The sequence below is a fragment of the Chryseobacterium sp. L12 genome, assembly GCF_056133985.1.
On sequence record NZ_JBVYOF010000030.1, the window covers coordinates 1 to 57,671 of the forward strand.

Annotated in this window: 42 protein-coding genes (1 of these 42 running past the window's edge); 30 read left to right on the plus strand and 12 right to left on the minus strand. The window is 34.4% G+C overall.

Annotated elements, in window-relative coordinates:
- Nucleotides 1-106 precede the first annotated feature (106 nt).
- Nucleotides 107-1,147, plus strand: a complete 1,041-nt coding sequence (locus AC0NBN_RS15410) for a hypothetical protein (protein WP_474468760.1) — start codon at nt 107-109, stop codon at nt 1,145-1,147.
- A 47-nt stretch (nt 1,148-1,194) separates the two neighbouring features.
- Nucleotides 1,195-3,765 (plus strand): type I DNA topoisomerase, encoded by a 2,571-nt coding sequence (topA, locus tag AC0NBN_RS15415; RefSeq protein ID WP_160811672.1) that lies wholly within the window; start codon nt 1,195-1,197, stop codon nt 3,763-3,765.
- A 221-nt stretch (nt 3,766-3,986) separates the two neighbouring features.
- Here topA and AC0NBN_RS15420 read toward each other — a convergent pair whose 3' ends face one another.
- Entirely contained in the window at nt 3,987-5,147 is a 1,161-nt protein-coding gene (locus tag AC0NBN_RS15420; protein ID WP_160811673.1) for a retropepsin-like aspartic protease, read from the minus strand.
- Nucleotides 5,148-5,269: 122 nt separating this feature from the next.
- Between AC0NBN_RS15420 and AC0NBN_RS15425 the strand changes: the two genes are divergently transcribed.
- The 13 genes from AC0NBN_RS15425 (at nt 5,270) to AC0NBN_RS15485 (ending at nt 19,607) form a co-directional block, all read left to right on the plus strand.
- Nucleotides 5,270-6,340, plus strand: a complete 1,071-nt coding sequence (locus tag AC0NBN_RS15425) for a formimidoylglutamase (RefSeq protein WP_160811674.1) — start codon at nt 5,270-5,272, stop codon at nt 6,338-6,340.
- A gap of 3 nt (nt 6,341-6,343) precedes the next feature.
- Complete coding sequence (locus tag AC0NBN_RS15430; protein WP_160811675.1) at nt 6,344-7,345, plus strand: glycosyltransferase family 2 protein; 1,002 nt, start codon at nt 6,344-6,346, stop codon at nt 7,343-7,345.
- Between the two features lie 90 nt (nt 7,346-7,435).
- Entirely contained in the window at nt 7,436-8,566 is a 1,131-nt protein-coding gene (locus AC0NBN_RS15435) for an MraY family glycosyltransferase (protein ID WP_160811676.1), read from the plus strand.
- A gap of 32 nt (nt 8,567-8,598) precedes the next feature.
- Nucleotides 8,599-9,453 (plus strand): polysaccharide biosynthesis/export family protein, encoded by an 855-nt coding sequence (locus AC0NBN_RS15440; RefSeq protein WP_160811677.1) that lies wholly within the window; start codon nt 8,599-8,601, stop codon nt 9,451-9,453.
- 3 nt (nt 9,454-9,456) lie between these two features.
- Entirely contained in the window at nt 9,457-11,949 is a 2,493-nt protein-coding gene (locus tag AC0NBN_RS15445) for a polysaccharide biosynthesis tyrosine autokinase (protein WP_160811678.1), read from the plus strand.
- A gap of 209 nt (nt 11,950-12,158) precedes the next feature.
- Complete coding sequence (gene porG, locus AC0NBN_RS15450; RefSeq protein WP_160811679.1) at nt 12,159-13,052, plus strand: type IX secretion system protein PorG; 894 nt, start codon at nt 12,159-12,161, stop codon at nt 13,050-13,052.
- Between the two features lie 7 nt (nt 13,053-13,059).
- Nucleotides 13,060-13,809 (plus strand): isoprenyl transferase, encoded by a 750-nt coding sequence (locus AC0NBN_RS15455; RefSeq protein ID WP_143883301.1) that lies wholly within the window; start codon nt 13,060-13,062, stop codon nt 13,807-13,809.
- Nucleotides 13,810-13,837: 28 nt separating this feature from the next.
- Entirely contained in the window at nt 13,838-16,375 is a 2,538-nt protein-coding gene (gene bamA, locus AC0NBN_RS15460) for an outer membrane protein assembly factor BamA (protein WP_143883302.1), read from the plus strand.
- 4 nt (nt 16,376-16,379) lie between these two features.
- On the plus strand, nt 16,380-16,928 hold the full coding sequence (locus tag AC0NBN_RS15465) for an OmpH/Skp family outer membrane protein (protein WP_143883303.1): 549 nt from the start codon (nt 16,380-16,382) through the stop codon (nt 16,926-16,928).
- Nucleotides 16,929-17,001: 73 nt separating this feature from the next.
- Entirely contained in the window at nt 17,002-17,505 is a 504-nt protein-coding gene (locus AC0NBN_RS15470) for an OmpH/Skp family outer membrane protein (protein ID WP_130914299.1), read from the plus strand.
- A gap of 61 nt (nt 17,506-17,566) precedes the next feature.
- Nucleotides 17,567-18,052: an acyl-CoA thioesterase gene (locus tag AC0NBN_RS15475; RefSeq protein ID WP_160811680.1), complete on the plus strand. Its 486-nt coding sequence runs from the start codon at nt 17,567-17,569 to the stop codon at nt 18,050-18,052.
- 3 nt (nt 18,053-18,055) lie between these two features.
- Complete coding sequence (gene rfbD, locus AC0NBN_RS15480; RefSeq protein WP_160811681.1) at nt 18,056-18,919, plus strand: dTDP-4-dehydrorhamnose reductase; 864 nt, start codon at nt 18,056-18,058, stop codon at nt 18,917-18,919.
- A gap of 1 nt (nt 18,920) precedes the next feature.
- The gene (locus AC0NBN_RS15485; RefSeq protein ID WP_160811682.1) at nt 18,921-19,607 is read left to right on the plus strand and encodes a hypothetical protein; all 687 of its coding nucleotides are present in this window, start codon (nt 18,921-18,923) and stop codon (nt 19,605-19,607) included.
- 92 nt (nt 19,608-19,699) lie between these two features.
- Here AC0NBN_RS15485 and AC0NBN_RS15490 read toward each other — a convergent pair whose 3' ends face one another.
- Complete coding sequence (locus AC0NBN_RS15490) at nt 19,700-20,377, minus strand: hypothetical protein (RefSeq protein WP_160811683.1); 678 nt, start codon at nt 20,375-20,377, stop codon at nt 19,700-19,702.
- 281 nt (nt 20,378-20,658) lie between these two features.
- On the opposite strand from AC0NBN_RS15490, the gene AC0NBN_RS15495 reads away from it, so the two are divergent.
- The 10 genes from AC0NBN_RS15495 to pckA all read left to right on the plus strand — a co-directional run bounded on the left by AC0NBN_RS15495 (nt 20,659) and on the right by pckA (nt 36,938).
- Nucleotides 20,659-22,599, plus strand: a complete 1,941-nt coding sequence (locus tag AC0NBN_RS15495; RefSeq protein WP_160811684.1) for a S8 family serine peptidase — start codon at nt 20,659-20,661, stop codon at nt 22,597-22,599.
- Between the two features lie 85 nt (nt 22,600-22,684).
- Nucleotides 22,685-25,534 carry a SusC/RagA family TonB-linked outer membrane protein gene (locus AC0NBN_RS15500; protein ID WP_160811685.1) on the plus strand — a complete coding sequence of 950 codons (2,850 nt, stop codon included), beginning with the start codon at nt 22,685-22,687 and terminating at the stop codon, nt 25,532-25,534.
- A gap of 19 nt (nt 25,535-25,553) precedes the next feature.
- Complete coding sequence (locus AC0NBN_RS15505; RefSeq protein ID WP_160811686.1) at nt 25,554-27,128, plus strand: RagB/SusD family nutrient uptake outer membrane protein; 1,575 nt, start codon at nt 25,554-25,556, stop codon at nt 27,126-27,128.
- A gap of 19 nt (nt 27,129-27,147) precedes the next feature.
- Nucleotides 27,148-27,966: a hypothetical protein gene (locus AC0NBN_RS15510; protein ID WP_160811687.1), complete on the plus strand. Its 819-nt coding sequence runs from the start codon at nt 27,148-27,150 to the stop codon at nt 27,964-27,966.
- A 95-nt stretch (nt 27,967-28,061) separates the two neighbouring features.
- The gene (locus tag AC0NBN_RS15515) at nt 28,062-30,002 is read left to right on the plus strand and encodes a putative porin (protein ID WP_160811688.1); all 1,941 of its coding nucleotides are present in this window, start codon (nt 28,062-28,064) and stop codon (nt 30,000-30,002) included.
- A 12-nt stretch (nt 30,003-30,014) separates the two neighbouring features.
- Nucleotides 30,015-31,598 carry a bacillithiol biosynthesis cysteine-adding enzyme BshC gene (gene bshC, locus AC0NBN_RS15520; protein WP_160811689.1) on the plus strand — a complete coding sequence of 528 codons (1,584 nt, stop codon included), beginning with the start codon at nt 30,015-30,017 and terminating at the stop codon, nt 31,596-31,598.
- A 37-nt stretch (nt 31,599-31,635) separates the two neighbouring features.
- Nucleotides 31,636-33,351 (plus strand): LysM peptidoglycan-binding domain-containing protein, encoded by a 1,716-nt coding sequence (locus tag AC0NBN_RS15525; protein ID WP_160811690.1) that lies wholly within the window; start codon nt 31,636-31,638, stop codon nt 33,349-33,351.
- 54 nt (nt 33,352-33,405) lie between these two features.
- Entirely contained in the window at nt 33,406-34,281 is an 876-nt protein-coding gene (gene fabD, locus AC0NBN_RS15530; RefSeq protein ID WP_160811691.1) for an ACP S-malonyltransferase, read from the plus strand.
- An 8-nt stretch (nt 34,282-34,289) separates the two neighbouring features.
- Nucleotides 34,290-35,192 carry a GYDIA family GHMP kinase gene (locus AC0NBN_RS15535; RefSeq protein WP_160811692.1) on the plus strand — a complete coding sequence of 301 codons (903 nt, stop codon included), beginning with the start codon at nt 34,290-34,292 and terminating at the stop codon, nt 35,190-35,192.
- Between the two features lie 129 nt (nt 35,193-35,321).
- Complete coding sequence (gene pckA / locus AC0NBN_RS15540; RefSeq protein ID WP_143885659.1) at nt 35,322-36,938, plus strand: phosphoenolpyruvate carboxykinase (ATP); 1,617 nt, start codon at nt 35,322-35,324, stop codon at nt 36,936-36,938.
- Nucleotides 36,939-37,170: 232 nt separating this feature from the next.
- On the opposite strand, the gene AC0NBN_RS15545 is transcribed toward pckA, so the two are convergent.
- Entirely contained in the window at nt 37,171-37,755 is a 585-nt protein-coding gene (locus tag AC0NBN_RS15545) for a ribonuclease HII (protein ID WP_160811693.1), read from the minus strand.
- Nucleotides 37,756-37,880: 125 nt separating this feature from the next.
- Between AC0NBN_RS15545 and AC0NBN_RS15550 the strand changes: the two genes are divergently transcribed.
- The 3 genes from AC0NBN_RS15550 (at nt 37,881) to argS (ending at nt 44,260) form a co-directional block, all read left to right on the plus strand.
- On the plus strand, nt 37,881-40,808 hold the full coding sequence (locus AC0NBN_RS15550; RefSeq protein WP_160811694.1) for a SusC/RagA family TonB-linked outer membrane protein: 2,928 nt from the start codon (nt 37,881-37,883) through the stop codon (nt 40,806-40,808).
- A 5-nt stretch (nt 40,809-40,813) separates the two neighbouring features.
- Nucleotides 40,814-42,412 carry a SusD/RagB family nutrient-binding outer membrane lipoprotein gene (locus tag AC0NBN_RS15555; RefSeq protein ID WP_160811695.1) on the plus strand — a complete coding sequence of 533 codons (1,599 nt, stop codon included), beginning with the start codon at nt 40,814-40,816 and terminating at the stop codon, nt 42,410-42,412.
- 87 nt (nt 42,413-42,499) lie between these two features.
- The gene (argS, locus tag AC0NBN_RS15560) at nt 42,500-44,260 is read left to right on the plus strand and encodes an arginine--tRNA ligase (protein WP_160811696.1); all 1,761 of its coding nucleotides are present in this window, start codon (nt 42,500-42,502) and stop codon (nt 44,258-44,260) included.
- 214 nt (nt 44,261-44,474) lie between these two features.
- Here argS and AC0NBN_RS15565 read toward each other — a convergent pair whose 3' ends face one another.
- From AC0NBN_RS15565 to AC0NBN_RS15585, 5 genes are all read right to left on the minus strand, one after another.
- A complete protein-coding gene (locus AC0NBN_RS15565) occupies nt 44,475-45,044 on the minus strand; it encodes a DUF6705 family protein (RefSeq protein WP_160811697.1) in 570 nt (189 codons plus the stop codon).
- A 6-nt stretch (nt 45,045-45,050) separates the two neighbouring features.
- Complete coding sequence (locus AC0NBN_RS15570) at nt 45,051-45,227, minus strand: hypothetical protein (RefSeq protein WP_160811698.1); 177 nt, start codon at nt 45,225-45,227, stop codon at nt 45,051-45,053.
- Between the two features lie 211 nt (nt 45,228-45,438).
- Complete coding sequence (locus AC0NBN_RS15575) at nt 45,439-46,008, minus strand: DUF6705 family protein (RefSeq protein ID WP_160811699.1); 570 nt, start codon at nt 46,006-46,008, stop codon at nt 45,439-45,441.
- Between the two features lie 11 nt (nt 46,009-46,019).
- Nucleotides 46,020-47,297, minus strand: coding sequence for a hypothetical protein (locus AC0NBN_RS15580; RefSeq protein WP_160811700.1), 1,278 nt, complete (start codon nt 47,295-47,297; stop codon nt 46,020-46,022).
- A 38-nt stretch (nt 47,298-47,335) separates the two neighbouring features.
- Entirely contained in the window at nt 47,336-47,575 is a 240-nt protein-coding gene (locus tag AC0NBN_RS15585) for a hypothetical protein (protein WP_160811701.1), read from the minus strand.
- A 158-nt stretch (nt 47,576-47,733) separates the two neighbouring features.
- Between AC0NBN_RS15585 and AC0NBN_RS15590 the strand changes: the two genes are divergently transcribed.
- Together AC0NBN_RS15590 and AC0NBN_RS15595 are read left to right on the plus strand one after the other, a co-directional pair.
- Complete coding sequence (locus AC0NBN_RS15590; protein ID WP_160811702.1) at nt 47,734-48,117, plus strand: helix-turn-helix domain-containing protein; 384 nt, start codon at nt 47,734-47,736, stop codon at nt 48,115-48,117.
- A 237-nt stretch (nt 48,118-48,354) separates the two neighbouring features.
- On the plus strand, nt 48,355-48,738 hold the full coding sequence (locus tag AC0NBN_RS15595; RefSeq protein ID WP_160811703.1) for an HU family DNA-binding protein: 384 nt from the start codon (nt 48,355-48,357) through the stop codon (nt 48,736-48,738).
- An 86-nt stretch (nt 48,739-48,824) separates the two neighbouring features.
- On the opposite strand, the gene AC0NBN_RS15600 is transcribed toward AC0NBN_RS15595, so the two are convergent.
- The 4 genes from AC0NBN_RS15600 to AC0NBN_RS15615 all read right to left on the minus strand — a co-directional run.
- Nucleotides 48,825-49,388, minus strand: a complete 564-nt coding sequence (locus tag AC0NBN_RS15600) for a hypothetical protein (protein WP_160811704.1) — start codon at nt 49,386-49,388, stop codon at nt 48,825-48,827.
- Nucleotides 49,389-49,513: 125 nt separating this feature from the next.
- Nucleotides 49,514-50,428, minus strand: a complete 915-nt coding sequence (locus tag AC0NBN_RS15605; protein WP_160811705.1) for a YihY/virulence factor BrkB family protein — start codon at nt 50,426-50,428, stop codon at nt 49,514-49,516.
- 135 nt (nt 50,429-50,563) lie between these two features.
- Nucleotides 50,564-52,915 (minus strand): translocation and assembly module lipoprotein TamL, encoded by a 2,352-nt coding sequence (gene tamL / locus AC0NBN_RS15610; RefSeq protein ID WP_160811706.1) that lies wholly within the window; start codon nt 52,913-52,915, stop codon nt 50,564-50,566.
- 100 nt (nt 52,916-53,015) lie between these two features.
- Nucleotides 53,016-57,671, minus strand: partial view of a translocation/assembly module TamB domain-containing protein gene (locus AC0NBN_RS15615; protein ID WP_160811707.1) — the 3' portion only. Its footprint extends 390 nt past the window's final position; the window shows 4,656 of its 5,046 coding nt (coding positions 391-5,046); its start codon lies off the right edge, out of view — the gene reads right to left on this strand; the stop codon is at nt 53,016-53,018.

A 57,671-nucleotide genomic window follows, 5' to 3' on the forward strand; every position in this document is an offset into this window, starting at 1 on the left:
GGTCCAACATTTACTTAAAAAACACCAGTCCTCCCCAAGGCGTAATCTCTTTATTGGTAAAGGATAGATCGAAATTCATCGGTTATTTTTTTCTACTGCTACGCAGTTGGATATTAGAATACTAAAAGACTCTTTTTTTTCTATTTCGGAATTTGGGTTTAAAAGAAGAGGGCTTTCCGGAAGTTTTTTTTTCTTTCTTCAGGATGTTACTAACTTGAAGCTTCAGTATTTAGTGTACGGCTTTCAGGTAGTTATTATAACCTCTTTTTTTTATTATTATTTTAAAACCATTCAATATAAAGAGGTGACCTTTCTATATCTCTCACTATTGCTGTCTTCCATTGGTTTTATTGGGATTTTCAACTGTGTGGATTATGTTGGAAAAAAAGAATTTATCGTATTTTTTCTTTTTGCCTTTTTTGTTTATCATCTTAGCAAAAATTCATTATCAAGGCTTAAAGAAAAGTCCGTAGTGGCTGGTCTTTTTACTGCCATGTTTTTCCATGAGATTACACTTTTTTTTATTCCTTATTTTTTAATTGCCTTATATTTAAAAAATCAGAAATGGGAATGGAAAAGATACATAAAGTATATTTTGGCAGTATTACTTCCTGCCGTGATTATTATTTTGTTCGGGAAAGAAATTAATGAAGGTCAGTCTTTAAAGATTCTGCAAGATCGTGGTGTGGTTCTCACGAAAGGTATTTTCTTTTGGAATATTGATGAAAGACAGTACATAAAAGAGCATTTTAATGAATATAGATTATATTTTCTGAGTTTGTTAATAAGTGTTTTTCATGTAGGATATTATTTAAAAAATCAAACTCAGCAAAAGCATCTGTCTATTTTGTTAGCAGGAGCTTTTTTATTCTCACTACCATTATTCTATCTAGCTATTGATTGGGGAAGATGGATGTACATTCATATGATATTCCTTATTGTTCTTTTCTCTTTGTTATTGAGAGATTCGGCACATTCATCGTCTTGTGAAAAATTGATTGTCAACAGGACATTCTGGGTAACATTGTGTATTGTTTTGTTCTCGTTAATGTATCGTGTTGAGATGTCGGGAAGAGGGTTTACTTTTGAAGGATTCTTCTACAGAACGCTATTTGTACCGTTTGAATTATTAAATAAAATGATTTGACAAAACCCATCTAATAAAAAAGCTTTACTTTTGCAAAAATTTTCAGTATGTCGAAAAATTTAGTAATCGTTGAGTCTCCGGCAAAAGCAAAAACTATTCAGAAATATTTAGGAAAGGATTTTGAAGTGAAATCCAGTTTCGGTCACATCCGTGATCTTCCTAAAAAAGGAATGGGAATTGACTTGTCTACATTCAGTCCCGATTACGAAGTTTCGGCCGACAAAAAGAAATTGGTTACAGAATTGAAAGCAGCCGTGAAAAAAGCCGATCTGGTTTGGCTGGCTTCCGATGAAGACCGTGAAGGAGAGGCTATTGCATGGCATTTGGCAGAAGAATTAAAACTAAAGCCGGAAAACAGAAAACGGATTGTTTTTCACGAAATCACCAAGAATGCTATTCTAAAAGCCATTGAAAATCCAAGAGATATAGACCAGAACTTGGTCAATGCACAACAGGCAAGAAGAGTTCTTGACAGAATTGTAGGTTTTGAGATGTCTCCCGTGCTCTGGAAAAAAGTAAAACCGGGGCTTTCTGCGGGAAGAGTACAGTCGGTTGCAGTACGTTTGGTCGTAGAAAGAGAGAAGGAGATCCGCAGTTTTGTTCCGAAAGCCAGCTTTAAGCTTGATGGTGTATTTTTAAATAAAACAGGTCAGGAAATTGCAGCAAAGCTTAAAAAAGATTTCGATAAAGAATCGGAAGCTGAAAATTTTCTTGAACTGGCTAAGACAACCGAATTTAAAGTTTTAAATGTTGAAACCAAGCCGGGAAGCCGTTCTGCATCTGCTCCTTTCACAACTTCTACTTTACAACAGGAAGCTTCTTCAAGATTAGGTTATAATGTGACCAATACGATGCGTCTTGCTCAGAGATTGTATGAAGAAGGATACATTACCTATATGAGAACTGACTCGGTAAACCTTTCTCAGGAAGCAATTGAGGGTGCAAAAAATCAGATTATTTCAGAATACGGAGCAGAATATTCTTCTCCAAGAAATTATACTACAAAATCTTCTTCTGCACAAGAGGCGCACGAGGCGATCCGTCCGACAGACTTTTCGGTAAAAACAATTGGTGATGCTCAGTTGAGTAAATTATACCAACTCATCTACAGAAGAACATTGGCTTCACAAATGTCGAATGCTAAAATTGAAAAAACTACCATCGAAATTGGAAATTCTAGACTTCCGCAGCATTTTGAAGCGCAGGGTGAAGTGATTATATTTGATGGTTTCCTAAAGGCTTACGGAATCGTAAAAACGGAAGATGAAGATGAAGAGAACAACGAAAAGCTGCTTCCAAAAGTAAGTGTTGGTGAAGTTTTAAGTTATAAAAAAATTACAGCTACAGAAAAGTTTACCAGACCAAGCGCAAGATATACCGAAGCGGGATTGGTAAGAAAGCTGGAAGAATTAGGAATTGGGCGTCCTTCTACATACGCGCCGACTATTCAGACCATTCAGAACAGAGAATATGTTGATAAGAGAGAGATCGAACCGCAAATAAGAGAAGTGGTGAAGATTTCTTTAGCCAATGATAAAGTTAAAAAAGAAGTTCTTGACGAAAAATTCGGGGGCGATAAAAATAAATTTGTTCCTACAGATATTGGAGAAGTGGTAAACGACTTCCTTACTGATAATTTTACAGAAATTCTTGATTACGGATTTACCGCAAGAGTAGAAGAAAGTTTCGACGAAATTGCCAATGGAGGTCAGAAATGGAAAGAAATGATGACGGATTTTTACTCCAAATTTCATCCAAAAATAGAAGATGTAGAAGAAAATGCAGACCGTGCTACCGGAGAAAGACTTTTAGGTGTTGACCCGAAAACGGGTAAAAATGTACACGCCAGAATCGGAAGATTTGGCGCCATGATTCAGATTGGTGAAACGGATGATGAAGAAAAGCCGACTTTTGCGTCATTAATGGCAGGGCAAAATATCGCAACCATTACTTTAGAAGAGGCTTTGGAGCTTTTTAAACTTCCTTTCGATCTGAAAGAAGTTGACGGAAATCCTGTCTCGGTAGGTGTAGGTAGATTCGGACCTTATGTGAAATGGGGCGAAACGTATATCAGTATTCCTAAAGGTGAAGATCCGCTTTCTGTAGATCAAAACCGTGCAGAGGAAATTATTACTGAAAAGAAGAAAGCTGACGCTCCTATTGCGACTTATAAAGGCGAACCGGTGACTAAAGGTAGTGGTAGATTTGGTCCGTTTATTAAGTATAAAGATATTTTTGTGAATGTTCCGAAGCGTTATGACTTTGATAACCTTTCCCAAAGCGACATCAACGAACTGATTGATGCTAAACTCGAAAAAGAAGCGAACCGTTATATTCAGCAATGGGAAAGCGAGAAAATATCTATTGAAAACGGAAGATGGGGACCTTTCATCAAATTCGGAAAAGCGATGTTTAAAATTCCGAAAAAAGCAGATGATACGAAGTATGAAAGCGATGAGCTGAAAGAAATTTCTCTGGATGACGTAAAAAAATGGATTACCGCCCAAGATCCGAAAGCGTTTGCTGAAAAGAAAAAACCTGCAGCAAAAAAGCCAGCTGTAAAAAAAGCAACAACAGCGAAAAAGCCTGCTGTTAAGAAACCATCAGCGAAGAAATAAATTATAAAAGCACAGATTAGTCTGTGCTTTTTTTCTCATTTTCAATATTATTAATAAATTCTTTTTCCTTTTCTGATTAGCATTCGCATTATTTTTCAAAAGACAATGTTATAAACGTGTTTAAGATTATCATTAATTCTTACTGCTCCATTTGTTTTAAAAGTTTAGTTTTGACTGGTAATATCAGCAGAAATTGCATTCGAAGATTTTAGGTAGGTTCTTTAGTTGAAAAAAGATTCTTTATTCAAAACGATTTCTTGGTTTTTGCTTGTGATAATTTTTATCTGTTGTTTCGCATTTAAGTAATTTCGAATTTCCTGAAATTTTTTAAAATCAGAAGCTTCGTGACCATCAATTGATTTTATAACATCACCTACCGATATTTCGTATTTTTTGACGTTATCGCTTTCCTTTATTATTTTAACAACTATTATTTTTCCGCCATTAACAAATAAGTTAAAGCCAAAACTTGAATAACGGTAAGGCTCTATGGTTCTTGAGGGAGAATAAATTTTATATTTTTTTGAAAACGGATCAATAATTAAATTTCCTATCTTCCTGAAGAACTGAAATCCTAAGGTTGCTGGGTAAATCATATTTTCCTGATTATCTGCGTATGGAGTGTGTCTTCTAAGCAAATAGACACCACCCAAATTGAATGTGTAATCATTGTCCAAAAATAGATTGATCTCGTTATTACCAATCCCGGCAACTCCAATAGCGCCCCAACCTTCGAAAGTCAACTTCTTTTTTCTACTGAAAAGTTTGTCAAAAGAATCTGTTTTTACCGTTAAATATTCATGAGTATTCCCGAAATCAATTTGTATTTCTATGGGTTTGTTGTTGACATAGGCATCTATTGTGTGATTATTGTTGTATTTACTTCCTAGAGAAAAAGGAATATCATATATTGTTTTATGTGTTATTTGATCCTTCGAAAAATGAAATTCATTATTGTCAAAATTAAAATCCCATATATATTGATTAATGATATCAGCTCCAAGAATTGCATCTATTTTCATTGGAAATACAGAAAGATCAGCGATATCAATAATAAGATCTGAAATTAATGTATCCCCAAATTGCAAAGACTTAAGAAGAGATTTGTTTACATCAAATTTTTTTCCGTTAGCATCAATCACTTCTGCCTTACCCTCTAATTTTTTTAAACTGTTTTCAGTGTAGAATGTTTGGTCAACTGTTGTTTTTGAAAATCCATTATCCCATACTATATTGGCTTCTCTGCCATTAATCATTCCTTTAAAAAGTATCAATCCGTCAATCTTAAAAGGTATTTTGTTTGATATTGCAGGTAATTGTGTGTAAAATTTACATTGAATACATGTAAAAATAAAAAGAAGAATTAAGAATCTTTTTTTCATGAACTGTGTTTTAGTTATTACAAATATAAAATAAAAGATTATCTACAATGGTAAATTTTTTATTTAGGCATGCTTCCTCATTTAATTTTAATATTTTTGACGATCAATAAGCACTCACAGACATGAATTTTGAAGACTTTATCATTCCGCCTCGGAATTTCAGGACAGAAAATTGGCAAATCGGGCATAAGATAACCAAAGAAATCAAAGAAGACAGCATCGTTCTTCTTTTTGTTTCTGATTACAGAGGAGCTAATGGTGATGCAGAAGTTCAGGATTTTACAGCTGTCAGAAAAGAGTTTTATAAGCTTTCTCAGCTTGATTTTGAAATTCCCGTTGTTGATTTGGGAGACTTAGTTTCCGGTAAGTCTGTAGAAGATTCTCATTATATTTTGCAGGAAGTTTTATCGGCATGTCATTACAAAAGAGCAATTCCCGTAATTATCGGCGGATCCAATGATCTTGCTTTTTCGCTTTTTTCTGCGCTTCATTTTCATCAGAAAAACATCAGTTACACACAGATCAGCAATATTATTTCGTTAAAACAAGGCGAAAATATTAATGAAAATACTTTTTTGAGTAGAATTTTAGGTTCAAAAAATTTTCAGATTAAAAATTATCATCATTTAGGCTATCAGAAGCATTTGAATGAAACAGATTCTGTAAAGCTAATCAAAGAAGTAGAATTTGATATTATCCGTTTGGCAGAAATGATGAATTCTACAGAAAAAACAGAACCTTTTTTTAGAAAAGCAGACTTGGTAACCGTAAATTGTGATGCTATTGAAAGTTTCAGTGACGCTTTTTCAATGAATCCTCAGGTAAATGGTCTCAACCGAAGAGAAATCTGTGCATATATGAAAGAGATAGGTTTGAGCGAAAACCTTAAATCTGTAGGTATTTTTAATTATAATATTTATTCGGAAAATCAGCTCAATCACCAGCTTTTAGCACAAATGATCTGGTATCTGATTGAAGGCATCAATATACAGCACTCACATCCGAAAGAAAGAAAATACGAAATGTTTTATGTATTGATAGAAGACCGGCAATATGCCTTTAAGCGAGATACGTTTAGCAATCTTTGGTATTTTGGCGATGATGATAATATTGAAAACTGCATTCCGTGTTCCAGAAAAGATTTTGACGAAGCCAAAAAAGGCTGGCTGAGTCCAAGATTTACAAAATCATAAGCAATGATGAATGTTCCCCCCAAAGTTTCAGTAATTGTTCCGGTTTATAATGTAGAAAATTATTTGGCTAAATGTCTGGATTCTCTTGTTAATCAGACTCTTGTTAATATCGAAATTATAGTCGTGAATGATGGAAGTATGGATGCTTCGGAAGGTATTATTCAGCAATATTCAGCAAAATATCCTGAGAAAATTAAATCTTTTACCAAAGAAAACGGTGGACTGAGCGATGCGAGAAATTTTGGAATTGATAAGGCAACGGGAGATTATTTCGGATTTGTAGACAGCGATGATTATGTTAATGAAACTATGTTTGAAGAAATGCTGAGTCTGGCTGAACGGCATAATGCCGAAATGGTGATCTGCAACATTCAGAAAGTTGATGAGAACGGAAATATTACCCAAAAGCTTACACAGATCCCAAATATGCCTGAGAAGATTGATTTGGAAAATAATTTTTCGGTCTTTTCAGATTTAAGTTATTTTTCGTGCAATAAATTGTTCAGAAAAGAACTTTTTAAGAGCAAAAGATTCAAAAAAGGAGTTCATTTTGAAGATATTCAGCTCATTCCGCAGCTTTTGCTGGAATGTGAAACTTTAGCGCAGACTCAAAAATTTCATTATCAGTATCTTGAAAGAACAGATTCTATTACAAAAACTCATAACGAAAGAGGTTTGGATATTCTGAAAGCTGTAGAAGATGTGGAACTGGCTTTTCTCCATTCAAAATATTCTGATAAGCAGAAAGAGATGAAAGGATTTCAGATCCTGGAAGGAATTTATACTTATCTGGCTTATCTGGCTTTTGTAAAAAATGATCATGTATTTTATAAAATGTCTCAGGAATTAGCAGATTTTACACATAAAAGGGGAATTAATTTGAAAGATATATTGACTTACAGTCGTTTCGGTAAGAATTATATTTTATCTTTGCCCCTGAAAAAAAAGATTTTCTATCTTCTGTTTTTTGCAGGACAGAAAAAATTGATCAGAAAATTGATGTAACACAGAATGAAGTTCATTATTTTTTAATGAAAATAATGACTTTTTAATCTTTGCTTTCCCAATCTGGCGAAGAAACTAATAAAGACAACGATGAAAAATTTTGAATTGTTCTTAACCCAGACAGGTATTTCTATTTTTTATGTAAAAGTAGGGTTAGGTTTTTTATTCTCTTTTTTAATTACTTTTTTTTCAATTCCTACAATTATTAAGATCTCCCGGAAAAAAAACCTGATGGATGAACCGGGTGTAAGAAGCTCACATCTCAGAAAAATACCGAATCTGGGAGGAATTGCCATATTTTATTCAATCGGAATATGCATGTCTATTTTTGCATATGAAATTTTTGATTTGTACAAATTTCTTTTTGCCTCACTTATCATCCTTCTCTATATAGGAATCATGGATGATATTGTAGTTATGCGGGCTTACAAAAAACTGATTGCCCAGATTGTTGTTTCTGTGTTCATTGTCATTGGTTCAGATGTGAGAATCAGAAGCTTGTTTGGTATTTTTGGCATTTTTGAAATTAATTATTGGATTAGTGTATTTTTTTCAATAATTACTTTTATTATACTTATCAATGCATTTAATCTCATTGACGGAATTGATGGGCTTGCAGGAGGTTATTCTATCATTTGCAGTGCTATTTTCGGCATCAGCTATTACAGATTGGGCGAATATAATTATCCGCTGGTTGTACTTTCTTTTGTAATTATTGGTTCTGTACTGGCTTTTTTATACTATAATTTATCCAACTACAGAGCAGCAAAAATATTCATGGGAGATACAGGGTCTATGCTCTTGGGCTTTTTACTTGCCTTTACCTGTATTTGCTTCATAGATATATTCATAGATAAAAATCGTGTAGATGTTCCCAGATATCATCTGAAATCTGCACCTGTAATTGCTGTCGCTATTCTTATTCTGCCTATTGTCGATACTTTAAATGTAATTATCGTGAGGCTTTGGAATAGAAAATCTCCATTTGAAGCAGATAAAAATCATATTCATCATAAGTTGTTAAAGCTGAACCTAACTCATAGAAGATCAAGTTTTTATATGGTGATTTATTATCTTTTTATTATTGGCGTGACTTATTTTCTGCGTCATTCCAATGTTAACCTCCTGCTTTTTACAGTAATGTTTCTGGGATTTGTCGGAGCATATATTCCGGATGTGGTATATGCATTACAAAACAATAAACAAAAAAGTATTAATTAAATTTCTATTTTTGCAAACTACATTTATTAACGATGAAAATTTATAAAAATTTATTATTTCTGATCATACCATTGCTTCTTACTTCTTGTTTAACATCAAGAGATGTAAAACTTTTACAACCTAATGAGAGTTTGGTTATCAATGAAGAAGGTTTAATTCCTTACAATATTCCTGTTTACAGAGTCACCCAAAATGATATGTTAACTTTAGATATTGTTACTACGCCAAAAGGGGATGCTGCCCAATTTTATTCTAATCTAAATGCTTCTTCTGATGGAGGAGGCGCTTCTATTACAATGAGAGGAGGCGGTGCTGCCGGAGGAGCAAACGGAGGTGGTGACGCAATCATTTACTTTAGAGGGTTAAGGGTTGATGCTAAAGGTGAGATCAATATTTTCGGAATAGGATTTATTAAAGCAGAAGGAAGAACGATTGATGAAATAAGTGCTGAAATTCAGGGGAAAGTAAATGAAAATTTTCAGGAAGGGAAGTCTCAGGTAAGACTAAATACTGATGGTATAACGTATTTTGTTCTGGGTGATATTGAAACAACCGGAATGACGGGTGAGAAAAAAGCCTACAAAAATACCCTTACACTCACCGAAGCTATTGCAATGAATGGCGGTCTGAATCGTACCATTGACCGAAAAAATATTGTTATTTACAGGAAGCTTCCTGAAGGAATAAAAAAAGCAAAAATAGATCTCACCCGAGAAGATGTAATGAATTCTCCATATTTCTATGTACAAAATGGTGATGAAATTTTGCTTACTACAAACAGAAGAAGTTTGAACGGATTTGGAAAAGATCCTCTTCAGACTATCATAAGCGGAGTGTCTGTAATTACTACGGCTTTATCAATTTACTTACTCATTAAAAATCTTTAAGCTATGATTCCTGAAAAGCAGAATGCAAAGAGTAAATCGGATGAGCAGAAAGAAAAATACGGATCATTTGCGTTGTTTGATGTAGAGCATTTTTTAAGAAGGGTTCTTAAAAACTGGTATTGGTTTGCTTTAATGCTTTCCATAGGCTATGTAGTTTCGTGGTTTTACGGTAAATATTATGCACAGAATGTCTACTCCTCAAGCCTGTCATTAAGTATATCCAATAGTACATCAAGTTACTTTAGCCCCAATCAGTCAATCAATTTTATTTGGGGACAGAAAGGTAATCAGGATGGTATTTATCTCAAGAAAATGCTGTTGTCCAGATCTCACAATGAATATCTGGTAAAAGAGCTGAATCTGTTTGTGAATTATCAGACAAAAGGTACTATTAAGGCAACTTATTTGGATAAAGATGATTCACCAGTGTTTTTAGAAGTTGACAGGAAACATTTGCAGCAGGTAAATTATCCTATAACACTTATTCCTAAAGGAAAAGACTCTTATGAAGTAGTTCTTCCTGAAGAAAATCAGTCCACAAATCTTTATTCTTACGAATTTGAAGGGTTTCAGAGTATTGATGCTTACCCAAGACCTGCCAATAAAATTATTAAGGTAAATGAGTGGTACACTTCTCCGAATCTTCGTTTCAGATTGATAAGTAATCCTGTAGAGGGCAAAATTAAATTAAATAATATTATTGTAAATCTTTCTACGGTTAATGATGCCGTGAATGGGATTATTAACTCTGTTGGAGTTGAATTTGATAAAGAGATCAACACGATAATGATTGTTTCCAAGACGGGATATAATCTTAATAGTACCGTTAATTTCCTTAATACATCCATTGAGGAACTACGTAAAAAAAGATTTCTGGATAAAAATACTGTTGATAAAAGAACTGAACTTTATTTGAAAGAAAGTTTGGATTCTATAAGAAAAAAGCTTGATTCAAGTGCAACTTATCTTAATCACCTTAAGGTTTCAGAAAAGCTATACGATATTACAAACAGGGATGAAAAGTCTTTGGAAAAAATAAAAGATCTGGAAGCCAAAAAAGCAGATTTTCTAAGTAAAATGAATTCTCTTAGAAACATTAGAAATTCTGTAGATTCAAGAAATTTTGATAAGATGATTAGTCCTTCTGCAGCCGGATTTGATGATGGTATGTTCTCCGCATCTGTATCAGAATTGAAAGCATTGTATGCTAAGAAGAGAGAGCTCGCTACAATCTACACGCCGAACTCTGAGCCGATTAAAGAAATCAACAGACTGATAAATGAAGCAATGACCAATTCTTCGGGATCATTGAGAAATGTCTACAATGTTTACACTGCGGAGATTAATAAAATTGATCAGCAAATTGCTGAAGCCAGCACAGAACTTTCAGCATATCCGGAAAAACAGCGAAAATATCTGGATGCTGAAAGAGGATATAACATGATTGAAGCTACATATAACAGTCTTCTAAGCAGGCAGAATGACAGTAAAATGAGACTTGCTACCAATCAATCGGATATTACTGTGATAGACCCGGCAAAAAATCTTGGTCAGGCTCCTATTGGTCCTAATATCAAAGGAACAAAAATGGCAATTTTCGGAAGCCTTTTTGCCCTTCCACTTTTAATTATATTGTTGGGAAGCTTGTTTGACAGTAAGATTAGAAATATTAAGGAACTGATAAGTGTAACGAGAATACCTTTACTTGGCGTCATCGGTAATAATTCTACGGATAATATGCTTACCGTTTTAGATTCGCCAAAATCTTCTGTTTCGGAAGCCTTTAGAGGAATTCGTGCCAATGTGAGGTTTTTATCAGGTGAGGATAATAAGAGTAAAGTGATTTTGGTTACGTCTTCGGTCGGTGGTGAAGGGAAAACCTATGTTTCTATTAATTTAGCTTCAGTTTTAGGATTAAGCGATAAAAGAACCATATTATTGGGTATGGATTTAAGAAAGCCTAAAATTTTCGGAGATTTTAATATTGATAATAAGTTTGGTATTTCCAATTATCTTACAGGTGAAACCACGATTGATCAGATTATTAATAAAACGGCTGTTCCGAATCTTGATGTTGCCACTTCAGGGCCAATTCCTCCCAATCCGTCAGAATTGCTTATGAGTGAAAGAAATATTCAGTTTATTGAAGAGCTTAAAAAAATCTATGATTTTATTATTATAGATTCTCCACCCGTAGGATTGGTTGCCGATTCTTATGAACTGATGAAGCATTCTGATGCCAATTTATATATTGTTCGTCATGAATATACCGAGAAATATATGCTTAAAATGATTACAGAAAAATATCATAATGATGAAATTAAGCATTTAGGATTAATCTATAATGATTATGTAGCTAAACAAGGTTATGGCTACGGCTACGGTTATGGCTACGGTTATGGCTACGGTTATGGCTATTTTGATGAAGATAAAAACTACAAGGAGCCATTTCTGATTAAATTGAGAAATAAATTAAAGGCAATTCTCAACAGATAATATGTAAACCCTGTTCAGCGGGGTTTATTTTTTTATTTTTTTAGGCATAAGTATTAAAAAAAGAATAAATTTGCTACTTTGTCGTTTACTTTATAACAAATTATATTTTTTTGTTTATTTTTAACTAAACATTAAGAATATCATTAATATAAAAATGTTTTATATTTGCAAAAATTAAATTTTAAAATAACCATAAATCCGTATTCTTTATGAATAAAAAATTATTGTTTAGCTTTCTTACCCTTTTAGGAACGGTGGTAAGTATGAAAGCACAAAGAAATGAATTGGGAATTCGATTGGGGATGAGTAATCTTGTTGGAGATATAGGTAAAACCAATTACATTTTGCAGCAGCCTTTGGATTTGAACAGGGTTTCAGATTTAGGCTTTCCGTTTTATGGTGGTATTTTATATAGATTTAATTTTAACCCTCACCAAACCGTAAGATTAGATCTGGGATACAATCAGGTGCAGTTTAGTGATAAAGCGGCTAAAGAGGAGTATAGAAGAAACAGAAACTCTTTTGGGAAGAATAATATTTATGAAGCGAGCTTAGTTTTTGAATATAACTTCTTTCCGGTAAATAATGAGCAGATGAGTATGGTAAGTCCATACATTTTTGGAGGTATTGGAGGGATTATGTTTGATGCTCCGAAAGCAACTATTAGACATGATTTCAGAAGGAATTCTGATGGCGTTGCGCAGGCTCCTATTGATGAATTGGATTTTGTGACTACAACAGAATATTCGTTAGGAAAGAAAACGGTAGCTCAGATTCCTTTTGGAGTGGGTTTAAAATATAAATTCAATCATGGATGGGCAATATTTGCAGAAGCAACTTTCCGATATGCTTTAACAGATCAGTTAGATCATAGTAAAGTATTGTCTAAAGATGTTGTCTCAAATTATAATGCAGAAATTTTGAGCCCGAATACAGGAGGATCATTATTGGAAACGGGGAATTATTACATTGTGTCTAAAGAAAGAGAAGCTGCAATTATCAACAGAAGATCTCTGGGTGATACAGAATCCCGAGACTGGATGAATACATTCAGTATAGGACTTACGTATTCTTTCGGAAGACCGCCATGTTATTGTGATTAAGAAAAAGATGTCATTGATAAAAGAAAAGATTAATTCTGAGAATTTGCCGAAACATGTGGCTATTATCATGGATGGTAATGGAAGATGGGCAAAATCAAAAGGTAAAGAAAGGACTTTCGGTCATAAAAATGCGATTAATGCAGTAAGAAATGCAATCAACGCATGCAACGAGATTAATATCCCTTATCTTACGCTTTACACGTTTTCTTCGGAAAACTGGAAAAGACCTAAAGATGAAGTAAACACACTGATGGCTCTGCTTACAGAAACCTTACTGCTGGAAGCAGATGAGATTTTCAGTAAAGGATTAAGAATGCACGTGATCGGTAATTTAGATAAATTGCCTCCATTGGTAAAAGATCAGTTGCTGAAGGTGGTAGATCTCACAAAAGAAAACACAAAAGGAAACTTGGTCTTGGCAATAAGCTACGGATCACAAAACGAAATACTTAATGCTGTAAAAAACATCAGTAAAGATGTGAAAGAAGGCAGAGTAGAAATAGAAAAAATTGATGAAAAACTTTTTGAAGATTATCTTTATACAAAAGATTTTCCTCCTGTTGATTTGCTTATAAGAACAAGCGGCGAAATAAGAATCAGCAATTTTCTCCTTTGGCAGATAGCTTATGCAGAACTACAGTTTTTAGATGTTCTGTGGCCGGATTTTACCAAAGATATCTTCTTTCAGTGTATTGTAGATTATCAAAACAAGGAAAGAAGATACGGTCTTACCGGCGATCAAGTTCAAATCCAATAAATTTTAAGAAAAGAAAGATTACGATAAAATGAAGTTTAGACTATTACCCATCATTATGTTTGCGGCTTCTGCACATTTTTATGGACAGGTAACTCCACAGGACAGCACAAAGGTAAGTACAACTGCCGTTCTTGCAGAAAACCAGACAGGAACATACATTCTTAAAGATATTGTTGTAGATGGGGTAAAAAAATTCTCGACCGCACAAATTTTAAGATTTACAGGACTTTTAAAAGGAGAGGAAGTAGATATTCCGGGGCAGAAAATCAGTAATGCTATTAAAAAACTTTGGGATTCTCAATCTTTTTCGGAGGTTGAAGTGTATATAGAAAGTATTGAAGGAAAGACTGTTGTTTTAAGATTTTATCTTCAGGATCTTAAAGAACTTGGAGAGGTGAAATTTGCTGGTAAGGGAATCGGAAAATCCAAAAACGAAAAACTAACAAAAGATAATAATCTAAAACCGGGTACAAAAATTACCCAGAATTTAGTTTCCAGTCTTAAAACCAATATTCCTAAAGATTATGTAAAGAAAGGATTTGCTGATGCCAAGATTACAATTGAAGATAAAATCAATGCAAGTGATCCTAATCTTGTGGACTGGACAATCAATGTTGATAAAGGAAAAAGAATTAAAATAAGCCACATTGAGTTTGAAGGAAACGAAAGTGTAAGCGATTCTAAACTAAGAAAAAAAGCCTTTAAAGAAACCAAACAAAAAAGATTTGGAATCGGCGGGATTTTAAAATCTTCAAAATTTATTGAAGAAAAATATCAGGAAGATAAACGTAACTTAATTAATTACTATAATTCATTAGGATACAGAGATGCTAAAATTGTATCTGATTCTGTCTGGAGAAATAAGAAAGACAATTACGAAATCAACGTAAAGCTTGAAGAGGGTAAAAAATACTACATAGGAGATATTACTTTTGTAGGTAATACAGTTTATCCTACAGAATATCTTCAGCGTTTGCTGGGTTACAAAAAAGGTGATATTTATGATGCTGTTGGTTTTAACAAGAAAGTAGGTGAAGACGGAGGTAAGGAAGATGATTCCGACCTTAGATCTTTATACATGAATAATGGTTATTTATTTTCCAATGTAGTTCCTGTAGAGAAATCTGTCAAGGGAGATGCTATTAATCTGGAAATCAGAATTACAGAAGGGGAGCAGGCAACCTGGAATAAAGTTACCTGGTCTGGTAATACAACTACTCATGACCACGTAATTTTAAGAGCGTTAAGAACCAAACCCGGTGAATTATTCAAGAAAACTGAAATAAAGAGAACTTATTTTGATCTGGCATCCATGTCATTTTTTGATCCGCAGCAGATTGGTCAGGACATTCAGCCGAATCCACAGGATAATACTGTAGATATAGGATGGAAATTAGTTGAAAAAGGATCTTCTCAAGTACAGCTTCAGGCAGGTTATGGTGGTAATAGCTTTATCGGAACTTTAGGGCTTACATTTAATAATTTTTCATTGAAAAATTTCCTTAAGTTTAAAGATTTCAGACCGGTACCACAAGGTGATGGGCAAACCTTATCTATTCAGGCTCAGGCAGGACAGTTTTTCCAGAATTATGGAGTTTCTTTCACAGAGCCATGGTTATTCGGAACCAAGCCGACTGCATTATCTGTAAGTTTAAATAATTCAAGAGTAAATTACAATCAGGTTTCAGGACCAGATCAAAGATTAAATATATTTTCTGCTACTGTTGGTTTAAACAGGTTATTAAGATGGCCGGATGATTACTTTTCTCTATACACAGGGATTCAGTATCAGAAATATAATTTCAGCAATTATCCGTTTGAGTTTGGTGACTCTACAGAGTTATACGGTAACGCAAATAACTTAAGTTTAAATGTTGGTTTAAGCAGAAACTCTGCCGGTATTGATCCAATATTCCCTACAATGGGTTCTAATATAGAATTGTCGGGTAAATTTACACCTCCATTTTCTCTATTCAGCAATAAAAACTACTCTACAATGACTCCTGTCGACAAATACAAGTGGATGGAGTTTTATAAAATTAAATTCAAGGCAGATATCTACAATGAGGTAGTGGGAAAATTGGTGTTACGTTCGTCTGCTGAAATGGGCTTTATGGATGGCTACAACAAAGAATTGGGAGCTCCGCCGTTTGAAAGATTTTATGTAGGGGGAACTGGTCTGTTTGGAGGTAGATTTGATGGTAGAGAGCTTATTCCGTTGAGAGGTTACGAAAATGCTTCTACTTACGGAGGTCAGGCAGAAGATATTACTCAAAGAGGAGGAGGTACTATTTATAACAGATTTACGTTAGAGTTAAGATATCCGATTTCATTGAATCAGACGGCAAAGATTTACGGACTTACTTTTGCGGAAGGAGGTAATGTTTGGAACTCATGGAATAAATACAATCCTTTCCAGCTTAAAAGATCTGTTGGTGTGGGAGTAAGAGTGTATATGGGAGCATTTGGTTTAATAGGATTTGATTTCGCATACGGATTTGATAAAACAATTGACGGAAATGTGTCAGGAAACAAAACACACTTCCTGATGAACCAATCTTTATAACGATATGAAAAAGTTTAAAACATTCTTCACCATTTTCGCTTTTTTGTTATTCGGCTTTACCCATGCTCAGAAAATTGGTGTGGTAGATACTGAATATATATTAAATAAAATGCCGGAATATCAGGAAGCAGCAGCAAGACTTAATGCTCAGATTGATACATGGGAGCAGGATTTGCAAAGATTGCAGGCTGAATATGATCAAAAAAGATCAGCTTTTGAAAACGAAAGAGTTTTGTTGATCGGAGATCAGCTTAAGCTGAGAGAGAAAGAAGTTTTAGATTTAGACAAAAGCATAAAAACGACCACCAGCTTAAGATTTGGTAAGAATGGAGAAATTACTCAGCTAAGAACTAATCTGGTGCAGCCGTTTCAGGATCAGATTTGGACTGCCATCAAAGAGATGTCAGAGAAAAATGGCTTAGGTATCGTTTTTGATAAAAGCAATGACGTAAATGTGATATTTCTTCAAAAAAGATATGACTATACAGATAAAGTATTAGACATTTTACTAAAAGGAACGAAAGACAAAGAGAAAAAATCAAATAAAAAATAGTAAAAGTTTTTTCGGAACTTAACTTTTACTTAAATTTAAAATCTAAAAACAAATTAATTATTTATTACCCGTTATGAAAAAATTAAGTGTATTATTTGCAGCAGTAATGATGGTTGTATCTGTAGGTATGGCAAAAGCTCAAAAAATTGCTACTTTGGATGTTGCAGCGATTCTTAATGCAATGCCGGAAAAGAAAAAAGCAGATACAGAGTTGAATACTTTTGCAGATACTAAGCAAGCAGAGATTAAAAAGAAAGCAGATGCAGCTCAGGCAAAATTCCAACAGTATCAGACTGAAGCTCCTAAAAAAACAGCTGAAGAAAATACTGCAAGAGAAGCAGAAATGAAGAAATTGGGAGAGGAAATCCAGCAGATGCAGGATAAAGCGCAGAAAGACTTTTTAGCAAAGCAAACCGCTGCTTATGATCCGATTGAAAAGAAACTAAACGCAGCTATCGAAAAAGTAGCTAAAGCAAACAGCTATGAATATGTAATGGACTCAAATTCTACAGGTATTCTATACAAAGCCGGTCCGGATGCTACTGCAGCAGTAAAAAAAGAATTAAACATACAATAATATTGTTGTTAAAAGATTGACAAACCACCTTTTTTAGAGGTGGTTTTTTTATTTTTGCATTATGAATAAAGAAGTTTCTACAACCGTAAAAGTAAGATTTAGTGATTGTGATCCTATCGGACATCTTAATAATGTCAAATATCTTGAATACATGTTCAATGCAAGAGAAGATCATGTAGAAGAATTTTATGGATTTACCTACGAAGAATATACTCAAAAGACCGGCTGTACATGGATAGCCATTCAGAATGAAATAGCTTATCTTAAAGAAGTGAGATATAATCATCAGGTAGTAATCAGCAGTAAAACAATTGAAGTAGGAGACAGGACCGCAAAAGTTGAAATTCTGATGAAAAGCCAGGACGAGAAAACAATTCATGCTGTACTTTGGGTTACGGTGATCTATTTTAATGTAAAAACAAGAAAATCTGAAGTGCATCCGAAAGAAATTAAAGAAACATTTGGGAAATTCTTTGTTGATTTAGATCAAAAAGATTTTCAGTCCAGATCAAAATTTTTAAGAATACAAAACGCCAAAAATTCATAAGCAATGCAAAAAAAAATACTTGTTGCAGGAGCAAACGGTCAGCTCGGAAGTTGTATCAGAAAAATAGTCCCTGATTTTGAATTGGACTACGATTTTATTTTTGCTGATTCTCAGACCTTAGATGTTACAGACGAAGGAAAAGTGAATGATTTTTTTGCAGAGCATAAACCTGATTTTTGTATTAATGCATCTGCATATACTGCTGTAGATTTGGCAGAGAAAGAAGAAGAAAAGGCTTTTGCTGTAAATGCTTACGGCGTTGCAAATCTTGCATCCTCATGTGCTGAATACAATACAGTTCTCATTCATATTTCTACTGATTATGTTTTTGACGGGGAAACCAATTTAGACTATTCGGAAGATGACTTCACCAATCCTGTAGGAGTATACGGGAAATCCAAACTTTTAGGGGAAGAACTTGCCTTAGAAAATAATCCAAAAACAGTTATTCTGAGAACGTCATGGCTGTATTCGGAGTTCAATAAAAACTTTGTAAAAACAATGCTCAATTTATTTTCCCAGCGTGATGAACTTGGAATTGTTGCAGATCAGTTTGGTCAGCCAACCAATGCCAATGATTTAGCTGAAACAATTATGACTATTGTAGAAAGACCAGATAAAAATTTTGGAGTTTTCCATTTCTCAAATTATCCTGAAACAACGTGGTTTGATTTTGCAAAAAAAATTGCAGAATTTTCACATTCAAAAATAAAGTTAAATCAACTAAAAACAGAAGAATATCCTTCTCCGGCAAAAAGACCTCAAAGAAGTACAATGAATTTAGATAAAATTGAGAAAGTATACCAAATTGAACCTAAACATTGGGAGAATAGTCTTGAGGATTGTGTTAATTTATTAATAAAATAGTATGAATTTGAGAAAATTTGCGGTTTGTATATTATTTTTGTTAGGATTGTTCTTACATGCACAGAATGTTTATCTATCCAAAGTTGAAAAGACGAATGACAATAATGATAAATATTTATTTCAGATAGGAAAAGATGTTACCAATGCGGAATATCTAGGGGAAATCGATGTGATAGGTTACTCTGATAATGATTTGGCGGTTTTTGCAAATGTTTATAAGAAAGCAAAAGATATTGGAGCTAACTCATTTGCCTATCAACCGATAGAAACGATTGATGGAAAAATTCAGCCTTTCAATCCGGCTAATTATAAAATTAAACTTTATTATTCTTCTAAGGAAGAACTTTCAAAACCATCTGATCTTGTTTATATATTTTCCTCGTCACAGAAGCCACAAAAGATAAGCATTAATAAGCAGGAATATGTTCTGCAGCCAAGATCATTTATGTCAATTAAAACCATTCCTGGAGATACATACGTAATTTCTACTAAAAAGCTGTTGGGATCAACCATAAAAATTTCTGGGCAATCTGGATCTTCTGCTCAATATTTTCAGATGTCTTCACTCAGAGTCCGTTCAAATACTTATGGCGAACCTGGAATTAATCTTAAATCAGGAGATATTACCGTTTTGGATCGCTCGTATGGAGATTTTTTAAGAATGATTTATACTGAAAACCAAAAATAAGAATCTTTTAGATATAAACTTCTTTAGTTATACAAAAAAATACGGCTTAGATAAAAAACAATCTAAGCCGTATTTTTAGTAGTGTATAAATATTAGTTTTGATTTAAGAACATGACAAGTTTTTTCATATCCTCTTCTTTATCAAACTTTATCTTATTTTCTTTAAAAAAAGAAGTTAAAACTTCTTTTTTTTCAGGCATCTGCTGAATTAAATCTTTTTGATTTCTAGGGTTTTTAATTGATTTATTACCATTCACTATGTAATAGCTTATTACGGGATTACTGAACGATGCAGGTTGATCGCTTCCATAGGGCGTGGATGCTGGTCTAGCATCAATAAAATTAATTTTTGTCTTTTTGTACAGAGAAACAGTTCCGTCTAAAACTTCATAATAGTAACCATATTCACCGTCTAAATTTAGTAAAACGAGTTTTTGTTTAGGAGATAAAATTTCTATTGTTTTAAATTTATCTTCTTTAGGAATAACCATTATTTCGTTATTCGCTTCATTTTTGAATTCAACATCATCTTTGAAAGAATTATATCTAACAAGTGTATTTTGATAGTTTTTAGCAATTTTTGCTTCTTTAAAAGATTTATCCAAATAGGGACTACCTGAGATTTCATCGTAGTTAAGTGATCTTCCGGTTGATGACTTAACACTATTACTGAATGTTCCTCCTAATAAATCATATTGGGATAAAACCACTTCTTGTGAAAAATATAATGTAGTGGATATGCTGGTAAATATAAGTAATATCTTTTTCATTTTTATTTATTTAAAATCAAATTTATGAAAATATGTTGAATATAAGTGTTAAGTGTTTCATAAAGTATAGTAAATATTCATGCATTTAATTAATCAACATTTCATAAGAGCAGCTAATCTAATTAAGAAATTTTTTCGTATATTAAAGTGGGTTTTAACATTATAATATTGTTTAATTGATTTTTTTTTAACATTTTTGCATGAATTTTGTAAAAAAGTGATTAATTTAGTCTAAAACTTATAAAGTTATTTATTTTGAACGTTGAATATATTGAATAGAAATGAAAAAAACATTTTTTTTAATTATGATTCTGCCAAGTTTGTATTATTCACAGACAGCAGAAGAAAGAAATAGAATTGCCGCCCAGTCAAATCATGCTGGAAATGCCGCTCTCCTTCAAGAATTGAAGTATGATGAAAATAAGAGACAATTACGAATCGCAGATTATTTGAGCCAAAACCCAGGTAAAAAGCGCATTATTAAAGATGATGAATCCGGTAAGATTGAGATTAGAGATGTTTTTCCAGACGGGACACCAATTTATTATACAACTTACAATGAAGGTGCAGCGATTACAGCTCGAGTGAACTCATTGTACAGCGGTGGAGCTTTAGGGATTAATATTCAGGGACAAGGTATGACAGCGGGAGTTTGGGATGGAGGTCCTGTAAGAGATACTCATCAGGAATTTATTGTCAATGGTTTTTCTAAGGTTTCTATTATGGACTTTACCTCTTCGACTTCTCTTCACGGAACTCACGTTGCTGGAACAATAGCTGCACAAGGGATTTTGCCTTCAGTCAGAGGAATCGCTTTTAATTCTGCTATCAAGTCTTATGATTGGACTAATGACTTAGCTGAAATGCAGGACGAAGCATCAACAGGAATGCTAGTTTCTAATCATTCTTATGGTCCTGCACTGAATAATAATAATCAGCTATGGGTTTTAGGAGCTTACACTAATGATGCAAGACAATTGGATGCGATTTGCGTCAACAATCCTTTTTATCTTCCGGTTTTTGCTGCTGGAAACGACAGAGATAAGTCTGTTGCACCTTATGGGTCTCAAAATTCAACCAAATTTGGATACGATCTAATTGCTGGTGATGGAGTTGCTAAAAATGCTTTGACTGTTGCGGCTGTTAATGGAGTACCTCAATATGTAAATAATGAAAGCGTTATAATGTCATCCTTTAGCAATTATGGACCAACGGATGATGGTAGAATTAAACCTGAAATTTCAATGAAAGGAGTAGCCGTAAGGTCTACAACAAGTGCTTCTGACACATCGACAGGATTGTTAAACGGAACCTCAATGGCGGCTCCAGGTGTTACTGGAGTAGTAGTTTTGTTACAACAGTATTACAATCAATTATATAATGGTTTTATGAGAGCGGCTACTGTAAAAGGGCTTGTATTGCATACTGCAGATGAAGCTGGTTCTACACCGGGACCAGATTATTCTTTTGGTTGGGGCTTGATTAATGCAGACACATCTGCAAAACTCATAAGAGATAAAAATTTAACATCTAATCGTAGTATTATTCAAGAGTTAAATTTAAATAATGGAGCAACTTACACACAAACAATCAATGCAACAAGTTCGAGACCATTAAAAATATCCATTTCTTGGACTGATCCAGCTCCTCTTCCTAATAGTTTAAATAATCCAGATAACATAAATACTGGAACTGTTGATCCTTCTAAAAAATACCTAGTAAATGATTTAGATATTAAAGTAACAGATTCTAATGGAGTGGTTTATTATCCATGGAAATTACAAGGATTAAGTAATGCTTTTGCGCCAGCAACAAATAATTCTACTAATGATGTTGATAATTTTGAAAGAATAGACATACCAAATCCTAGTGGAGCATATACTATTACAGTTACCCATAAAGGAAACTTAACTGGAGGTAATCAAAATTTTACATTAATTGCTAGTTCTCAAAATCTTTCTACTCTCAGTACAACGGAATCTTCTTTAAAAGGGGATGATATTCAAATTTATCCTAATCCGGTATCAAACATTTTGAATATTAAAGGAAATAATAATATTGAAGCTACTGTAGTTATTTTGGATGCAAGCGGTAGGATTGTTTTAAAACAAACAATGAGAGATGGAAAAATAGATGTTCAAGCTCTTGAATCTGGTATTTATATGATGATATATAAAGATAAAAATGGAAAAGAAATAAGTGAAAAATTTATAAAAAAGTAATATATATAATAATATAAATAAAACGTTTGCAAGTGTTAAATTTTTTTAACATATTTGCAAGATAATAATATTAAAATTTGTTAATATGAATGTAAAATTAAAAGCTGTAAGTGTTGGTGCACTATTCTTTTTAGGATTTCAAAGTCTCAATGCCCAACAAGGCAAGAGAGATTCTATTCCTGATGAAAAACAAATTGAAGAAGTTGTGGTTGTAGGATATAAAACAACAACGAAAAGTAATGCTGTAACATCAACCGCAAAAATTGGAAGTGAGTCAATAAATAATCGACCTAATACTAATGTGCTTAATATTGCGCAAGGACAATTAGCGGGTGTTAACATTGTCACAGGCACTGGGCAACCAGGAGCAACGCCAAGTATTACAGTAAGAGGAAAGGGTTCATTACTTGGTAATAATGAACCATTATATGTTATTGATGGATTTCCAGGAGGAAGTGAGAGTTTCAGAAATATAAATCCAAATGATATTGAAAGTATGGAAGTTTTAAAAGATGCTTCTGCACTTTCTCAATTCGGTAATAGAGGAGCCAATGGTGTTGTTGTAATTAGAACAAAAAGAGGGAGATATAATCAAGGTGTTAATTTTGGATATAGTACTCAGTTTGGTGTTTCTACATTACAAAAGCATAGATATAATTTGGCTAATGCAAAAGAGCTACTAACACTAGAAAAGAGGCTAGGAAGAGGGGTAGGTTCATCGCTTACAGATGCTCAAATTGCTGAATATGGAATTGATACAGATTGGTTAGATTATTTCTTTCAGCCTGCAACTCTACAGTCTCATGACTTCTCAGTGTCAGCTGGTTCAGAAAATTTAAACAATTACACCAGTATTGGATATTTAGATCAACAAGGTTTATTGGCGACAACTGGTATGAAAAGATTTACGTTGAGAAATAATCTAAATGGTAAATCAAAAGATAATAAATTTAATTTTTCAGTAGGCACGGCTTTATCTTTAACAAGGAATACTCAAGCTTCAAGTTTGAACACTGGTGGAGTAAATCAAAATTTAGCATTGGGTGCGATGAAAGGGGCTCCTCACCTTTCACCTGATGAATATCAAAATGGAGAACAGATTTTTAATAAATATCTTGGAAATCAGACATTGCTTTTTACTCCATTATTCCTGATAGATAAAGAAAGAACTTATAAGGCTTCGACAGATGAAGCAAGGATTGATGTAATGACTGAAGCATCATATAAAATTCTTCCGACATTAACTGCACGTGTTAGAGCAAATATGACATATAGAAATTTAAATGATAATGTTTGGCAGCACCCTAATGCTTTCAATTCATTTTTGTTTGCTGCTTCTGGTCAAGAATTTAGAGGTTTTGAAACATTCTCAAACTCGAGAATTTTTAGTTTTAATAATTTAGCTCAACTAGAGTATAATAAATCATTTGGTGAGCATAAACTTGGAATTACAGGTGCTTTTGAGTTTAATAATAATATGCTTCAGAGTTCCTCTCAAACTCAGAATGGTCTCAACCTACGTACCTGGGTGCCAGGTACAGGAACTGGATATATAGTAAGTACAAATGATCTGTATTTGCCGCGTGTATCTGCTAGTCAGGCTAGACAAAATTTATTTTCATATTTTGCTAATGCAGATTATGATTATAAAGGAAAGTACGGAATAGTGGCAAACATTAGAAGAGATGCAACAAGCCGGTTTGCTGAAGAAAATGTATGGGGAACTTTTTGGTCTGTGGGTGCAAGATGGAATGTGAGTAGAGAAAGTTTTATGGATAATGTGAGTTGGGTTAATGACTTAAAAATTAGAGGGTCAATTGGTACTCAGGGTAATGAAAGAATACCTCCAGGAGGTTTGTTTGATGGACTTAACCCTCAAAGATACTTAAATACTTTTGCTGTTACTAGTGGTCCTGTTTATGGTACAGGTCTAGGATATACGATCAATTTAGGTTATCCTCAATTAGCTTGGGAAGTTACAGAAAATGTTAATATCGGAACAGATTTTGAGTTGTTCTCAAGAAGATTGAGAGGTCAGTTTGATGCTTATCAAAAAACTACCAAAGAAATTATCTATCCTTTTCCTCAAAGTGCACTCTTAGGCCAAACATCTCTAAGTAGAAATACTGATATTGATGTTAAGAATGCTGGTTTGGAACTTAATTTAGCATATGACATTATTAAAAACTCCGCAAGAGATATTACCCTAACACTTAGAGGTAATGGAGCCATTAACAGGGAAAGAGTGTATAATATACCTGAAAATCCACTAATTACAGGTGCTACTGTTCAAACATATTCTGCAAACGGAGCTTTATGGCAAGCACCTTATGTCTATAAATACTTGGGTGTTAATCCAAATAATGGTAATTTATTGTTTGAAAGTGCAAATGGAAGTCCTACAGAAAATCCAACAGATGCAGATTTAAAACCATTAAAATATAACTTTAGAAACCCAAGATATGTAGGTGGATTTGGATTTGATTTTGATTACAAAGGTATTTTTGTTAATACAACATTCAATTATGTTGCAGGTATTTATAGATATGATTATGATTTGTCTGGATATTATAGTCCAGATGATGTAGGTCAATTTAACGTATCTAAAGATTTGTTAAACGCTTGGACTCCTACAAATACTAATACTAATATCCCTTCAAATACAGCATCTAATAGAAGTTTTGAAACGAGATCAGATAGATTCTTGGTTGACTCTTCTTACTTGAGATTGCGAAATCTTCAGGTGGGTTATAGAATTCCTGCTAGTGTTTTAGAGGGAACATTTGTGAAGAGCCTTATGGTAATGATTCAAGGAGAAAACTTATATACTTGGTCTAAATGGAGAGGTTTTGACGCAGAGAGTAACAGAGCAGCTGATCAGTATGGATATCCAACTCCTAGAATATTTACTTTAGGAATTGATGTTAAATTTTAATTAATAATTAAACAATACAATGAAAAATATTTTTAAACTTTCTATTTTATCACTCGGTTTACTTGCTTCAACTTCATGTAATCGTGATTTATTAGATACCTATGCTCCGGGAGTAATTTATGAAGAGGACGCTCTATTAAGCAGTGCTGATTTGCAATTATTATTAAATTCTTCCATTAATGTTATGGGGAGTAGAACTGAATCTGAAGCCGTGTCAATCTTCACAGATGAAGTTGGAATTGGATTTGCAAACGGTGGACAAGGAATTAATGAAGAATATGTTTTCTTCTTAAATACAGGTTCTGATTTCCCATCAACAATATGGGTTGAGACCTATGCTGGGATTTCTAGATTAAATAGAATTATTGAGGCAGCGGACAGAATAGTACCTAAAGATACTTCTGATGCTAACCTTATTGCTAATATAAAAGCACAGGCTCTTACTTTAAGGGCTTATGGTCACTTGAGAATTTTAGGATATTTCAGTACTGATCCAACAAATGATAGTGCTTTAGCTGGAATCATAGCTAATAAAGTTTATGTTTATGATGTAAATGATTTTCCACGCAATACTAACGGAGAATTTTATTCATTCATTCACAATGATTTGAACACTGCAATAAATTTGTATCAGACATCAGGCATAGCTGCAAATCCTAATTATGGTAATATAAATTTTGCTAGAGGTTTAAAAGCTAGAGCATTTGCATACAAGGGCGATTACACTAATGCAGAGGTTTGGGCAAATCAGGTAATAAATACACCAGGACTTGTTTTAGCTAATAAAGCAGCTTATAGAGGTATTTTCTGGACAGATGCAATTGCTCCTGAAGTTTTATTCAGAATTCAAAGAAATGTTCAACAGAATAATCAAGATACTAACTTACATAATGCTTGGTTTTCAGTAAGACCTTCGGCAGCGGGATCTCCATTCTTTGAAGTTAGTAGAGCTTTGCATAACAAACTTAATCCAAATAATTTTGCTGCAGGAACTTTATCTACTACTGTTGCTGATGTTAGAGCTAATTTAATTATTGGTCCTGATTCAACAATTAATCCAGATTATTCTTTTGCTCCAGATTATAGAAATTCAGATAGACTTATCATTAACAAACATGGAGGTAGAATAAATACATCTACTAACACATGGGCTAATACAGCAAGTAATCAAAACAATAATTCATTTAAAATTATGAGATTATCTGAAATGTATATGATTGTAGCAGAAGCAAGAGCTCAAGCCTCAGACTTTGCAGGCGTAGCTACAGCAATCAAAGCTATTAGAGATGCTCGTTTTGGCACACCGGTAACAGTTACCACACCTGCTACTCAAACTGCAGCTTGGAAAATGATTCTTGATGAGAGAAGATTAGAATTTGCGTTTGAGGGTTATAGATTTATGGATATTAAGAGATTGGGTACTAAAGCTAATTCTGGTTTGGATAGAGATCCTGCTGATTATAGCTCATTAACATCAAATTATCCTGCAGCTAATCCAGTAAATATGCCTTTAACTAGTTTTAAATGGACTCTTCCTATTCCAAATGTTGAGACCAATGTGAATACTGAGATCGTACAAAATCCTGGATATTAATTTTTAAACAATTATTATAATGAAAAACATATTTAAATTATTAGGTTTATTTGTCTTTTTATTTGCATTCGTTGCATGTAAAGATGGCGATGAAAACACTATGTATGATGGTGCTCCTACAGCTTTCTTTTTAGATGAATTTGCGGTAGCAAAAGGGCCTGATGTCGGTTATAAAGATTTTGATATCAAAATAGGAACCATGAGTCCATTACAGAATGCAGCTGACTTTAGAGTGGCAAGAGTTAGTGGAAATGCTGTAGAAAATCAAGACTATGAGTTGCTTAACAATGGAGCGGTGCAAATACCTGCTGGAAGCAACTTAGGAATTATTAAGCTAAGAGTTTATGGTGCCAATTTATCTCAAACTATTGCAAAAACATTAGTATTCGATTTAGTTTCACCAAGTGTACCTAAAGCAAACTATAATGGGACTATTAGTTTATCATTAATTTTTGGTTGCGATTCTGCTCTTGCTGGAACTTATCAATATTCAACTGTAAACTTCTTCTCACCTGACACAGGGGTTGTTGTTACAACTCCAGTTACAGGAAACGTTGTTATTGGACAGGCAGGAGACGGTATTTACTCAATCAATGACGCAAGTTTTGGTGCATATAAAGCATTATATGGCGGAACTTCTATTGCTTCCAATGTTAGGTTACAAGATCTTTGTGGTAAACTTTCCTTTCAAGGAGCTAATCAATATGGTGATAATCACTTTATCAGTAACGTAGTAGTTAATGGGAACCAATTAACTTTCAGATGGTCTACATCGTACGGTGAATATGGAACAACTACGCTTACAAAATCAAATGGTAACTGGCCAGCTTTAAATTAATAAGTTTCTATAAACATATTATTATACAAACCCCGTCATCGACGGGGTTTTTTATTTCCTTTTATTTCTTATTTTTGCCTTTACAAAAAAGATTCATGAAATACATTTTCTTCATTATATTTTTCCTTAGTATTTCCGTAAATGCACAGGTTATAAGGAATAAAACAGACTCAAACAGACTCGAAAAAAAAATGTCTGATACGTTAGTTATAGATTCAGGTAATAAAGATTCATTAAAAATCTTTAAGCCTACTATTTATGATTACCAATATCAAACACAGTTTTCTGAAAAGAAAATCTTTGATACGGTCATGACTTTTAAGAAAACCTATATTTTTTCGCAATATAACAATAGAGATAATTTTGGAAGGGTACAGTTTGCCAATATTGGTTCAGGATTTAATCAGTTGTCTTATGAGTTAAATGCCGAGCAGAATCTCTCTCTTATGCCTGAAAATAAATCTTATGGCATTATCGGAATCAAAGATGTAAAATACTATGATGTTAAAACCCCGACAGCGACATTCATTTATCATACGGCAATGAGAAATGGAGCTGCCTTACAGTCTACATACACTCAGAATATTGGTAAACAGTTTAATTTTTCCTTAGATTATATGGGGCTTCGCTCGCAGGGTTTCTATAGAAATTCTTTAGCAGCCAATAACAATACTCTATTTTCCGGTCATTATACTTCTAAAAAAGGAAATTATGAGTTATTTGCACATTACCTTCATCAGAATGTTAATAATCAGGAAAACGGAGGGATAATTGATGATGACCTTTTCTTATCTGGCGAACGCCAATTTAGAAACAGACAAAATGCACAGGTCAATTTGCAGTCGTCAAGCTCACAGTTTTCTTACAGACGGTATTATCTAAGTCATCAGTTTACACCTTTCAATAGTGAAAAGTTCCCATTCAGAATCAGACACACAATTTTTAATCAAGGGAACAAGTATTACTACGATCAGGATGCGGTAGAAAATTATTGGTTTGAACTGCCTTCAGAAATTGTTGGCGGATTTCCTCTTTCCACTAAAAAACACTCAAATAATCTGAGCAACACATTGAGTCTCGTTTTCGATAATGAGCGTTTTAAGCTGGATGTTGGAGTAAGGCATCAAAATTTAAAATTTGGTATTACAGAAAATGTTTTACCCTTCTTAAACATACCTTCTGAAATTAAAGAAAACAGATTGGGCGCAGTAGGGAATATTCAGGTAAAGTTATTTGATAAATTCCAGTTAAATTCATTTCTTGAATTTTCAAACGGAAGCCAGTTTGGCAGTTACATTAAAACAACCAATAATGTTAAATTTGAACCAATCAAGGGTTATTTTGTTGATGCAAAAGTTAATTTTCAAAGCGCATATCCGTCATTCAATTATTTAGCAAATACTTCAATTTATAGAGGATTCAATTATTTCTTAGAAGATGCAAAAAATCAGGCAGTAACAGAAATAGGAGGTAGTGTTAATCTGAAATGGTTCCAGTCTCAATTGTTTGCCAATTATTTCAGAATAGATAATTATACTTATTTTGGTTCTGATGCAAAGCCAAGACAAAGCAGCAACTCTTTGAATATTTCTCAGATTGGTGGTGACGCTACATTTTCATACGGAAAATTCCATCTGAATACGAGAGTTCAGTTTCAGAATGCTCTTACCAACAAAGAATTGCTTCCGATGCCATCAATAATCGGAAGAGCCAATTTTTTCTTTCAGTCTAAAGCATTTAAAAATGCTGCTGAAATTCAGGCGGGTTTAAAAGTCTATTATTTTTCAAAATTTGCTTCAAGAGAATATTTTCCTATTCTTAATGAATATATCTTGCCCGGAAACGATTCCTTCTCTATTGGTGGACAGCCAATCGCCGATCTTTATTTTAATATGAAAGTAAAAAAAATGTTTTTCTTTATAGAAGGTCAGCAGATCGGAACTTTAATTTCTCATAATAAGGCATATGCATTTCCTCATTATCCCGTATACGATTTCAGATTGAATATTGGAATTGTTTGGTATTTGTTCAACTAAAATTATCAAGAGTTGAAAACAGTAAAAAAAATAGCTTTCAGTGATATCGACAGTATCCCTCAACTGATCAAAGATTTTTTGAGCAAAAATATTGCTGGCTTTGAAAACAGTACTTTTTCGGATGAAAATTTTGCTCATCAAATTAAGATTAAACAGAATTTTTCTGATAAGAATAGACAGATTCTTGCAGAAACAATTGAGCAGCAGCTTTCGGAATACAAATTTTCAGCAAAACAAACAGAGAATTTAGAAAAGCTTACATTAAACAATACTTTTACGGTAACTACAGGACACCAACTCAATCTCTTTTCAGGACCTGTATTTTTTATCTATAAAATTTTGCAGACCATCAAAACCTGCGTTTATCTGAAAGAGAAATTTCCGGATTTTAACTTTGTGCCTATCTATTGGATGGCGTCAGAAGATCATGATTTTGACGAGATTAATCACTTTAAAACTGAAAACGGTTTCTACGAAATCAATGAAAAAAGTGGCGGAGCTGTAGGAAAGATAAAAATAAATGATATTTTTTTTATTTCTGAATTTGAAAAAGAATTTAAAGATACCATTTTTGGAACTGAATTGCTTTTAATGCTGAAAGAAGCTTATAAACCGGGAAATACTTTAACGCAGTCTATTCAGACTTTGGTTCAAAGGCTTTTTTCCCAATTTGGATTGCTGATTGTGGATGGCGATTCAAAAGAGCTGAAACAACATATGGTTACTATTTTTAAGGACGAACTTACGCAGTTTAGCCTTGAAAAAGCATCTAGGGAAAAAGTAGATTTCCTTACAGAAAAGTATGGAAAAGTACAGGTAAATCCCAGAAACATCAACCTGTTTTATCTTACTGATACTCGAAATAGAATTGATTATGACGGAACAGATTATTATATTGTTGACAAAGACATAAAATTCACTCAAGAAGACCTACTTTCTGAGCTTGAAAATCATCCTGAAAAATTCAGTCCTAATGCATTAATGAGACCGGTATATCAGGAAAATATTCTTCCCAATCTGGCTTATATCGGAGGTAATGCTGAAATTATGTACTGGCTTGAACTGAAAGATTATTTTTCTGAGCTTAACATACCTTTTCCGATTTTAATACCTAGAAATTCAATGCTTTTTTTATCAGAGAAAAAATTAGATAAAATAGACAGACTGCATCTCAATATTGAAGATTTCTTCGGTAATTTTACTAAACTAACAAATGAAAAGATATTATTCGGTAACGAAATTCAGAATTTGTTACAAAGTAAAGAAGGCGAACTTCGTCAACAGTTTGCTGATTTAAAAAAATCGGCACAGCTTACAGAGAGATCTTTTGGGAACTTGGTGGAAGCCGAAGAAACCCGACAGCTGAAATCTTTCGGAAGAATGAAAAAAAGATTATTAAAAGCAGAGAAAATTAAACAAAAAGAACTTTTGGAACGTCTTGAAAGGCTCTTTTTAGATATACATCCGGCTAAATCATGGCAGGAAAGAATTTACAATTTCAGTGTTTTTTATGCAGATTTTGGTAATCAGTGGCTAGAATTTTGTCTGGAAGAAATGTCCTTAGAAGATTCAAATCTAATAATAGTTGCCATTTAATTTTAAAGAAGTATTTTTGTAAATTATAATGTCGAATATGATAAAGAGGTTTTTTGTATTATCTGGTTTATGTATGTTTCTGAGTATGTCTGCGCAGAAAACTCATACGGTTGTAAAAGGCGACACTCCGTACAATATTTCCAAAAAATATGGTCTTACGGTAGATGAACTGCTGAAACTTAATCCGAAAACTAAAGACGGAAAAATCGCAATCGGTGACATTCTGGTTGTAAAACCAGGTGGAAATGCTGGTTCTGGAAACTCTGCAATCCCGAATAAAACCACACAGCTGGCGAAAATTATTCTTCAGCCTAAGCAGACTATTTACGGCATTACCAAACAATATAAAATTTCTGAAGCTGAATTGAGAAAATTGAATCCTGATCTGGATTCTCACATGAAAATTGGTGATGAAATCACACTTCCTCTTGATAATATAAAAAAATATGGAGGTTCATCGGTTATTGCATCAGCAACGCCAATGGACGCTCCTTCGGTAAGTATTACGAATAATAATTCTAAAATAGATTCAGACAGCTCAAAATCTTCTGTTTTATCAGGCAGTTCTTCTCAGGATGAATACGCAACATATACTGTAGAACAGGGAGATACTGTTTTTTCTATTGTGAATAAATTTGGCATCTCTATTGACGAACTTATCGCACTCAATCCGGATTTAGCAAAAGGACTAAAGACCGGAATGATCTTGAAAATAAGAAAGCTTGATCCTGCTTATATCAAGAAAAGCGGGGATGCTTTAAGTGTTGTTTTGATGCTTCCATTCGGATATAGTACCAACGAAACACAATACCGTTCAATGGCAGTTGATTTTCTTACAGGTGCCAAATTAGCTATAGAAAGAAATGCTTCGGGAGGTCAAAAATTAGATGTCAAAATTGTAGATTCCGGTAATGAAGCTTCTTTTAAGAGTTCTCTTTCTCAAATTAATCCGAATAATACGGATTTAATAATAGGCCCGTTTTTCAAGTCGAATGTTATTGATCTATTAGACTTTACCAAGACTCAGAAAATTCCTGTTGTAGCACCTTTTGCCAACTCTTCAGAACTATATGGTTACAGCAATCTTATCATTCTGGAAACTACAGACCAGACTTATGCCGATAAAATAGCTGAAGAAGTAAAGGCTGCCTATTCTGATCAGAAAATATATATTGTATCAGATGCTAAAAAAGAAAATGCAAATTATCTGAAATCCGATCTGGAAAAGAATTTGAAAAATCCTAACATCATTGTCGTGAATTCTGCTGCAGATATACAGCTGGATCAAAATATGATGACGGGCCAGTCTGCGCCTGTTATTGCTATATTGGCGAGTGATAATGAAAATATTGGGGAAGCCTTTGCTAATAAAGTGATTGCTCTATCCAAAGAAGTTCAGGGTATAAAAGCATTTAGTATGTACTCTGTTCCTAGTTTTGATAAAAAAGTAGATGAGCTGAGTCAGGCAAATCTTGTTTATCTTATGGACCGGAAGATTGATACTGACGGAAGATTTGAAAAAGAAATTTTAGCAGCTTACAGAGAAAAATACTGTAAAACTCCGGGTAAATATGCAATTATCGGCTTTGATGTCGTAAATGATATGCTTACAAGAGAAAATAAAAAAGGAGAAATCTTTAAGCAGATCAACAAAGTTCAGACGCAGCTTGCTACAAAATTTGAATTTGTGAGAACAAAGTCCAATGGTGCATACATCAATAAAGGTTTTCGTATCATAAGACTTGTTCCATAGTTTGGAAGTAGTTTTACTTAAATATTATATTTGTACTAATTTTTAAATTAATAAATGAAAGCACTTGTATTTCCTGGGCAGGGGTCACAGTATGTGGGAATGGGGAAAGAATTGTACGATTCTCGCAAAGACATTAAAGATTTGATGGAATCTGCCAATGAGATTTTAGGTTTCGATATCCTTTCGCTGATGTTCAGCGGAACAGATGAAGATCTTAAAAAAACTGAGGTTACTCAGCCCTCAATATTTATACATTCTGTTGCTGCCTTAAAGGCTGTTAATGGTTTGGGTGCAGAAATGGTAGCAGGACACTCTTTAGGAGAATTTTCGGCATTGGTAGCCAATGGTGTTTTATCTTTTGATGACGGGCTGAAGCTGGTTTCCGAAAGAGCAAAAGCAATGCAGGAAGCCTGTGATGCAAATCCTAGTTCTATGGCTGCAATTTTAGGTCTTGATGATGCAAAAGTGGAAGAGATCTGCGCTTCAATCAACGGAATTGTTGTTCCTGCAAATTATAATTGCCCTGGACAGCTTGTAATTTCTGGAGAAACGACTGCTGTAGAAGAAGCTTGTATAAAGCTGAAGGAAGCAGGTGCAAAAAGAGCATTGCTTTTACCGGTAAATGGTGCTTTTCACTCTCCTTTGATGCAACCGGCACAAGAAAGACTTGCAGCGGCAATTGAAAATACCAAATTTAGAAAACCTACTATTCCTGTATATCAGAATATTACTACAACAGCCGTTACAGATCCAGACCAGATTAAAAATAATCTTATTGCACAGTTAACCGGTCCTGTAAAATGGACACAATCTGTACAAAACATGATTAAAGACGGAGCTACTAATTTTGTGGAAGTAGGACCGGGGAAAACCCTTCAGGGACTTATTAAAAAAATTGACAGCGAAGCAATGACAGCTTCTGCAGTATAAAATATATCATGGGCGAGCTGTATTCACCGGGAAAGCTGATGCTTACTTCAGAATATTTCGCTGTAGATGGAGCTCTTGTTCTGGCTGTACCAACAAAGCTGGGACAAGAGTTTTTTTTTGAAGAAAAGGAAGACGGAAATTCAATAATTTATTGGGAAGCTTACCACCAGAATCAATTATGGCTGCAAACCAAAATTGATTATAAAAATTGGCAGGTTTTAGAAACCAATATTCCTTCAAATGCAGAGTTTATTCTCAAAACACTCAGAAATGTTCAGATTTTTTCTGAAACGAAATTAAAGAATACGCATACTTATTTTTTTAAAACAAATCTTCAGTTCCCATCTGATTATGGATTAGGAAGCAGTTCCACACTTATGAATAATCTTGCGGAATGGGCGGAAATTGATCCTTTTAAGTTGAACGAAGTCAGTTTGGGCGGAAGTGGGTATGACATTTCGGTAGCATACTCAAAATCTGCTGTTCTTTTCCAGAATAAACCAAAAATTCATTTTGAAAAGATTAATTATAGTCCTGTATTTAAAGATGAGCTTATCTTTATACATCTTAATCAGAAACAGGACAGCCGTGAAGGAATTAATCTTTATAAATCAAAAAATAAATCAAAAATTTTAATTGATGAATTTTCTGATCTCACAAGAAAAATTTTGTTATGTAATGAATTGGAAAATTTTTCTCAGCTAATGATGTTACATGAACAAAAAATATCCGATTTTATTGAAATTCCGACAGTTAAGTCCATTTTTTTTGCAGATTGTCCTGTTTTTATCAAAAGTTTAGGTGCTTGGGGAGGAGATTTTGTAATGAGTACTAAATTTAGCGGTTATAAGGACTATTTTTGGGGCAAAGGTTTTACTGCTATTTTCAATTGGGATGATTTAATTATTTGATTTTCAATAATATAAATCTTATATTTTTTATTTGTCATTTTCGCTTATATGTTTATATTTATCAACGTTTAACAATTAGTTAATATTAATTTGTTTAAACAGCAAAAAGAAACAGAAAATATAAGTAAAATGAAAAACGCTAAAATCATCCAGGATTTACAAAAATTAGGGATTAAAGGAGATTACGAATTAATTTATAATCCTTCTTACGAAGAATTATATCAAGCCGAAGTTTCACCTGAAAATCAGGGTTTTGAAAAAGCTGAAGTTACAGAATCGGGAGCAGTATCTGTAAAGACAGGGATTTTCACTGGCCGTTCGCCTAAAGACAGGTTCATTGTGAAGGATGATGTTACAAAAGATACTATTTTCTGGGACGGAAAGGTAAATCTTCCTACCACTCCTGAAATTTTTGAATCCTGCAAAGATTTAGTTCTTGATCAGCTTTCATCTGCAAAAAAAATCTATGTGGTAGATACTTTTTGCGGAACTAATACAGATACAAGACTTAAAGTAAGATTCATCGTAGAAGTAGCTTGGCAGGCACATTTTGTTACCAATATGTTTATCCGTCCTTCGCATTATGAGCTGGAAAATTATGGCGAGCCGGATTTTACTGTAATCAACGGATCAAAAACCACCAATCCGAACTGGGAAGCACAGGAATTGAATTCTGAAAATTTTGTGATGTTCAACCTTACGCAAAAACTTCAGATAATTGGGGGAACCTGGTATGGCGGAGAAATGAAGAAAGGTATGTTTGCAATGATGAATTATTATCTTCCGCTAAAAGGTATGGCGTCTATGCACTGCTCTGCAAACGTAGGAGAAGATGGAGATGTTGCTCTTTTCTTCGGGCTTTCAGGAACAGGAAAAACGACCTTATCTGCTGATCCTAAAAGGTATTTAATTGGCGATGATGAGCATGGCTGGGATAATAACGGTGTTTTCAACTATGAAGGCGGATGTTATGCAAAAGTTATTGATTTATCTGCTGAAAAAGAACCAGATATTTTCAGAGCGATCAAAAGAGATGCTCTCCTTGAAAATGTGGTAGTGAATAACGGTATCTGCGACTATTCTGATGGTTCTATTACTGAAAATACAAGAGTATCTTATCCTATTTACCATATTAATAAGATTGTACTTCCTTCAAAAGCAGGTCACGCTAAAAAAATTGTTTATCTTTCTGCTGACGCTTTTGGTGTATTGCCTCCGGTTTCTGTACTAGACGAGAATCAGGCACAGTACCATTTCCTTTGCGGTTATACTTCAAAACTTGCAGGAACTGAAAGAGGAATTACAGCACCGGAACCTTCTTTTTCACCAGCATTTGGAGAAGCTTTTCTGACGCTGCATCCTACAATGTACTCCAAAACTTTAATTGGTAAAATGAAGGAACACGGAGCTAAAGCATATCTTGTAAATACTGGATGGAACGGAACTGGAAAAAGAATTTCTTTAAAAGACACAAGAGCGATCATTGATGCGATCATCGACGGATCAATTGAGAACGCAGATAAAGTAACATTGCCTATTATGAATCTTCAGATTCCTACTTCATTACCAAATGTTTCTGAGGGAATTCTTGATCCTAGAGACACGTATGCCGATGTAGCAGAATGGGAAGAAAAAGCAAAGGACTTAGCAGCAAAATATATTAAGAACTTTGAGCAGTATTGCGATAACGAAGAAGCGAAAAAGCTTATTGCTTCAGGTCCTCAATTACAAAAACAAACGATTTAATAATTGTAAAATCCGCTTCAGATATTGAAGCGGATTTTTTTTGTACTAATTTTGATTCTTACCAAATAGCAACCTGTACAGATAAAAACATCCTTAGTTATAAATAATCTACTGAATTTCAGTTTGTTTTATCTTAGTTCTTTTATATTTCTTTATTATATTCGCTTTATTTAGAATCATTTTAAATTTTACTATGAATTATTTTGAGATTAATAATTCACTTTGTGATTATTTAATCATATTTTAATCTGAAAGATAATCTGTGATGTTTACTTATTCCATACTTGTTTAGGGCGTCCTGATGTTTTTTTGTAGCATATCCGAAATTGGTGTTCCAGCCATATTCAGGATGTTCGTTATGGAGTTCCATCATTAGTTTGTCACGATAATTTTTTGCAAGTATAGAAGCCGCTGCAATGGATAAATATTTTGAATCACCCTTAATAATACATTGATGAGGAATATAATTGTACGGGTGAAATTTATTTCCATCAACCAGAATTAGTTCAGGACGAATGGTAAGCTGATCCAATGCGTTGTGCATGGCATGTATACTGGCATTCAGTATATTATGCTGATCAATAAAAGAAGGCGGAAGCTCAGAAATTGCAAAACATTTTACGTTATCTTTTATATAGCTGTCAAGTTCCATTCGGGTTTTGAATGTTAATTTTTTAGAATCATTAACAAGTCTTTGCTCAAATTTTTCGTCTAAAATAACGGCTGCGGCGACAACTGGTCCGCTCAGGCATCCACGTCCGACCTCATCACAACCGGCTTCTATATAATTTTCTGACCATTTTCTTAATAATTCCATAAATTTTAACATTTGTTATTTAACATAAATCACCATACTATGTAATAAATAATAATAATTTAAAGCTTTCGCAGTTTTGTATATAAAGTTTTTACAACTTTGTTCACACAAAATTAATATTAAATATGAAGAAACTAACAACAGGAGTACTAGTTTTAGTACTATCTTCTTCTTTCGTCATTGCCCAAGCGCAAGAAACTAAACCCGGCGATAGTTTAAAAACTCAGGAAATTGAAGGTGTAGTTGTTACTGCTCTGGGAATTAAGAGAGAAAAAAAGGCTTTAGGATACGCTGCCCAGGAAATCAAAGGAGATATAATTTCGGATGCCGGACAAAATAATGCTGTAAGTGCTTTGTCTGGAAATGTTGCAGGTGTGCAGGTTACTGCTCCCAGTACGATGGGAGGTTCTACCAGAATAACAATGAGAGGGATTAGTTCCATAACCGGAGAAAACAGACCGCTTATTGTTGTGGATGGTGTTCCGCTAGATAATTCCAATGTAAATGATGTTGATACACAAAGAGGAGCGGGTGGTAGAGATTATGGAGATGCATCATTTGATATTAATCCTGATGATATAGAAAGTGTTACTGTTCTGAAAGGAGGTCCGGCTGCGGCTCTGTATGGTTCCAGAGCGGGTAACGGAGCGATTCTTTACACCACTAAGTCTGCTAAAAAAGGAAGAACTGATATTCAGTTAAATACCGGATTAGCTTTTGAAAGTATTTACATTCGTCCTAAATTGCAGAATATTTATGGTGGTGGTTACTCAGATACTTTGCCAACAGCAACTATCAACGGACAGGTTTACAATATTCAGGAGTATGAAACAGACGCTTCTTGGGGCCCTAGATACGATCCTAATCTTATGTACTTGCCTTGGTATGCGTTTGATCCGGAATTTTCCAATGATTATTTGAAACCAGTACCATGGGTTGCGCCTAAAAATGATGTAGATTCTTTTTTCAACACAGGAGTTACGTATACAAACAATTTATCAGTAGCAAAATCTTTTGGAGATACGAATGTAAGATTGTCTTATACCAATACCAATATCTCAGGAATTGTACCTAATTCTAAAGTTAAAAAAGATAATTTCAGCATCAATCTTAATTCCAAGCTGTCAGAAAAGCTGAGAGCAGAGGCAATTATGAATTATGTGCACACAGAGGGTTTCAACAGACCTGAAATAGGTTATGGAGATAATTCGGTAGCACAGAAGTTTTATCATTTTGGTCAGAGAAATTTAGATTTTAATAAGCTGAAAGATTATAAACTTGCAGACGGAAGCCAAAGAACATGGAACAGATCAGCATGGAATGATCCCCAACCTTTATACTCTGATAATCCATACTGGACAATTAACGAGAATACCTCAGCCGATTCCAGACAAAGATTTTTTGGTAATGCAGGTCTTACTTACAACTTAGATAAGAACTTCTATTTTGCAGGGAAAGTATATGCTGATGTATATTCACAGAATATCAGCTCTCGAATTGCAGTAGGCTCACAGGCAATATCAAATTATTCAATTCAGAAAAGAACAGTTTCTGAGTTTAATTACGAAGGTAGAGCACATTACAACAACAGGTTCGGAGATTTTAGCTTAAATTCATTTGTAGGATTCAATATTAGAGACAACAAAACAAGCGTCCTAGACGGAACAACGGTGGGTGGTCTTATCATTCCTGGATTATACAATCTTGTAAATGGTGTAGAAAACTCTTTGGCATCAAATGCTGAAAGCCATGCTGCTGTAAAAAGTTTATTTGCTTCTGCATCACTGGGCTATAAGGATATGCTTTTCCTTGAGGCTACAGGAAGAAACGACTGGTATTCTATGCTTAATGATAGTGGTTTTTATCCTTCGGTTACCGGGAGTTTCGTATTCTCAAATGTTCTTAAGGCAGATTGGTTGTCTTTCGGTAAAATTCGTGCCGGTTGGTCTAGCATTGCGAACGGCACTAATCCTTATGCAAGAGGAACTTTTATTAATATAGGTTCTCCGTTCAGTGGTTCTCCTGTTTACTCTAATCCAAACACAAAAGGAAACCCGGATATAAAACCAGAACTTAAAATAACTCAGGAAATCGGTTTGGAGGCAAGATTGTTCAGAAACAGAGTAGGAATTGATGTTACCTATTATGATGTGAAATCAAAAGATTTAATTATTCCTCTTCCTCTTGATCCTTCAACAGGTTTCTTATTCAAAACCATAAATGCAGGTGAAATGACCAATAAAGGACTTGAAGCGATGGTTAATATAGTACCGATAAGAAATGATAATTTTTCATGGGACATAACTTGGAATTTTGCCAGAAACCGAAACAGATTGGTAAGCCTGTATGAAGATTTACAAAATCAGGTATTAACCAACGCTCCGTTCAGAGCACAACTTGTTGCACAAGTTGGTCAGGCTTACGGAAGTATTTTGGGAACAGACTATGTTTATGATGCAAATGGAAATAGAGTAGTTGACGAAAATGGTTTTTATAAAGCTTCAGAAATAAAATCTTTAGGATCTATTCTTCCTGATTACAATATGGGCTTCAGAAATACGATGAGATACAAATCTTTAAGTTTATCATTTTTGATTGACATTCAGCAGGGTGGAAAGTATTTTTCTACAACCAACATGTGGGGAATGTATTCCGGAATGCTTGAAGAGTCAGCATTAGGCGGAAACAGAGAAGCTGGAGTTATTTTGCAGGGTGTAAAAGAAGACGGTTCTGTTAATGATATTTTATTAGATGCTCCAACATGGGGCGGAACTTACTATAACACTGTTGATGCCCAGAATGTATTTGATGCAAGTTATGTAAAACTAAGAGATATTACACTAGGATATGACCTTCCTAAATCTATCATTGGTAATGCGATACAAGGAATAAGAATTTCTGCTTTTGCCAGAAACTTATTTGCCTGGAATTTGTCCAATAAAGGAATTGATCCTGAAAATACTTCATATGGTTCAGGTAATATTCAGGGATTGGAAGGTGGATCGTTACCTTCTACAAGGACTTACGGCATCAATGTTAATTTTAAATTTTAAGTGAAATGAAAAAAATAGTTATAATATTGTCAGTTATTGCATTAGGTTTTGGTACCAATAGCTGTTCAGATAAATTTGATGAGATTGATATCAATCCCAATTCTACAGAAAGACCTTTAAGCTACGGTGTTTTTAATAGTGCTAATAAAGAATTGATGGATAATACACGTGACCAGTGGCAATCTGCAAGGATTACGCTTCCGTGGGTACAATATTCTGCTCAGAGAGCTTATACAGAAGAAGACCGGTATCAGTACAGACTTACAACAGGAAATGCATTGTGGAGTTTCTCTTATCGTGTAGCAAAAGATTATAAAACGATTATAGATCTGAATGAAGATCCGCAGACTAAACTGCAAATGGCAAATTATGGGCCTCCTGAAAACCAGATTGCAGCAGCAAGAGTGATGTTATCCTATGTCTTCCTTAATTTGGCAGATTCATTTGGGGATATTCCGTACTATTCTTATGGAAATCAAGATCCTGATTTTCAGGCTCTGAATATTGATCTGACACTTCAGCCAAAATTTGCCAGCCAGCAAAAAGTATACAAGGATATTTTGAATGAGCTGAAAGAAGCTTCTGAAATGATTAGTGTAAATGATGCTATTTTTAGTCAGGGAGATGTTTTGTTTGGATCGGGAGCAAAACTGAAAAAGTTTGCAAATTCTTTAAGGTTACGTGTTGCAACCAGAGTGAAAGGAGTAATTCCGGAAGCAGCAGCGCATATACAGGATGCCATTGCTTCCGGTGTCATGACATCAAATGATGATACTGTAGGCCTGAAATATGAAAATAATCTTGTAAATCCGTCTCCTTTATACAATGATTTCAGATCGAGATCAGATTTTGCAATTTCTAAAACGTTTGTAGATTTATTGAAAGGAAATACAGGTAATTTTGGCTTAGATCCTAGGCTTTTTAAATTTGCTAGCAAGTCAAAATTAAGTCCGGCAGAAGAATCTGATGGAACAAATAGAACTCTTAAGAATAGAATATTAGATGGATCACTTATAGAGTCAACAGATCCTAATGATTTCAATGGAATGCCTTACGGAATTCCAAGTTCTTTGGCTCCAAGTCAGGCTTCTACTGCAAATTTCTTCAGTAAAAATATTCTGAAACCAGATTATACAGAAATTCTTATGGAATATGCGGAGGTACAATTTTTACTAGCTGAAGCGAATGGATGGTCACAAACAAACTACGTAAACGGAGTGAGAGCTTCTATGGAAAGATGGGGTGTACCTGCTGCAGATATTACAGCATATATCAATACATTACCTCCTGCATCTCAACAAAATGTATTAACACAAAAATATATTGCCTTATTTATGCAGCCATATGAAGCTTGGGCAGAATACAGAAGAACGGGCTATCCGAATACATTGCTTTTACCGGGACAGACGGGCACTCTTAATGTTGCTTCCGGCGGAAGTACTACCTATACTTTTACCTCTCTAATTGCAGGATTAACCGATCTTCCAAAAAGATTGTTTTATCCTACTACCGTTCAGACTTTGAATCCTGTTAACTATCAGTCAGCTTCAAGTGCAATCGGAGGAGATAAAATGGACACAAAACTTATCTGGGATACCAATTAAAATCTATTAACAAAGTTTAATATCCCTTGAAACCGCCTTAGTGCGGTTTTTTTATTTCCGTATATTTGCGTATCAATTAGAACTATAATGAATATTAAAAATATAATAGAACAAAAGCTTGCAGAAGTTATTCTTAACGTTTATCAGCTGAAAGATATACATCTTGAAATACAGGAAAATAAAACTGAATTTGAAGGCGATTTTACCATTGTTACTTTTCCTTTGGTAAAACAGCTGAAGAAAAATCCTGAAAGTATCGGGGTTGAACTGGGACAGGCTTTGACTGAACAGACCGATCTGCTGGAAAGTTTCAATGTAGTAAAAGGATTTTTAAATGTAAAAATTAAGAATAATTTTTTTGTTGATCAACTTAAGAGCATTGCTCAAAACTTTTCAAATATAGAAAAGAAAAATGCAACAGTAATGATTGAATATTCCTCACCGAATACCAATAAACCATTACATTTAGGACATATAAGAAACAACTTATTAGGATTTTCCGTTTCGCAGATTCTTGAAGAAGCAGGATATGATGTAATCAAAACACAGATCATCAATGACAGAGGAATTCATATCTGCAAATCGATGTTGGCTTGGGAAAAATTTGGGAATGGAGAAACTCCGGAGTTAAGAAATACAAAAGGTGATAAGTTTGTCGGGAATTACTATGTTGAATTTGATAAACATTACAAACAGGAAGTTGCAGCACTTGTAGCTCAGGGAATTTCGGAAGATCAGGCAAAGAAAGAGGCTCCTTTAATGAAAGAAGCACAACAGATGCTTCTCGATTGGGAAAATAGTGATGAAAAAGTAAGAAATCTTTGGAACGAAATGAATTCATGGGTATATGATGGTTTTAATGCAACTTACAACAGACTGGGAGTAGAATTTGATCAGGTACAATATGAGAGCAATACTTATATTTTAGGAAAAGACCTTATCAAGGAAGGTTTGGAGAAAGGAGTTTTGTATCAGAAAGAAGACGGCTCTGTTTGGTGTGATTTAATGGATGAAGGTTTAGACCAGAAATTACTGCTTCGTTCAGATGGTACTTCGGTGTATATGACGCAGGACTTGGGAACTGCAGTAGAGCGTTTCAAAGAAAATAATATTCAGAAACTGATTTATACGGTTGGAAATGAACAGGATTATCACTTTCAGGTTTTATTTAAAATTCTAGGTAAGCTCGGATATTCGTGGGCAGATCAGCTATACCATCTATCTTACGGAATGGTAGAACTACCTAATGGCAAAATGAAATCCCGTGAAGGAACAGTTGTTGATGCCGATGATTTGATGCAGGAAATGCATCATATTGCAAAGCTTAAAGCTGAAGAATTGGGCAAGCTGGAAAATTTAACGGATGAACAGAAAGAAGAAAATTATGAAAGCGTAGGAATTGGCGCTCTGAAATATTTTATGCTGAAAGTTGATCCTAAGAAAAAGATGTTGTTCAATCCTGAAGAAAGTATTGATTTTAACGGAAATACAGGTCCTTTCATCCAGTATACTTTTGCGCGTATCCAGTCGTTGCTGATAAAAGCCAATTATCTTCACAGAGAAATTTCAGATGTCGAATTAGACCAGTCTGAAAAAGCACTTGTGATGCAGCTTAGCAATTATAAACCGACGGTGGAAAAAGCAGCAGAAGTCTTAAGCCCAGCTTTAATTGCCAACTATGTATATGATTTGGTGAAAACCTATAATTCTTTTTATCAAAGCAACCCGATTTTGAGCCAGGAAGATGAAAACATAAAGCAGATGCGTCTGAATTTATCCAATCTCACCGCACAGACCATAAGAAAGTCATTAAATTTACTCGGGATACAAACCGTAAACAGAATGTAACAAATAATCCTCCTGAAAAATTTGGGAGGATTTGTTCTTTTTATCTCAAACTGCTGATTGACAGGAATACCATAGATTTTAGCAGATGTCCATGTATTGAGTTCATGCCGTTCAAATGCTTTTTCAATCGCATTTTCCAACAATTTATTGTTAAAAGTCTTGACAAGTTTTAAACCTTGAGAGACTTCTTCATTCATCTTTATTCTAATTTTTTTTACTGTCTAGTTAAGTGAATAAGTTTTTTTTCAGGAAATGTTTGTGAAAAAGTATTGGAACATTCTCCTACTACAGTATCCTTTTCAGACCAATAAAAAACGGTCATCTGATTAGGGTTGTTAGATTTTATTTTTAAATATAAAGTTCCATCGTTTATACAACCTTGTATTGCAGTACCTGTAAAAAACATCGTGTATTCTACTAAATTGGGTGTAAATGACAATCCCGAAAAATTAGTTTTTTCATCATCTATTTCATTCAAATTATTAAAAAAGATTGTTTGTCCATCTAATGAGCTAACTTTCAATCTTCCTTTGAGTATATCACTTTTATAGCCTAAAAAGTTTTCGGATAGACTCTTATTAAACTTTATTTCATATTTTTTCCCATTATACTCTCCTTTCCAGACACCAATGTACTTTGATAATGAATTATTTATGTCTTTTGCATAATATTGTTGTGGACAATCTGAATTTTCTAAGCACTGGGCTTCTTGCTCTAAAGATATAACTTGAGAATTGCAGGAAATTGAAAACAAGATTGTAATTATTGATATAATTCTTTTCATAATATTTTAATTAGGGCAATTATTTTTTACAGTATCAGTTTTATCAGTATTTAATTTAATTTCAGTGTTTGTACCATCATCATTCATCTTATATAATGTCAATCCTTTTAAATTCATTTTTTCATCCATATATTTTAGTATTGCTAGTTCCAATTTTGCAGCATCTTTCAAAAAGGGTTTCATAATCATTTAAATGGTTCTTTATGTGTTTTAATTTGTTCGGGAGTAAAAGTTTTTATCTGATATTCATTTCCTGTAAAACGTATTTGGTAATTCATAATCCAGATACCATTACTCCATATACGTCGTTTAATTGCTATCCCTCTTCTGCTATTTACCACATTGAGATTAAAACGGAAAAAGCTGTTTCACAATTAGAGAAACAGCCTTTTTATTATTGTTTTGTTAAATGAATGAGTTGCTTATATGGTATTGTTGGCTGAAAATTCGTAGGACAAACTCCTTCAACGACAATATCATTATCAGGAAGCATAATAATAGTCATTTGCGAAGGTGTAGAAGGTTGTATTCTTAAATAAACATCTCCATATTCAGCACATCCTACACTATTTCCAACGAAATACATTTTATAAGCTTTTAAATCGGATTGGAAATTATCTCCTTTAAATTTAGTTTTTAAATCATCTTGCTCATTAAATGTATTATAAATTACATTTCCACTAGAATCTAAAACTTTCAATCTTCCTACTAACAAATCCCAATTGACATCATATCCTCCTACATTTTCCTTTTTAATAAAACTAAATTCATAAGTATTTCCATTTAAATATCCTTTCCATGTCCCTATATACTTATTTAGTGAATTATTGATGTCCTTTATATAGGTCGTGCTTTGAGGTATGGTTCCTGTTTGTTGTTCATATGTTACAGCTTGTTCCAAAGAAATGGTTTGAGCATTACACGAAATAGAAAAAATAATCAATATTAATAGTAGATGTTTCATAATTTTCTTTTTTACTTAGGGCAATTAATTGGTATAATATCTGTTTTGTCAGCATTGAGTTTGATTTCTGTAGTACCATCAGTATTCATTCGGTATAAAGATATTCCTTTCAGATTCATGTATTCATCAATAAATTTAAGAAATTTTAATTCTAAACTCATTTTTTTATTTTTAGAAATAAAATCAATAAATGGACCTTTAAAAGCCTCTTTTTGAGCGTTAGTAAAAGTTTTTATCTGATATTCATTTCCTGTAAAACGTATTTGGTAATTTCCAAGGCTTGAAACCATTATTCCATATACATCACTTAATGGCCTCCCATTATCTTTAGCATTTTTTACCAAATCCATAAAATATACCATATCAGCAGGAGAAAACATTTTGATGCCTTTCTTTCCTACTCCATATCCTTCTGCGTCTACATATTCGTAATCATTTACATGGGTATGTATAAAACCCATAATATATGTATTTGTAAATACATTGGGCAAACTTAGTGAATTTGCATCATTTGTAGCACTAGCATTATCTTTATACTCATAAGATCCACTCCATTTCTGAATGTAACCTGTTTCTTTTTTCAATGTGAGCTTTGTTTTAAGAGTATCAATTCTTTTAGAAAAATTTTCATCTTCTCTTTGCTGTTTTATTTTACTACACGGTGTCTGCGGTTTTACAATTGGTTGTGTAGGAATACCTATAATACAGCCGTTCTCATCCGTAAAGCCCGGCTGCGGATTGGTAGGAACAGAAGGGGTGGTACACGGCGGAGTGGTTGCCGGAGGCGGAGCCGTTTCGCCCGAACCACCGCCACTGCTTCCCCCGCCATTGTTAGGAGGATCTATAGGCGTAATGATCATCTCATTCTGCTCCAGACACGTAGTGGTGATAATCGTATAAAAAATAGGCGGCGTTCCTTCTTCCTTTTTCTGATAAATTGGGCAGCTTTCGTAGTTGGAGCCGTCATGTTGCTGATTGCCGCTGCAGGCTTCCCAATAGCTGTAGGATGAGGTAGTACACACCTGCCTCGCCAGCTGACTGCTTCCATTGAAGGTTCCGTTCTCCAGTCTGGTAACCTCTGTTTTGCCACGGGTATCTACAAACAAACCTGCCTGAAGCTTTGCTTTTTCTGCTTCGGTAAGAGTGTAGGTAATGAGCATCTCTTTGTAGGTACCATCGGGAAGCGGAGCCAGCAGAAGGTTTTCTAAGGGAGCATCTGCAGGAGCATTATCCCGCCGGATATGGAAGGTGTAGGTGTGATAATTGGGACCATTCTCAATATAGATCACATAATCGGTATCTATGGAAACTCCGTTGCCGTAATCAATTACCCGTCCGTTTGCATTGACTTTCGAGAAAGCAGCAATTCCTTTTTTGCCTTTTCAAGCTCTGGAAAAAGCTTAGCTTTGTGCTTGGCTTCATTGAGGGAAATTCTCTGGTTAGTTAATCTGAATTGGGTACTGCCGTGCGCCTCTTCCTCGTTATGAAATTCTTCGGTGCGGCAGGAGAATGCCGAGACACCGACCGCAAGAATCAGGCAGAGCCTGAGAAATAATTTTTTCTTCATGCTTTGTAGTTTTTTAAAGGTTTAAATATAAAAAATTCTGAAAACAAAAATGCAAAATAAATCACACAGACGCAATTCCAAACGGAATAAAATATCATTCCGTTTGGAATAATGTATTTCTCATAAAAAGTTTATCTTTATCCGGCAAAAATAAAATTATGAACAAAAGTATAGGCTATAAAATAAAGGAACTGAGAGAGCAGAAGAATATTTCGCAGGAACATCTGGCACTGCAGCTGGATGTCTCGCAAAGCTATCTCAGCAAAATAGAAAACGGAACCATCGAAAAATTAGATTTTTTGTTTATGCAAAAAGTAGCAGAGTTTTTCAGAGTAGAACCGCAGTACTTTTTGGATGATCAGGTATTTCAAAACATTGTCGATAATAATCATAGTTCTGCATTCGGAAATCCTTACAGTACTATAACAATTAACAACACATTTGCCGATGACTTGGTGAAAAGTCTGGTGCAGAATCAGGAGCAGATGTCTCAGCTGATGGAGATCCAGAACAGGCTGATAGAGCAGCTTTTGAAGAAGTAAAAGAACGTTTTTGCAAATGCCTCAAAATAACTCTGCAAAAAGATACGGACGTTTTCATAAAAACGTCCGTATCTTTTGAGCAAAACGTCCGTATCTTTTTATTAAAACGTGCGGACGTTTTTTTTATAACTTAAAAACAAGTTTTATAATAGATATTTTTTTGTTTTTCATTTCATTTTTTTCTTAATTTAGTTCTGTTATTTAAAATATTGTTTAACGCAAATAATCGAAAAGAAAATGCCTATTACATTCAGTGTAGTTCCTAAGAAGAACCCTCAGCAGCCCAACAATCCCCCAAAGTATTATGCCAACATCATTGGCGATGGGAAAACCACTCTTGCAGATCTTGCCAAGCATGCTGCCTCAGTTTCTACCGTATCCAAAGCCGACATTCTTGCCGTACTAGAAAGCACTTTTTCTAAAATTGCCGACGATGTAGCCGATGGTAAGATTGTTTATGTAGGTGAGTATTTCACCCTACAGGCAGGCGGTTCCAGCGAAGGGAAAGACACCGCAGAAGAAGTGAACGCTTCTAGCATCAAAACGGTAAAAACCATCTTCCGACCGGGTAAGATGATCAAGGATGCTCTGAAGCTTGCAGAATTTAAAAAGAAAGCTTAACAAACAAATAATCCTCCTGAAAAATTCGGGAGGATTTTTGTTTATTGATGTTACTTTTTTTAATGCCCATCAAAAATATTTTAAAGTTATTTATTAACCTTTTTTTGCACATCCATCACGCACGTTTTATATTTTTTATCACCATCTATAAATACAGTTGACATTTTACCTTTAGTATCTACATTTCCGCCTTTCCTTAAAGTGTTTTCCTCCTCTTCTGTAAAATTATAGTAAACAATGTACTTAGCATATGTTCCTTCTGCTGTTGGTACAAACAGAAGATTTGAAATAATGTCCTCACTACTATAATTTTCCCGGAAAAAGCTAAACGTATAAGTATGTAGTTGAGGTCCATTCTCAATGTATATTATTTGTTGAGTGTCGAACCAAACTCCTTCTTTATAATTTATATTTTTCCCAAAAACAGTATGGTTAAGTTTTCTGATGATAGCTTTAGAATTCTCTAATTCTGTTAGTAATTTTGATTTGTGTTGGCTATCTTGTATTGAAATTTTTTTTGAACTTACCGGATAATTGCTGTCATAAACCTGTCGAAACTCGGAATAAGATTCTTCAGTATGACAAGATATTATTGTAGAGCATGTAATAAAAATAAGTAGAGGGATAAATGATAATTTTTTTCTTATCATAATGTTTTATTGCAAATATAATATTTTTATGATATAGTTCAAATTAATATAAATTGATGAAAATAAGAAACTTGAGTTCAGGGAATATTATTAGGATTGTACGAAATATTAAGTTTTATTTCTTTTCATTCTGACTGACTGTCTCTGTATAATTTTGCGCTGTTCCATTTGGCGTGTTTGGAAGGTTCTATGCGCAAACCTCTTTTATAGGTATAAACTTTGGTAAATTCGGCTCCGAAAAAAACCAGCATACAGGAATAGTTGATCCACATCATAATTAAGATCACCGTTCCTGCGGTTCCAAATGCTGAGGTAGGTTTAAATTGAGAGAAATATAAACTCAGCAAAAATTTACCTAGTGTAAAAAGCACAGCCGTAAGCATCGCGCCTTTCCATACTGATTTCCAGCTCATTTCTACGTCAGGAAGTACTTTAAACATTAAAGCAAATAGCAAAATGACCAGTCCGAAACCTATGGCAAAATTAATGACTTCTACAATGAGATAAGTTTCCAGACCAAAATACCTGGTGATAAAATCATTGAAAAGGCTGATGAGCGAAGACATTACCATTGTAATCATTAGAAGAAATCCCAAAATAAGAATCATCCCCAAAGAATTGGCACGGTCTAAAAGAAATTTCACCAAAGCTTTTTTGGGTGCGGCTTCCACATCCCAAAGATTGTTCAATGATTTCTGAAGCTGAAAGAAAAGGGTAGTAGAACCAAAAATGAGGGATCCGATCCCAACGATTTTCATAAAAATATTCTCTTTATCAATTAAAGCGCCTGCAATCATTTCCTGTATGCTTTTAGCGACATCCTGTCCCATCATTCCACTGATTTGAGAAGTGATTTGTCCGCGGATGGCTTCTTCACCAAAAAAATATCCGGCAATCCAGATAATGATAATTAATAATCCGGGAATCGAAAAGATTGCGTAATAAGCGAGACTTGCCGAATCGCTTGTCGCACTGGATTTATTCCATTCTGTAAAGGTCTCTTTTACGGTTTCCCAGAAAAATTTTAGTTCTTTAAGCATGATTTGGTTTTGATAATTGAAATTAATATTTACTTGAAAACGGCTTGGCGGTTTTTTGGTAATTCAATTTTCCCGCCAACACGAGAAAAAGGAGGCATTTAAGCTAAAAGCTGATTACTAAAAGCTATTCGATGGTTAGAACGGATATCCGATAGCAATATTCAGGATCAGATTATCTCTTCGCCATGCTCCGCTTCCAAAATTGATTTTGTCGAACGTCCATCGGTCTCCTTTATCATAGTAAGGCACTCTTAACGGCATCGCAAGATCAAGCCTCAGAATGAGTATTGAAAAATCTAACCTTAAACCAACTCCTGCTCCTACAGCGATTTCGCTTAAAAATTCTTTTGAAAATTTTCCACCTGGTCTTGTATTGGTACCAGTATCATCAAATTCATCGTTAATAAGCCAGATGTTTCCGGCATCCACAAATGCTGCAACATTCAGAAATTTAAATAAGTTGGCTCTGTATTCAGCGTTCATTTCTAATTTAATATCTCCCGCCTGATCAAAAATCGCTCTTGTTGAATTTTCAGTCCTTGGGTCATAACTTCCGGGTCCCAAAGTTCTTGCACGGAATGCTCTGATACTGTTACTACCACCCACAAAGAATTGTCGGGCAAAGGGAATGTGTTCGGAATTTCCGTAAGGTACTGCTACACCCGCAATGAGTCTTGTCGCAATAGATGTTTTTTCGGTAAATTTATGATAGAAGCGTACATCGTTTTCAATTTTGGCGTACTGACTGAATGGGATTCCAAAAATATTTTTTTCTTTTCCATCTTTTACATTGGCTCCGGTTACTAATCCTGTAATATTTCCGGCTAAGTCAAGCATTCCTTTATAATAGAATGTATTTTTTCTAGGAAGCATTGTCGTAGAATAAGTGTAAGAATATGTCGGTCCGAAAATTAATTGTCGGTCAGTAATCCTTTGTAAATAAGGATTTCTAGCGGCTAAAGAATCAAACTTTGGTGTTACGTTCGCTGGGTCAATTAATGAAATATCAATCAGTTTCAGTTCATGCTCTTTGCGGACATTTTCCTTCCACTGATAACCAAAAGAGGCATTAAATGTATTTAAAGTATATAAAGTGGTTCGGTTTTGAAATTCATATCCCAGCTGAATATTGGTTCTTGGAACAAAGGCACTTGAGGAATTGAAACGGAAGGGTGCCACAATTCTCGGGATGGAAAGCTGGGCATTGGCTCCGGCTCTGAAAATGTTTTCGGCATCCGAAGGACCTCCAATCTGAACGTCGAATGCGCCGTAAACAGACGCTTTAAACTGTTCGGCTCCGCGGAAAAAATTTCTTTGTGTCCAGTTCAGGTTCACTTCACTTCCCGCATAGTTGGCAGAATTGGTTCGTCCTAATGCTTCGAGACGTAGAGACTGAAGCTCTCTAGGCGTTAAAATATAATAAGCATCAAATTTATGATTCAGAGAATCTGAAACTATAAATTCGTTTTTCACAAATTTAAAGACCCCTAAACTGATTAGCCTGTTTAAAGAAAGATTATGATCTTTCCGGTTGTAGAGATCTCCTTTTTCAAAATATAAAGCCCGGTCAAACACTTTTGGCTTGAATTTTTTCTCAGGATCTACGACAAATATATTGTTGTATTCATAACCTGTAAGAGAATCTGCACTCATCGGAATGCTGTATTTTCCTCTTTTTGCATCACGCAGATTATAATTCGGGAAAACCACTACCTTGTCAATGGTAAACTGCTCCTGCGCAAGTGTAGGAGTGTTGTCTTTTAACTTGACAATAAGTTCTACATCATTTTTTCTTTTACTTACTGTACTGTCTGCCTGAACGATAATGTTATCGGGATTAAAATAATAAAAACCTCGGTCTTTAAGCCCGTCATCAATTCGCTGTCTTTCTGCTTTGATGACATCCAGATCAAAAGGATTTCCAGATTTAAGCAAAGTTCTATCTTTAAGAACCTGAATTTCTTTGTTGATCTCAGATGAATCTGCAGGGAAATTTACGTTACTGATTAGATATCTTCCACCTGGGTTTAGCGTATAGATTACCTTTGCCTTTTTGTTTTTAGATACAGTATCATACCTTGCTCTAGCGTTAAAATAGCCTTTGTTTTCAGAATAATTAACGATGATATCTTTGTTGAATTCTCTGTCAACATCGCCCAGTAAAACGGGTTCTTCTCCAAATTTGTATTTCAGCCAATATCTGAGTCCTTTCTCTTTTTTTGGTTCCTTGGTGGCATTGTAAGCGTATAACTTCGGTCTCAATCCTAAAAAAGATGAGTTTGGTTTAGGAGTTAAATTATCTTTCAGAGCAGATTCCAGTTCGTTTTTCTCTTTTTTGGAAAGTGAGTCGCTTTCTATTTTTACTTCAGCTCCGGTATAGAGCATCTGTCCGTCTTTCAGAAATTTTGTATTGCTGCACGAAATGATTGTTGCAGTAAATCCTGAAACCAAAAAATATTTACAGTATATGTTTAGTTTGTTCCTCATGTTTATATTCTGAATTAATAACTCAGCGTAATCTTCTCTTGCTGAATTAATCGTCTTTGTGAACGTATAAAACAGTTAATTTACGTTCTCTGTTAAAATTTTATTTAAATTCTACGACTTCTTTATCTTTATTTCTTCTATTCTGAATGGCTTCTCTGTTTCGGTTGTTTCTGGACTTTCTGAAAATATCTCTGAATTTGTCATAATCCAGGGTAATGACAAATCCAAGCCCGGTTTCTACAATCTGCCCTTGTAAAGCAACCTGATATTCGTTTTTGCGATAAGCTCTCAAGGTATATCTTCCGTCTCTGGAAAGTGCATAATCTATGGTTACATCACCCGCAATATTGGTGGTATTTTCATTTTGTCTGGTTTCTCCTTCCAGTCCGAAGTTGCTTCCAACAGATACTTTTAATCTGTCGTTCAATAATCTTTTGCTGATGTCTACATTCAGATCGGTTCTTGTATTCTGCGTTCCGGTGGAATAATCTTCTGTAGATTCCAGATCGAAGTTGAGGTCAACACCTTTGATCAAATCTGAAGCTAAATTATTAAGCTGCTGAGAAAGAATTTTACTCACACTCTGTCTTGCCATGGTTTCGGCAGATAATCCGGAATTGCTTTGGAAAGGATTTTCGCCAATAAAACGATTCAGCAGCAATAAAGCAAAAACCTGCTTGTTCATTTCGTTCTCATCCTCTCTAAGCTGGGCAAGTTTGCCATCTACAGTTTCGGTTACATTAGAAGATACCGCATTGTTGTTCTCGTCTGTTGTAATGTCAAAGCTGATCTGAGGTTTCAGCAGCTCACCTTTCAGAATCAATAAAGTATTGAAAGGAATTCTCTGCTTAAACTGGTTCAGTTCTGATGGATTTCCAGAAAACTGCTGTTCTACCAGATCAATGGGTGCTGTTTCAGTTTTATAAACTGCAGTAATATTAAGGTCAGCGGTGGTGGGCTCACCCGTCCAGGTAATGGTGCTTCCTTTCTGAATATCAAATTTTCGTCTTAACAGACTTACCGACATTTCGTAGCTTCCTTTTTCTACCTGATAAACGCCTACCAAAGTTGTTTTTCCTGAAGGATCTATTCCGCCGGTAAGATCTGCCTCACCCTGAAGTTTTACAAAATCTCCGTTGGCTTTATCAATAATAATCGACATTTTTGCCTCTTTGCTCAATTCAATATTCACATTTACATCCATTCCTTTGAGGTTGGTCTGCGAATCAATAGAATCGGCTTTGATGGTTTTTGTTAATTCTACCTGATCCTGATCAATAAATTCCACAATGCCATCTCTTTCCTGTAATGAAGGCGATGATTGAGGAAGTACAAAAGTAAAATCTGTAGTTTCTGACACTGCCAGTCTTCCGTCAACTTTAGGTAGGTCTAAATTTCCTCTTACCTGTAAGGCAGCATCTATTGCCAAAATTCCGTACATGATGGCATCGTTCGATTTTTCTGAATTGACAACTTTGAAATCTTTTGCGTCTACATCCAGATTAAAGGCAAAATCTCTGTAGGTTTTTGTAAGTATTTGTCCGTCGATATTGAGAGAATTTCCATCTTTATCATTAATTTTAAACTTATCAAATTCTACTCCGCGGCTGGTAAAACTGATTTTGTCATTGATGTTTCTGAAGTCACTTCCGGTTTGCGCAATCATCATTCCCACATTATTCATCTTTACGTCACCTAAAATTCTCGGTGAATCTGCTGTTCCGGTTATTTTAAGATCTCCGGAGAGATAACCTTCCGTGTTGGTAATAGCATTTTGTGTAAAACCCTGTAATGTTTTCATCTGAAGCTGATTCATATCTAAGTTTAAATCAAAGCTGCTTGCAGAAGTGTTATATGTTCCTAAGATTTTAACATCATTATTATTTCCTGAAAGTGCAATGTCTGCATTCAAAACGTTTGCTGACTGGTTGTTGACTTTAATATCAAGGTTTCCGACCGGACTTCCGAAAACAAACAGATCGGTGACATCAATGTCAGAAGTAAAGGTCATATTTTTGGTTAAATCTCTCAATTGTGCTGTTCCGTTGATCGTTCCTTTAGCAAGAAGCGAATCTTTCTTAATGATTTCTGTAATGGTTTCAATCTTGAAGTCTTTCAGTGAAACATTCAGCGGACTTGTTGGTGAGCTGCTTTCGGATTGAAGAGAAATTTCTGCGCCCGAGTTGGAAAGTCTGAACTGATCTGCCACAATTCCCTGACTGAAAATCTGAATTTTATTATTTTCAGCAACATTCCAGTCTACATAATTTAGTTTTAAACCGTCAGGATTTAAAGAAATTTCTGTAATGTCGTTCATAGATTTTGCGTTTCCAGCAATTAGAAACCGGGTTTCATCTTTTTCATCTTTTGTTGTAATGTTATAATTAATGGTATTTTGGGCAATATCACCATTAATGTTGACCTTATTTAAAGCAAAACTTTCACTTTTCACTAAGGCAACGTCCAGGTTATACTGTAACGCCTGATCTTCGTTGGTGATTTTCAGACTTGTATTTTCTAACGAGTTGGATCCGTATACAACCTGTGGAATGTTGGCATCCAGCTCTATATTCTGTGAATCTGCGTTGTAGTTTCCGCTTATATTGATCGTCTCAAAACTTTTCAGATTAGGAACAAATTTTCTGATGAGGTCATCATTTTTAATCGCAGCATTAAGCGTAAAAAACTGTCCGGCATCAATTTTCTGATTTGGATCTGGCTTCTGAAACTGATAATACTGATTAATAGTTTGCGATAAGGCTCCGAAAATCTGAGTTAATTTATATTTTCCGTTGAGTTCAACATCGGCAATTTGGGAATTGAGTTTTAGTAAGGTTGAATCAGCGGTAGAAACTGCATTGAGTCTAACTTCCTGAAGCGGATACACTTCTTTTGTATCTGAAATGGCAAAATTCTGAAGATTCAGATATCCATTCAGATGATCGGGATCAAGATTTGTAAAATCTCCGTCAATTCCGCCTGCAATAATCATTGGTGAACTGTAAAAACCAAGCTTGTTTAAGTCTAATTTATTAATATTTCCATTGACTTTCACGGTTGGATTATCATTGAAAACTCCTGAAGCGGCAAGATGTAAATTAGCGTTCGGATCTTTTGAGTTTAAATCAATATCATAAACGCCACGGTTGATTTTACCTTTCAGATTCATGTTCTGATAAGTATAACCGTTGTAAGTTGCAGATTGTACATCGCCATTTAAATTAGCAGTCATTATTTTCGGGTCAAAACCTTGTCCTTTAGCGTTAATTTGTGCCGTAATGCTTCCCAGATCTTTATTCTGGATTATTTTTCCAATCTGTAAGCTTTGAAGATTGGCTTTTACATCGAAAGTTTCTCTGTTTTTTCTTCTTAAATCTGCTTTTGCAATCACCGCAGCATTTCCCAGAGTAGAAGTAAGGCGAAGATTGGTGTCAACAACCTGTGTGGTTCCTTTCGCCGTTCCACGAACGGTTAAGAACGAAGGTAATGTTATATTGTTTGGAATAGTATTTTTCGGAACGATATTATAAATCGTTTTAGATGCTGTCGAAAGTTCGGCAACATTCAGATCGTAATACAATTGGTCAGGATTTGTTGCATTTTTGATTTTTCCCGAAGCCAAAACTCTGAGTTTATCCAAACCAGAAACCTTCAAGTTTTGAATAGATAAATCATTGACATTTCCTCTTACAATAGCATTCACATTCAACGTTGCATTAGGGTATTTGTTGAATGGTGCAGTATTTCGTAAAGTAGGAACAATATTAAGAATATCAGAAAATCCGATTTTAGAATCACGGATGTCGGCTGAGATTTTCACCGCACCTACATTGGAAGATAATTGTTCAATCGAGTTATAATTTAACACAACCTCGTCTCTCAAAACTGTTTTTGGAGTTTGCAGATAAAGATTTTTCAGATACGCTTCTTTTTCAGCATATACAAAATCGGTGTTAAATTTTTGTACATTCAATCCTCTGGCTTCCTGAATTTCGGCAGATTTTACACTTCCTGCAAAAGTTCCGTTCTCCATTTTAAAATTCCTTACATCCAGATTGAGTTTAGAAAAGTTCAGATGATTAAAATCCATTCCATTTCTTGTGGGAGCAATAGCTGTATTGTTATAAGCTGCTTTCACGTCATTCAGTAAAAGTTTTCCTAAAACAAGATTCATTGCTTTTTGTTGCTCCGAAGTTTTTGCCGGATCCGGATCATTCTGATTTTTAGGATTTGCATTGTCTGCCGGAAGAAAAAGATTGGCATTGATGTTTGCTCCGGTCAGATAAACATTTCCAATGTTATAATTGTTGTTTTCCAGATCAATGCTGTTGACTTTGGTACTGAGTTCTTTAAATAGAACTTTTGCAAAAGTTTTGGTGTTATCATCACCATAATCTACATCAAAGTTGGTCAGTTTTATTCCGTTTAAACCTAATTTCATAGGTTTTTTCTGATTTAAAGAATCTACTTTTTCTTCAACATTTTTTGAAACTTCTTCCACAAGATCCTGCTTCAGTTTTAATTTTAACCCGTCTAGATTAATATCATTAACTGCGTAAGAATTGTTTTGAAGATCAAAGGTCTTTACTCTTGTATCAAAAGATTTAAAATAAACTTTGATGTCATTTTTTGATTGTTGATCGTTGAAAGTAAGACCTATATCTTTCAGTTTAATTTTATCTAAAGAAATAATGAAAGGTTTTGAGGGTTTCTTTTCCTGCTCTTCATCTGAAGCAGCAAAAGCATCAATAATATA

Coding starts and splice junctions, on each gene's coding strand:
- topA (WP_160811672.1), top strand. CDS start 1,195: ATGTCGAAAAATTTAGTAATCGTTGAGTCTCCGGCAAAAGCAAAAACT.
- AC0NBN_RS15420 (WP_160811673.1), bottom strand. CDS start 5,147: ATGAAAAAAAGATTCTTAATTCTTCTTTTTATTTTTACATGTATTCAA.
- AC0NBN_RS15425 (WP_160811674.1), top strand. CDS start 5,270: ATGAATTTTGAAGACTTTATCATTCCGCCTCGGAATTTCAGGACAGAA.
- AC0NBN_RS15430 (WP_160811675.1), top strand. CDS start 6,344: ATGATGAATGTTCCCCCCAAAGTTTCAGTAATTGTTCCGGTTTATAAT.
- AC0NBN_RS15435 (WP_160811676.1), top strand. CDS start 7,436: ATGAAAAATTTTGAATTGTTCTTAACCCAGACAGGTATTTCTATTTTT.
- AC0NBN_RS15440 (WP_160811677.1), top strand. CDS start 8,599: ATGAAAATTTATAAAAATTTATTATTTCTGATCATACCATTGCTTCTT.
- AC0NBN_RS15445 (WP_160811678.1), top strand. CDS start 9,457: ATGATTCCTGAAAAGCAGAATGCAAAGAGTAAATCGGATGAGCAGAAA.
- porG (WP_160811679.1), top strand. CDS start 12,159: ATGAATAAAAAATTATTGTTTAGCTTTCTTACCCTTTTAGGAACGGTG.
- AC0NBN_RS15455 (WP_143883301.1), top strand. CDS start 13,060: ATGTCATTGATAAAAGAAAAGATTAATTCTGAGAATTTGCCGAAACAT.
- bamA (WP_143883302.1), top strand. CDS start 13,838: ATGAAGTTTAGACTATTACCCATCATTATGTTTGCGGCTTCTGCACAT.
- AC0NBN_RS15465 (WP_143883303.1), top strand. CDS start 16,380: ATGAAAAAGTTTAAAACATTCTTCACCATTTTCGCTTTTTTGTTATTC.
- AC0NBN_RS15470 (WP_130914299.1), top strand. CDS start 17,002: ATGAAAAAATTAAGTGTATTATTTGCAGCAGTAATGATGGTTGTATCT.
- AC0NBN_RS15475 (WP_160811680.1), top strand. CDS start 17,567: ATGAATAAAGAAGTTTCTACAACCGTAAAAGTAAGATTTAGTGATTGT.
- rfbD (WP_160811681.1), top strand. CDS start 18,056: ATGCAAAAAAAAATACTTGTTGCAGGAGCAAACGGTCAGCTCGGAAGT.
- AC0NBN_RS15485 (WP_160811682.1), top strand. CDS start 18,921: ATGAATTTGAGAAAATTTGCGGTTTGTATATTATTTTTGTTAGGATTG.
- AC0NBN_RS15490 (WP_160811683.1), bottom strand. CDS start 20,377: ATGAAAAAGATATTACTTATATTTACCAGCATATCCACTACATTATAT.
- AC0NBN_RS15495 (WP_160811684.1), top strand. CDS start 20,659: ATGAAAAAAACATTTTTTTTAATTATGATTCTGCCAAGTTTGTATTAT.
- AC0NBN_RS15500 (WP_160811685.1), top strand. CDS start 22,685: ATGAATGTAAAATTAAAAGCTGTAAGTGTTGGTGCACTATTCTTTTTA.
- AC0NBN_RS15505 (WP_160811686.1), top strand. CDS start 25,554: ATGAAAAATATTTTTAAACTTTCTATTTTATCACTCGGTTTACTTGCT.
- AC0NBN_RS15510 (WP_160811687.1), top strand. CDS start 27,148: ATGAAAAACATATTTAAATTATTAGGTTTATTTGTCTTTTTATTTGCA.
- AC0NBN_RS15515 (WP_160811688.1), top strand. CDS start 28,062: ATGAAATACATTTTCTTCATTATATTTTTCCTTAGTATTTCCGTAAAT.
- AC0NBN_RS15525 (WP_160811690.1), top strand. CDS start 31,636: ATGATAAAGAGGTTTTTTGTATTATCTGGTTTATGTATGTTTCTGAGT.
- fabD (WP_160811691.1), top strand. CDS start 33,406: ATGAAAGCACTTGTATTTCCTGGGCAGGGGTCACAGTATGTGGGAATG.
- AC0NBN_RS15535 (WP_160811692.1), top strand. CDS start 34,290: ATGGGCGAGCTGTATTCACCGGGAAAGCTGATGCTTACTTCAGAATAT.
- pckA (WP_143885659.1), top strand. CDS start 35,322: ATGAAAAACGCTAAAATCATCCAGGATTTACAAAAATTAGGGATTAAA.
- AC0NBN_RS15545 (WP_160811693.1), bottom strand. CDS start 37,755: ATGGAATTATTAAGAAAATGGTCAGAAAATTATATAGAAGCCGGTTGT.
- AC0NBN_RS15550 (WP_160811694.1), top strand. CDS start 37,881: ATGAAGAAACTAACAACAGGAGTACTAGTTTTAGTACTATCTTCTTCT.
- AC0NBN_RS15555 (WP_160811695.1), top strand. CDS start 40,814: ATGAAAAAAATAGTTATAATATTGTCAGTTATTGCATTAGGTTTTGGT.
- argS (WP_160811696.1), top strand. CDS start 42,500: ATGAATATTAAAAATATAATAGAACAAAAGCTTGCAGAAGTTATTCTT.
- AC0NBN_RS15565 (WP_160811697.1), bottom strand. CDS start 45,044: ATGAAAAGAATTATATCAATAATTACAATCTTGTTTTCAATTTCCTGC.
- AC0NBN_RS15570 (WP_160811698.1), bottom strand. CDS start 45,227: ATGAAACCCTTTTTGAAAGATGCTGCAAAATTGGAACTAGCAATACTA.
- AC0NBN_RS15575 (WP_160811699.1), bottom strand. CDS start 46,008: ATGAAACATCTACTATTAATATTGATTATTTTTTCTATTTCGTGTAAT.
- AC0NBN_RS15585 (WP_160811701.1), bottom strand. CDS start 47,575: ATGAAGAAAAAATTATTTCTCAGGCTCTGCCTGATTCTTGCGGTCGGT.
- AC0NBN_RS15590 (WP_160811702.1), top strand. CDS start 47,734: ATGAACAAAAGTATAGGCTATAAAATAAAGGAACTGAGAGAGCAGAAG.
- AC0NBN_RS15595 (WP_160811703.1), top strand. CDS start 48,355: ATGCCTATTACATTCAGTGTAGTTCCTAAGAAGAACCCTCAGCAGCCC.
- AC0NBN_RS15600 (WP_160811704.1), bottom strand. CDS start 49,388: ATGATAAGAAAAAAATTATCATTTATCCCTCTACTTATTTTTATTACA.
- AC0NBN_RS15605 (WP_160811705.1), bottom strand. CDS start 50,428: ATGCTTAAAGAACTAAAATTTTTCTGGGAAACCGTAAAAGAGACCTTT.
- tamL (WP_160811706.1), bottom strand. CDS start 52,915: ATGAGGAACAAACTAAACATATACTGTAAATATTTTTTGGTTTCAGGA.